Source organism: Mycobacterium sp. 2YAF39 (assembly GCF_052114565.1).
Classification (GTDB): Bacteria; Actinomycetota; Actinomycetes; order Mycobacteriales; family Mycobacteriaceae; genus Mycobacterium.
This window is the reverse complement of record NZ_JBFREZ010000001.1, coordinates 1-57,671: the sequence shown is the minus strand read 5'-3', so window position 1 is coordinate 57,671 and position 57,671 is coordinate 1. Positions and strand designations below refer to the sequence as shown.

Here is a 57,671-nt window from a genome sequence, read left to right as displayed (position 1 = left end):
GGTCGGGCTGACCGTGCTGACTCTGATCTTCATCGAGATTTCCAGCCTTATCGGCGGCGTTCGCGGTAAGCCGCCGAGCTGGGCGTCGTGGCTGCGCATCGTCGTCGGCGCCGCGCTGATCGTCTTCGGCATCTACCGATGGCTCAAACGCAACAAGTCGGCCCACACCCCGAAATGGATGCAGAGCCTGTCGAAACTCACCCCCGCGCGCGCCGGTGCGGCGGGATTCGCGCTCACCATCGTCAATCCCAAGGTGCTGTTCATCTGTGCCGCAGCGGGTTTGGCGATCGGCAGTGCCGGACTCGATTCGTCACGAGTGTGGATTGCCGAACTGTGGTACGTCCTCGTCGCGGGTTCGACGGTAGCGCTGCCGATCCTGGCCTACGCCGTATCGGGTGACCGGCTCGACGCGCCGCTCGCACGGCTCAAGGACTGGATGGAGCGTCAGCACGCCGTCCTCGTCGCGATAATCCTGGTCGTGATCGGTATCATGGTTCTGTACAAGGGAATTCACGCCCTCTAGCCACTCAGGGCAGGCCGAGTTCGTCGGCGTCTGCGGTGAGATAACGCGTGACCGTCGGCGCGATCAGGCGCTCCAACTCATCGCCGGACAGTGTCGCCAGCGGCGGGACCTTCATGACGTAGCGCAGTACGGCCGTCCCGACAAGCTGGCTCGCGGCGAGCATCGCGCGCAGGCTGTCCTGTTCCCCGCCGCCCAGCACGCCGGACACCGCAGTCAGCACGTAGTTCTGGACGAACGCGCGGAACGCTTCATGGGCGTCGGGGTTGGACGTGGCCGACTGCAGCATCGCCACCATGCTGGGACCGGTGTCGGGTGACTCCCAGATTCGCAGGTAGGTCCGCACCATGCGGGTGCCGATGTCGGGGTCATCGTCTGGGCCACCGGTGAGCGCGGCGACCAGGTTGCCCGGATCGATGATGAGCCGCAGCGATTCACGGAACAGGTCGGCCTTCGAGCCGAACAGATACAGCACCATCGACGGATCGACGTGCGCGTCGTCGGCGATCGCCCGCAGTGTCGTCTTCTCGTAGCCGTCCGTGGCGAACCGAACCTTCGCCGCCGCCAGCACGGCATCCCTGGACACCGGCCCACCCTGGCGTCGGCCCCGCCGCTTTGTCGTCTTGGCTGGTGAAGGCATCTTTCGAGACTAGCATTTCAATGCCAGTTGAAATAATTACCACACCGCGATACGCTCAACACCGATTAATTCAACATTGAATGAAAAAGGGGCGATGATGGTCACCGACACCGTGTCGCGGCACACTCACGAAGCACCCGTGCACGAACAGTCCGCGGTGGTCCGCGCGACGGGCATCGTCGTGGCACTCACAATCGGCCTGGCGATCGTCGCGATAGCGTTCGCGCTGCCCGCGGCACGGACTGCGCCGCACAACGTGCCGATCGGCGTTGCCGGCCCGCAGGCCGCGAGTGGGCAAATCGCCACGACCCTGGAAAAGCAGGCTCCCGGCGCTTTCAAGGTCACCTATTATCCGGGCGAGGCGGCGCTGCGCGACGCGATCCACAACCGTGACGTCTACGGCGGACTGGCTTTCGGCCCCGACGGACAGAGCATGTTGATCGCCACGGGCGGTAGTCCGATGGTCGCGCAGATACTCACACAGATCGGCAACGGCATGGCCCAGCAGGCGGGGATGCCGATACAGACCGAGGACCTGGCCCCGCCGACGACCGGCGATCCGCGCGGCGTCGGATTGGCGGCATCCGCACTGCCGATCACCATGGCCGGACTTCTGCCCGCCATCGCCTTGTTGTCGGTTCTCAAGCGTGAGGTGTGGACCCGTTTCGCCGCAACAGTGGTTTTCTCTGCGCTGGCAGGCGTCACGGTCGCGGCACTCCTGAAGTACGTCTTCGGGTCCATCGACACGAACTTCTGGGGTGTCGCCGCCGGGCTCGCCCTGGGCGTGATGGCCATGGCGTTGTCCATTCTCGGGCTCGGTTCGCTGTTCGGTCGTGCCGGGATGATCGGCGGCGCGGTGCTGGCACTGCTGCTGGGCAATCCCCTGTCGGGCCTCAACAGCGCACCGGAATTGCTGCCAAGCGGCTGGGGTGAGCTGGGGCAATGGCTTCCACAAGGTGCCAATGGCGCGCTGCTGCGGTCGATGGCGTTCTTCGATGGAGCAGGCGGTGCCCTGCCGATCGTAGTGCTGACCTGCTGGTCGCTGGTCGGCGTTGTGCTGATCCTGATCGCTGCGGCGCGACAGCAGAGCCCCTCAGCGACGTGACTTAGTATCGAACGGCGTGGGACTCGACGACCGTGAGGCGCTGCGCACGCTGCGCGACACGGTCGATCCCGCGCTCGGCTCCGACGAACTGATCCGGCGGTTTTACACCCGCTGGTTCGCGATCGACATGTCCGTCCGGGAACTGTTTCCCCCGGATATGACGGCTCAGCGAAGCGCATTCGCGCAGGCAGTGACGTGGGTGTTCGGTGAGCTGGTCGCCCAGCGGGCCCAGGAGCCCGTGGCCTTCCTCGCGCAGCTCGGCCGTGATCACCGGAAATACGGTGTGACACAACGGCATTACGACAGCATGCAGGATGCTCTGCTGACCACATTTCGCACTCAGCTGATCGAAGGATGGGACGACCGGCTCGCGGAGGCGGCCCACGACGCGGTCGCCCTACTCGTCGGGGTGATGCGAGGCGCCGCAGACGCCGAGAAGGGCCCGCCGTATTGCGATGGCACGGTGATCGAAACCATCCGAGCGACGCGGGACGTCTCGGTGATCCGGCTGCAACTCGACCACCCGTTGTATTACCACCCAGGGCAGTACGTCACTGTTCAGGTCCCGCAATGGCCGCGACGGTGGCGCTACCTGAGCCCGTCGATCCCCGCCGACCGCGGCGGTGGCATCGAGTTCCACATCCGTTCGGTACCCGGCGGCATGGTGAGCCCGGCGATCGTCGGTGAGACGAAGCCGGGCGATCGCTGGCGGATGTCCAACCCGCACGGCGGGATGCACGTCGACCGTGACGGCGGCGACGTCCTGATGGTCGCGGGCGGCACCGGCCTGGCCCCGTTGCGAACGCTGATCATGGACCTCACCCGCAAGGCCATCAACCCGCGGGTGCATCTGTTCTTCGGGGCCCGCTACCCGTGCGACCTGTACGACCTGCGCACGCTGTGGCAGATCGCCGCGCAGAACCCGTGGCTGTCGGTGACTCCGGTATCGGAGTACCGGACGGACCCGCCGTGGGCCGCCGACTTCCCCGATGTGCAGCCGCCGCGCGGCCTGCACGTCCGCCAGACCGGAACACTGCCGGAGGTCGTCACCGGATACGGCAGCTGGGGTGACCGGCAGATCCTGATCTGCGGAAGCCCGGATATGGTCGAGGCCACCAAGACGGCCTTGCTCGCCAAAGGTGCTCCCGCCGAACGTATTCAGCACGACCCACTGACAGGCTGACGTACTGCGAACCCCGCCGGCCATTTCGTCGAGGAGTCGTAATAGATGTCCGCGAGCGACGTATTCGTCAGATCGGCGCCGGTCAGGTCCGCAGATTTGAGGAGGGGAACGTCGCATCGGACACGGTGACGCAGGTCAACCTCCCGTGGAAGGATCATCAGTCATGATCGACTTCGAACGCGTCACGCTGCAGGATCCGTCGTCGTCGATGACGGCCACATTCGTACCTGCGGCCGGCATGCTCGGCACCTCGCTTGCCGACGGCGCCGACGAGTTCCTGGGCCAGCGCCGTGGACTGGACGCCTACGTGAGCAACGGCAAGACGATGGGGATACCGATCCTGTACCCGTGGGCAAACCGGTTGAGCGCCAGCGAGTATGAGAGCGACGGCACCGTGGTCACGCTGACCCCCGGGGAGGGCGGAGTGCGCGCCGACGAACACGGTCTGCCCATCCACGGCGTGCTGGCCGCCTATCCGGGCTGGCAGGTCAGGGAGCGCAGGCAGAACTCGCTGACCGCCGCGCTGGACTTCGGCGCACAGCCCGAACTGCTCGCGTCATTCCCGTTTCCCCATGTGCTCACCCAGAGCGTCACGCTTTTCGGCCGCAGACTCACCATCGAGACCACCGTGACGGCGACCGGATCGGCATCGGTGCCGTTGTGTTTCGGCTATCACCCGTATTTCACCATTCCCGGTGTGCCGCGCGGGGAATGGCAACTGACCACTCCGGCGATGCGTCGACTTCCGGTGGACGAGCGGGGCATTCCGACAGGGGCGCACGAGGACTGGAAAGCGCACACCGAAGAGCTGAAGGCGACCACGTACGACGACGGCTTCGACCACGTTCCCGACGATGCGCTGTTCTCACTGGCAGGCGGTGGACGCCGCATCGACATCGCATTCGAGCAGGGCTATCCGGCCTCTCAGATTTTCGCCCCGGGCGCCGACGACCTGGTGGCCATCGAGCCGATGGCCGCACCGACCGACGCTCTGCGCCGCGGCGACTACCGCAGCGCGGTGCCCGGAAAGCCGGTGACGGCAAGGTTTTCCGTCACAGTGACCTAGCGCTTGTTGCGCGGCTGCCAGACCACCAGCGCCGTGCTCTTGGACCTTGGCTGGGCGCGCAACTCGTCGATCTCGCGTGCCATTTCCTGCAGGCGGGTCTGCAGCGCGTCGACCTGATTGGTCAGCTCGATGATCCGCTTGATGCCTGCGAGGTTGACGCCCTCGTCCTGCGACAGCCGCTGGACTTCCCGTAGCAGGTCGACGTCATGCTCCGAGTAGCGACGGCCGCCGCCGGACGTGCGCTGCGGGCTGACCAGCCCGAGCCGGTCGTACGTCCGCAGCGTCTGCGCGTGCATCCCGGCCAGCTCCGCGGCGACCGAGATCAGGAAGGTGCGCGCATCGTTGTTGGCTCGCTTGGGCATTACGCACCGGCCCAGTTAGCCCGCGGGTCGAAACCACTGGCCCGTTCGGCCTTGGCGTAGGCCTCCAACGCTTCTGCGGCCTCACCCTCGACATCCGGGGGCACCGCCACCTTAACGGTGACGAGCAGATCGCCGTGGCCACCCGATCGCTTCGGAACGCCGCGGCCACGCACGCGCAGAATCCGGCCGTCGGAGGTGCCCTTGGGCACGCGAACACCGACCTTGCCTTCCAGCGTGGGCACCGAAAGCGTGGCGCCAAGGGCCAACTCGTGGAAACTCACCGGAACGGTGACCGTGAGATCGTCGCCGTTGCGGCCGAACACCTTGTCCGGCTTGACATGCACGGTCACATACAGGTCGCCCGATGGGGCACCGCGCAGTCCGGCCTCGCCCTGTCCGGCCAGCCGGATGCGCTGACCGTCCTCGACGCCCGGTGGGATCCGCACGTTGATGGTGCGTGTCCTGGTCGTCACCCCGGTGCCCTTACATTCCTCGCACGGGTGCTCGATGATCGAACCGCTGCCCCGGCACTCGGTGCACGGCTCAGAGAACCCGAACGCGCCCTGGTTGCGGCTGATCACACCCGACCCGTTGCAGTTCGGGCACACCTTCGGGCTGGTGCCCGGCCGCGCACCGCTGCCATGGCAGTTCGTACACGGGGCAGGGCTGGTGAGCCGCAACGGCATCATCACGCCCTTGGTGGCCTCGAGAAATGACAGCTCGGTCTCGGTCTCGAGGTCGTTTCCGCGTCGAGGCCTCGTGGGCCGGGGCTGCTGGGCTCCGCGCCCGAACAGGCCACCGAACAGATCGCCGATGTTGGCGCCGCCGGTCTGTCCGGCCGCGTCGAACAGATCGTTCAGATTGAACTCTGCGCCGTCCGAACCGAATCCACCACCGTAGTTCCCGCCGCCTCCGCCGCCGAAGCGACCACGACCGAACCCGCCGTTGGCGAAAAGCCTTCGCGTTTCGTCGTATTCCTTGCGTTTGGCCGCATCCGAGAGCACTTCCTTGGCTTCCGACACGGCCTTGTACCGGTCTTCGGCCGCCTGATTGCCAGGGTTACGGTCGGGATGGTTCTCAGCCAGCAGCTTCCTGGCCGCCCGCTTGATGTCCTGCTCGCTGGCGTCAGAGGGGACGCCGAGCTCCTTGTAGAAGTCTTTTTCGACCCATTCACGCTGGGCCATGACGCGTCACCTCCTTACCTGTATCTAGTCGTTGTCTGATTCTGCGGCCTGTTGCGAGGCCGGGTCGGTGTTTTCGGCTGCATCGGGCACCGTGTCGACCACGCCAACCAGCGCGTGACGCACCACCGAATCGCCGACCCTGTACCCCCGACGCATAACGGTGCCGACCACAGGGTGGGTGCCGTCGCCCTCGTGCTGCACGGCTTCGTGCAGCGCCGGGTCGAAATCGTCGCCCTCGTCGCCGAAACCCGAAAGGCCCAGTCCCTCAAGAGCGGTCGCTAGCTTGTCGGCGACCGACTTCAGCGGCCCACCCTCCAGATCACCGTGGCTACGCGCCCGGTCGAGGTCGTCGAGGACCGGAAGCAACTGCGAAATCACCGACGCCTTGGCGCGGTCGGCCGCGACCTGCTGGTCCCGCAACGCCCGCTTGCGGTAATTGGCAAAGTCCGCCTGCACCCGCTGTAGATCTGCGAGAAGTTCATTGGCCTTGCCCATCTCCTCCGGAGATTCGCCGGCGAACTCGCCCTGGCCCGCGGCCGGGGCCGACCCACTAGGGGCCGGCCCGGTCGCGGCTTCACGGATCTCGCCGGTGTCCGGATCGATGCGCCGTTTGTCGGTGACGGTCACCGGCTCGTGCGAATCGTTCTGGCTCACTTGCGCTCCTGGTCATCATCGTCAACGACCTCGGCATCCACGACGTTGTCGTCTGCCTGACCGGCCGCCGACTCGCCTGCGGCACCGGCGGTCTGCTCAGCCTGGGTGGCCTCGTAGAGCGCCTGACCCAAGCCCTGGGCTTCCACGCCGAGCTTCTCCATCGCCGACTTGATGGCGGCGATATCGGTTCCCTCCAGCGCCGACTTGGCCTCGGCGACAGCGGAATCGACCTTGTCCAGCGTGTCCGCGGGGATCTTCGATCCGCCCTCGGCTTCGCGTTGTTCCTTGACGATCTTCTCGGTCTGGTAGACCAGCGATTCCGCCTGATTGCGGACGTCGGCCTCCTCGCGACGCTTGCGGTCGTCCTCGGCGTGCGCCTCGGCGTCCTTGATCATCTGGTCGATCTCCTCCTTGGAAAGGCCAGAGCCCTCCTGGATTCGGATCGTGTTCTCCTTGCCGGTGCCCTTGTCCTTGGCGGTGACGTGCACGATGCCGTTGGCGTCGATGTCGAAGGTGACCTCGATCTGCGGCACGCCGCGGGGGGCCGGCGGGATACCGGTCAGCTCGAAGGAACCGAGCAACTTGTTGTGCGCGGCGATTTCGCGCTCACCCTGGAAGACCTGGATCTGCACCGACGGCTGATTGTCGTCGGCCGTGGTGAAGGTCTCCGACCTCTTGGTCGGGATCGTGGTGTTGCGCTCGATCAGCTTGGTCATCACGCCGCCCTTGGTCTCGATACCGAGGGAGAGTGGCGTGACGTCAAGCAGCAGAACGTCTTTCACCTCGCCCTTGAGCACGCCGGCCTGCAGCGCGGCGCCCATGGCGACGACCTCGTCCGGGTTCACGCCCTTGTTGGGCTCCTTGCCACCGGTCATCTCCTTGACCAGCTCGGAGACCGCGGGCATGCGGGTGGAACCGCCGACCAGGACCACGTGATCGATATCGCCCACCGAGATGCCGGCGTCGGCGATCACCGACTGGAACGGCTTACGGGTGCGGTCAAGCAGATCCTGTGTGATGCGCTGGAATTCGGCACGGGTCAGCTGCTCGTCGAGGAACAGCGGGTTCTTGTCCGCGTCGACGGTGATGTAGGGCAGGTTGATCGAGGTGCTCTGCGAACTCGAGAGCTCGATCTTCGCCTTCTCGGCAGCCTCACGCAGTCGCTGCATGGCCATCTTGTCCTTGGTCAGGTCGATGCCGGCCGTGGCCTTGAACTTGTCGACGAGCCATTCGACGATGCGGTCATCCCAGTCGTCGCCGCCCAGGTGGTTGTCACCCGAAGTGGCGCGGACCTCGACCACACCCTCGCCGATCTCCAGCAGCGAGACGTCGAACGTGCCGCCACCCAGGTCGAAGACCAGGATGGTCTGTTCCTTCTCGCCCTTGTCCAGCCCGTAGGCCAGGGCCGCGGCGGTGGGCTCGTTGACGATGCGCAGCACGTTGAGTCCGGCGATCTGGCCGGCCTCGGTAGTCGCCTGGCGCTGGGCGTCGTTGAAGTACGCGGGCACGGTGATGACCGCGTCGGCGATGTCCTCGCCCAGATAGCTCTCGGCATCGCGCTTGAGCTTCATCAGCACGCGCGCGCTGATCTCCTGGGCGGTGTAGTTCTTGCCGTCGATCTCGACGGACCAGTTAGTGCCCATTTCACGCTTGACCGACCGGATGGTCCGGTCGACGTTGGTCACTGCTTGGTTCTTGGCGGGCTGGCCGACCAGCACCTCTCCGTTGCGCGCGAACGCGACGACGGACGGCGTGGTGCGGGAACCCTCGGAGTTTGCGACGACGACGGGGTCGCCACCCTCCAGTACCGAGACGACCGAGTTGGTGGTCCCGAGGTCGATTCCGACCGCACGAGCCATGGTTTTCCTCCTGATTTAGTCCATCTATGGGTCTGAGTGCACCGCACTCAAGACTGCTCCGGCCAACCTTATCTTGTCAACCCAGACTTGAGTCAATCACACTCAACTATCGAAAGGCTCAACGGCGGGTTGACCGGGTTTGTTCCCGCAACTTCTGCGATGTACCTCGTTCGCGTCCGCGTGTAGGGACTTTCGCCCCTGGAATATGTGCCCTTCAGCGCGCGGAGTTGGTCCTCAGACGCTAGGCCGCGGCCCATCACAGAGACAAAATTACGTACATGGTTAGAACACCGTCATGGCTGAACGGCGGACGGTGGCGATTGCTGGTGGGGCCTTCTCTGGTGGTCTTCACCATTGCCGCGCTGACGACTGGTGGGATCGCGTGGCTGGCGGGGCGCCATGACCTGGCCGACGTTTGTTGGGTTGTCGGAACGTCGGTTGCGGTGATACCGGCGACGTTGTGGGTCGTCGCGGCACTACGACGCGGGCGGGTGGGTGTCGACCTGATCGCGGTCCTGTCATTGGTCGGCACGCTCCTGGTCGGCGAGTATCTGGCCGGTGCACTGATAGCGGTCATGCTGGCCGGTGGGCGCGCCCTCGAAGCCGCCGCGGAGCGTCGTGCATCACATGATCTGCGAGCGTTGCTTGAGCACGCTCCCCGATTCGCTCGACGAAGGGTCGGCGCCGAGGTGACGGCCATTCCGATCGCGGATGTGTCGGTCGGTGATTTGTTGGTGGTCGGCCCCGCGGAGATCGTCCCGGTGGATGGCCGCGTCGTCGGTGCAGTGGCGGTGCTGGACGAATCGGTTCTCACCGGTGAATCTCTGCAGGTCGAACGACTTGCGGGCGATCCGGTTCGTAGCGGTGTGATCAACGCGGGCGCCGCCTTCGAGCTGCGGGCCACGGCGACCGCGCAGGACAGCACGTACGCGGGCGTCGTGCGACTGGCCGAGCAGGCGGGGGCGGAAAGCGCGCCGATCGTGAGATTGGCCGACCGTTACGCGGCGTGGTTCTTGCCGCTCACGCTTCTTGTCGCCGGTGGAGCATGGCTTGCAAGCGGATCCGCAGTTCGCGCAGTCGCTGTCTTGGTGGTGGCGACACCCTGTCCGTTGCTGCTTGCCGCTCCGGTTGCAATCGTGTCGGGACTGTCACGCGCGTCTCGCTACGGCGTCGTCATCCGCAGTGGCGGCGCTTTGGAAAGCCTTGGAAGCGCAGCCACTTTGGTAATGGACAAGACTGGAACTCTTACGATGGGGCGCCCCGTTGTCGTGGATGTATTGGCTGCACCGGGACGTGATGCCGCAGAAATTCTTCGGTTGGCAGCATCCCTGGACCAGATGTCACCGCACGTACTTGCCGAGGCACTCGTGACCGAAGCCGCAACGCGGGGTTACCGGTTGTCGCTGCCCGATGAAGTCGTCGAGGAGGCGGGCCGCGGTGTCACGGGCACAGTCGACGGTCACCGAATCCAGGTGGGAAAGCTGACCAGCGATGGCACGGAAGCAGATTGGGGACGCGCTGCGGTAAACCGCGCACGCTTGGATTCAGCCGCGATCGCATGGGTGTGCGTGGATCAGGATCTGGCGGGTGCCGTGCTGTTGCGAGATCCGTTACGTCGAGAGGCACCTCGAACGATGCGGCGTTTGCGGGCAGCCGGCTTCAACCGGCTGGTCATGTTGACGGGCGACCGCGCCGAACCCGCCCGCGAAGTCGCCACCGTCCTCGGACTGGATGAGGTGTACGCCCAGCAGAGTCCGGCCGACAAGGTGGCCGCGGTGCGTGCCGAGCGGGAGCGCGCGGTGACTGTGATGGTCGGGGACGGCGTCAACGACGCTCCCGCACTGGCTGCGGCCACCGTAGGTGTCGCGATGGGCGCGCGGGGTGCGACGGCATCGTCGGAAGCCGCCGACATCGTGTTGACCACAGATCGTCTGGACCGCCTCGCCGACGCGATGGACATGGCCAGGTGGTCGCGGCGGATCGCCATACAGAGTGCTGTTGTCGGTATGACACTGTCGGTTGCGGCGATGGCAGTGGCTTCGCTTGGCTGGTTACCTCCCGCTGCAGGGGCACTGCTTCAGGAGGGCATCGATGTCGCCGTGATCCTCAACGCACTTCGCGCCCTTCGCGGCAACCCGGCGGTCCAAGTGGACCTACCCTCTGGCACAGAGGACATGTTGCGGCGCTTCGCATCCGAACACGAGGAACTGCGCGACACCGTCGACGTGCTGCGCGCGGCCGCCGACCGCATCGTCGCGGGTGCGGATCAAGCAGCGTTGGATTCGCTCATTGGTGCGCACGCCTTCCTCACCGAGCGAATCCTGCCGCACGAGCAGGCCGAGGAGAGCCGCCTCTACCCCGCGCTGGCAGAGCCGCTCGGCAGCGGAGAGGCAACTGCCACGATGAGTCGTACGCACGCAGAGATCCGCAGGCTGTCCGACCGGATCGGAGCGCACCTCGCCGCGGCGCAGGCGCACGACGGCATCCAGCCCGACCAAGTGGACGACCTGCTCGCGTGCCTCTACGGACTGCACGCCGTGTTGCGATTGCACTTCCTGCAGGAAGAAGAGAATTACTTCACGCTTGCCGACGATGACTCGCACGACGATGCGCGATTCGCCCTCAACGTTCGCGGTGCCGCTGTCCCCAATAGCGGTTGACGGTCGACCTTTCTCGACGAACAAGCCTTTGCCGCCGAACGAGGACTTTGAGGGGCCGCGATGTGGACAATCGGCCCTACTCGTCGCCGCCATGAGGGTGCACGCTAAGTCTCAGTCACGCATGGCTAGCGGGAGGAACCCACACGATGACAGATCAACTTGAGCCGTCACCGCCGCGCAGCTCCGCGACCCGTCAGGGCGGCACCGCGATCCAGGTCTTAGCTTGGGCGGGTATCGCCGCCGCAGCAGTGTTCATCGTTGCGGTGGTGTTCTTTTCGGGATTCTTCATCGGCCGCACTACCGATGGCGGTGGCTTTCACGGCCGCTACCACGGAACACCTGGTCCCGGCATGATGGCACCGGGGATGATGGGACCGAACGGCCCCTGGTCACCCGGGCAGATGGGGCCTGGCCAATGGCGTCCGGATCAACCGAATTCTCCAACGACTACTCCGCGCCCGTAAGCGTCCCAACAGGCGTCGAGCAGGTACGCCGCTCGCATCGCGGCGCTGATACCGGAGATCGAAATCCTGCAAGCGGACTTCCTGCACCGTCACCTCTGCGGCGATGCCGAAGTAGCGGCCGACGGATACACCGAGATGGCACCGCTCTAGTGTCTCGGGCATGACTGCAGCCCAACGTGAGCGCCACGCCCTGGTGGCGACCATGAGCGAGACCGGACCCGATGCGGCGACATTGTGTGAGGGCTGGACGACCCGTGACCTCGCGGCGCACCTGGTGGTCCGTGAGCGCAGGCTCGACGCCGCACCCGGTATTGCGATCCCCTTCCTCGCCGGTTACACCGACAAGGTGCAACGGCAGACCGCCGCGTCCACCGGCTGGGACGAGCTGGTGGACAAGATCTCGTCCGGACCGCCGCTGCTGTCACCGTTCAAGCTCTTCGACGCGGTCGCCAACATGGATGAGATGTTCATCCACCACGAAGACGTGCGCCGGGCCCAAGCCGGTTGGGAGCCACGCACTCTCGATGCCGAGACCATCGCCGCGCTGCGACGGCCGCTCGGCATGATGGCGCGGCTGACCATGGCGAAGGTGCCGGCTCGCGTGACGCTTCTGACCGGCAACGGCGAACCGGTCGCCGTCGTCGGACACGGCCCCGATCTCACGGTCACCGGCGATATCGGGGAGCTCACACTGTTCGTGGCGGGCCGCGACGAGGCTCGACTGACCTTCTCCGATGCGCAGGCCGCCCAGGCGGTCCGCGCTGCACGCCGGGGGCTGTGACACGGCCGTCGCTGACGCCTAACGGGGTGATCGACGCGTAGCCTTGCCGCATGTCGCACCGGGCGAAAGTCGGCCTCGCCGTAGGTCTTCTGCTGTCCGCGACCGTGTTGGCCGCCGGCTGCGCCTCGACCATCGATGGCGATCCCGTCGCATCCGGTGGGTCACCGACCGGGCCGACCGAGCCGAGCTTCCCGACGACGAGGCCGACGCGAACCACGCCGACCACCAGTGCGACGCCGCCACCGTCTCCGCCACCGCCCACAAACCAGCCGGGCGGGACAACGCTGCCTCCCGACGAGTCCGGCTATGTGTTCGTCGAGACCAAGTCGGGGAAGACGCGCTGCCAGATCTCTCGGGAGGAGGTCGGTTGCGAGTCGGAGTTCGACAACTCGATCGAAGTGAACGGCATGCCCGCCAACGGGGTGAGCGTCACCGCCGACGGCAGCATGCGCTGGGTCGCCGGAAACCTGGGCAACATTCCCGCCGTCACGCTGGATTACGAGACCTATAGCGCGCTCGGCTGGACGATCGCGGCGGACAGCGACGGCACCCGGTTCACCAACGACGGCACCGGCCACGGCATCTTCATCAACACCTCCGGCGTCGAGGTGTTCTGAAACGCGCCAGTTCGCGCGGTGACCGCCGGGCTCGCCCAGGGCTAACGCCTACGCTGGCGTCCATGGATTTTCGCGTCTTCGTCGAGCCCCAGCAGGGCGCCACATACGGCGACCAGTTGGCGGTCGCCCGCACCGCGGAGGACGCCGGGTACTCCGCGTTCTTCCGTTCCGACCACTACACCGCGATGAGCGGTGACGGCCTGCCAGGACCGACCGACTCCTGGGTCACTCTGGGCGCCATCGCCCGCGAGACGACCTCGATCCGGCTCGGCACGCTGGTGACGTCGGCCACCTTCCGCTACCCCGGCCCACTTGCGATCGCGGTCGCGCAGGTCGACGAGATGAGCGGCGGCCGCGTCGAATTGGGCCTCGGCGCGGGCTGGTTCGAAGCCGAGCACAAGGCTTATGCCATCCCGTTCCCACCGCTGGGTGAACGGTTCGACCGGCTGACCGAACAGCTGAGCATCATCACCGGGCTCTGGACGACACCGGCGGGCGAGACGTTCGACTATTCGGGCACCCACTACACCGTCGCGGATTCGCCTGCGCTGCCCAAACCCGTCCAGTCCCCGCATCCGCCGATCATCATCGGCGGGGCGGGGGCCAAGCGCACACCGGCGCTGACGGCGGCATTCGCCGCCGAGTTCAACATTCCGTTCGCCCCGCTGGACGTGGCCCGAACCCAGTTCGAACGGGTCGCCGCAGCGCTGGACGATGCCGGGCGGTCTGCCGAGTCGCTGACGTATTCGGCGGCGTTCGTGGTGTGCGCCGGCCGCGATGACCAGGATGTGGCGCGGCGTGCCGCCGCGATCGGCCGCGAGGTCGACGAGTTACGCGGCAACTCCCCGCTGGTAGGGACGCCGGCGGAGATCGCCGACAAGCTCGGCGCCTACTTGCAGCTCGGCGTGCAGCGGGCGTACCTGCAGGTACTTGATATGTCTGACCTCGACCACGTGGACTTCTTCGCTGCAGAGGTGATCCCGCAGCTCCGCTGAACAGGGCAGGACGTGCAGGTCGCGGATACCATCGGTGGCCGTGGCCGGCCGGAATGACGATGACGACGGGCAGCCCTGGCACAACCGCACCTCCGCGGTGGTCGGGGCCAGCCTTATCGCGCTCGTCGTGGTCGGCGTCCTGATCTTCGCGGCGATGGCGGTGGCCCGCGAGTTCGGGGAAACGGAGCAGGCGCCCATCGATTTCGTCGATCCCACGTATTCCGCGACCGCGTCGCCAACGGACACCGCCACCACCACCCAGACGATCACGAGTACCAGTCCCCCGGAGACCACTGACATCGACGGGCCCTCGGGATCCTCGACGACCTCGGGTTCCTCGTCGTCATCGACGACCTCGAGCAGCGAAACGTCCACTGAGCAGACGACAGCACGCACCGAAACCGAGGAGGAAGATCGGCCGACCACCAGAACGTCACGGCAACGACCGCGCACCAATGTGACGCGCACGCTCAATCCCTTCCCCTGAGCGCCTACTATCGGTGCCCGTGGCGCGATACGGACCTCCCGACGACCAGAATCATCCGGACGACGACCCGACGGTCTACGCCAACTACGGCGATCCGCCCGGTCCGCCGGAAGGCGACCCGGTTGCGTGGTATCGCAAACCTGCCGCGCTCGTCGGGTTCGGCGCACTGGGTGCGGTGGTGGTCGCGCTGATCGTGTTCGGACTGGCCAGACTCGTCACCGGCGGTGACGAGCCCTCCGAACAGACCACGCTGACTCCGCTCACCACGACGTCGCGCTCGGCGTCCCCCTCCACGACGACATCGGCGCCGAAGACCGTGACAGAGACCTACACGCCGACGACCACCGAGTCGACGGCGACTACCACCACGACCGAGACCACACCGCCGACCACCACAACGACGACGACGTCCCCGACGACGAGCGTCAGCACGAGTATCAGTACGAGCACGGAGACCAGCACGGTCACCGAAACGGTGACGCCGCCGGCTCCGTAGCTCAGCGGCCGCGTGCCGCGTACTCCGCGACCATCGCCTCGGCGCTACGTACCGCCGCCCGGCAGGCACGCGTCGTGAACGGATCGTTGAGCGGGTGTTCGGCGCGCCGGCGCCAGCGCTGCGCGGCCGCGAACGCGGCGCGGGGACCGTCGTACGGCGCATCGGGTTGCAGGCCGAGCCTACTGGCGGCGTCGGTGCCGGAGCCGCCGATGATGCGGCGCAGTGAAGCGATCTCTTCCTCGTTCAATGTCGTTGCACGAGAACGCAATTGACTGAGCAGCCGCAACTCCTCGAACGCGTGGGTATCGGCAAGCAGCGGATCGATGTCGGCGATGATCGCCTGGCTCGCGTAGATCGGGTTGTTCTGCACGAACCGCCGCAGCGACATCAACGCGGTGTGGGCCTTGAGCAGATCGGAGCGTTGACCGAACTGCTGGTCGATCACGTCGCGCAGGGCCACCAGGCCGCTGCGTTCGAGCAGCTCGTCGGCCAAGGCAACGGAATCGCTGACTCCGGCGCGCAACACGGCGATCGAGATCCTGATGCCGAACATTCCGAACCGGTCGAGCAATGCGGCCCGCGTCGCGGCGTCGACGGGCAGCGAACTGTCCTCGCGGACGAATCGGTCCACCGACAGCATTGCCTTGGTCAGTTCGCCTGCGTCGACACCGGCGAGCTTCTCCAGCGCGACGAACTCGCTCTGCCGCAGCGTGCGTGCGGTCAGCGCGAGAAGCCCTGACACCGGCACCACCGCCTGACAGATGCCGGTCTTGTCCATCTCGTTGGTGAACCGTGCCGCCACATCCTTGGCCGACAGCATCGCGTCGATCCGGCCCGCACCGATCTCGTCGGCTCGGGAGGCGACCCCGATCACCCCGAGCGCACCGGCCGAACCCCCGACCAGCTCGCCGATCTGCATGAGCAGCGCGATGTCGGCGGCGTTCAGGGTGCGCAACAGGAAGACCACGGCATCGATGCGGGGTACGCCGTCGTCGGGCACCAGCAGCCGCAACGTGCGCGCCGAGACATCGCGGGACAGCGACGACGTCCCGGGCGTGTCGATGATCGTGGTGTCGAAAAGTTCGGTGGCGGGCCACTCCACATCCAGATCGACGACGTCCTCGGGATCGAGGCGGGCGAAGTCGAAGGTGAGACCACCTTCGACGGCGTCGCGGCCGATCGGCACGTTAGACCGCATGCCGTCCCGATGGTTGGCGGTCACTTTCGGCGTCGGGCCGTGCCGGAACCAGGTGACGATGCGGGTGGCCTCGGTAGCGTCGGTGGGTGCAATATCCTCTCCCACAAGGGCATTCACCAGGGTCGACTTGCCGGCCTTGAGAGTCCCCGCCAGCGCGATACGGATCGGCTCATTGAGCCTGCGGCCGATCCAGTCCAGCTCGTTGTGCACATCGGGACGCTGCGCGTAAGCGGGATCGGAGCGGTAGGCCTGGATGGTCCCGCCCAGGATGCCGCGCACCTGGTCACTCGTGCTCATCGAGTGTCCAGCTTAGGTCGTCAGCTTTTCCGCATTGTCCATCACCTGGTTGAGGATGTTGAGCTGCCGCTCGAGTTCCTTGACGCGGGTATTGCGTTCGTCTTCCTCGAGTTTCGCCGAGGCGATCGTCGCCTGCAGCGATTCGTTAAGCGACCGTGTCGTCTGATTGGCGATACCGCGGTAATGGTCGCGCAGTTGTCGCTGAATTCCCTTGAGCCGGTCCCGCGATTCCTTGTTCACGACGAAGGAGACGTCGTCGATGAACCTGCGTGTGTTCAGCTTCGCCTCGTTGCGCACTCGCGTCATCCGGTTGTCCATGTTCTCCCGGTACGCGCTGCGTCCCATCAGCAGACCTGCGCCGAGGGACAGCGGGTTGAACATGCCGAGACCGGCGAACGACGTCATCATGCCGAACATCAGCACGCCGCCGTAGGACCCCTGCATACCCATCGTGACCTTGCGCACCTTGCCGACCGGTTTGGCCTCCAGATCGGCCAGCGATTTGATCTCGCCGAGGCTCGCGCCCATCTCTCGTGCATCGATCCGCGGCATCTTGATCACCTCGAGGCCGGCCTCCATGAAGGTGCGGCCCACCTCCTCGGCGAGCGCTTCGGCGCGCTGGTATGCCCAGACGAAGTTGTCCCCCACCGCCGTGGCGATGGCGTTCTCGAGCTCCGTGCCGATCTCGGCCCAGTGCTGCGTCGGGTCGCAGGAGTCGATCTCCTTCTCGGTGTGCTGTCCGATGATCCGGAAACGGCCACGCAGATCGTGGTCGATATCGGCCGTCAGATCGGCGATTCCGTCGTTGAGGACCTGCTGCCACAGCGCCGTCTGCTGCAGTGCATCGGAGGCCTCTTCTTTGCGCCGCTCGAGTTCGTCCTTCAGCCTGTCGCGGACATCCGGGTCGTTCAGCGCCGCCAGCTCGGTGCTGACTTTGAGGGTCAAATGTTCGGCGGACGAACGTATCTCGGCGACGACCTGGTCGCGAATGTGGTCGTTCTGCCGCGAAAGCACCTGCTCGGTGAGGAACTTGACGATCGCCGGGAAGTTTGACTCCTCGTTGAGCTCCTTGTCGTTCAGCTGGATTGCATGGCTGCGCAACAGCGACGACGCCGGGATCATCGGCACCGACAGGCCGGCACGGTCGAGGTGGGCCTTGTTGGTCTCCACGATCCTGCGCCAGTGCGGATACAGATCGGTCTTGGTGGCGATGATCGTTGCGACCGGGCAGATCTCGAAAGCCTGCCGCATGAAGGTCATTTCGGGTTCGGTGAGCTCCTGGCTGGTGTCACTGCACATCAACAGCGCGTGGGCGTCGGGCAACAGGCCCAGCGTCGCCGACAGGTGCGGCTGACCATGACCGCCGACCCCCGGAGTGTCCACGAACGCCAACCCGTTCTTCAGAAGCGGGCTGGCGGCGGTGACCTCGACCCGCAGCACCTCGCGCCCGCCCGCCTGCGGGGCCCGCCGAAGGTCGGTCTTGATGTCGGCCATCGGGATCTCGATCTCTTCGGGCTCCGCGCCGTCGGGCTGCGCGACGATCAGCTTGGCCGAGGTGTTCTCGCTGTAGGACACCACCGTCGGCAACACGGTGCTCTCGTCGTCGCCGACACGAGATACCGGAACGTTGAGCAGCGAGTTGAGCAGCTGGCTCTTGCCCTGCTTGAGATGCCCGGCGATCACCACCCGGATCTGCGGATCGCTGATCCGGGCCTTGGCCCTGGCCAGCCGCTCGACCAGATCGCCGCGTTCGTTCGTATCGGCGATCCTGCTGGTGTGGTCGATCAGCTCGACGATGACCTTGATCTGTCTGGCCGGCTCACCGGGTTGCGTCATCAAGTCCCTCTGTCGGTGGTACCGAGAATTGCTCAGTACTCACGGTAGATGTGCAAACTGGCGGGGATCGCTTTTCGATCCCCGCCAGCTGCGGTGTTTCGTGCTGCGGGTCAGAACAGGCTGGCGTCAACCGAGTTGTCGACGTCGAGGCTCGTGCTGACCTGGGTCGAGTTGTCGACGGAGCTGTCCACCGAGTGGTCCTGGCCGGAGTTGTCCATCGAGTTGTCGACCGTGGAGTCCTGGCCCGAGTTGTCCACGACGGCGAACCCGCCGGAGACGTCGCCGGACGCGTCGCCGTCGACCGTCGTCTGGTTTCCGCCGACGCTGGTGGTGTCGTTGTCGACGATGACAATGCCGCCACCGGAGCCGCCTGCGCCGCCGGCCGCGTCGCCGCCATCGTTGCCGATGCCGATCAGGCCACCACCGCCGTGTCCGCCTGCCGCCCCGCCGCCGCTGCCGCCGCTCATGTCGTTGTCGTTGATGACGGGTCCGTCGTTGTCGGAGATGATGTCGCCACCCGCGGTCTGATCGCCGCTGTCGTCGATGTCGTTGTCCTCGCCGATGTTGACGTTGGAGTCGTCGATGTCGCCGGTGCTGACGTTCTCGTTGTCGTCGCCGACCACGTTTCCGTCACCTTCGACGTTGGTCGTGTCGATGTCGCCTGCGGTTCCGGTGTTCACCACGCCGCCGTCGTTGGCGGTGTTGGTGGTCTTGTCGCCGAAGGTGATGTCACCGAAGTCCAGGTCGAAGTTGCCGACGCCCTGCTGCTGGTCCTCACCCGCCGTGTTGGCCATGTGGGTCTCGGGGCTCATGAAGCGGGTGTCGTTGTGGCTGAGCGTGTCGTTGTTCGACAGCACGTCGGTCTGGCGCTGCGGGGCGAAGGCGATGCCGTGGGTCTGGGCAACGGCCTGCTGGAGTCCGAAGACGGGATCGCCGCCGCCGTGCAGGACCGCTGCGGGCGCCACCGTGGCGGCGACCGCCTGCATCTGAGCCGCGCTCACATTGGAGACGTTGGCCGCCGCCATGGAGCGGGCCGGGTCGGTGATGAATTCCTGGGCGCGGACGGGATCGCGGAAGAGGTCCAGGAGCCAGTCGATTACGTTCGTCATTTCGGTGTCCTTTGCTTGTGTTGTCGGGGCCTTGTCACCGGGCTGGCCGGCGATGTGATGACCACGTTATGGATCTCCGAACCCCCTCGAAACGGGGTCGAAACCCCTCCTTGTGCCGGGGCATGCCGGGTTGTGGCCGCGGCCTCCGTTAGGGGATTAGGGGGTTGTTAGGGGGTGGCGGCCGCCAGGCACGAAAACGAGACTGCGCGGCCCATTCGGGCCGCGCAGTCGTCGTGGTGATGGGTTGTGAGAACTAGAAGAGGTCGAACCCTGACGGGTCGGAATCCATATCGGCGACCTCGATGACGGCGTCGTGCAAATCGCCGTGGGACGGCAGCTCGACCATCGGCAGGTCGTCGATGATGGGCTGGTCGAAATGCAGCGCCGCATCGTCGGAGCCGACGACACCGGGTACTCCCGCGTCGGCGCCGGGCGAGTCGTCCACACCCGGGTAGTCGGTGATCACCGTGTGCACGTCGTCGACGGCCTGAACTGGCACTTGATCGTCGAATGCGTCGAACGCGGCCGTCGCGGCGCCACTCGCCCAGACGTTGTCCGCGAAGTCGGCGATACCCTCGGCGCCTGTGGTCGGCACGACTGTGCCCAGCGACTCCGTGACGACCGGGATCAGGTTGCTGACGTCGGCACTGGTCACGTTGGTGAGGTGGGCGTCGAAGATGGCCTGGTCCGGGTTTTCGGCGTAGCGTGCTGCGGCGTCGGGATCTCGCACGAGCGACATCACGAAGTCCAGAAGCTCGTTGGCCATGAAACACCCTCCTTCCCGTCGGAGATATAAGCGGCTAGAGATATGCGAGCCTGATGGCCTGCCCATGATGCTATCGACGGATGTCGATGCAGAGATCGGTGCGAAACCCACCACTGTCGCCGGGCCATTAGGGGGCTCGACGTTAGGGGTTTTTGCGGCATAGGGGGATGTGCCGGGAATTGGAGTGCTGAGCCGCTATCGTGGGGTTCGGCCGAAACGCAGAGGTGGAGATGAGCGACTCTCTCGGATTGTCGATTGGAATGACCAACCTGGTGGCGGCTCGCACGGGCCGTCCCCCAGTCATGCGACGTTCCGTGCTGACCGTGTTCGAGGATCGCGCCGCCGAAGTCGGCGTCCCAGCCGAGAACCCCAACCTGAACCAGCCCGGAATGGTGCTGAGCGGATTCGTCGAGCGCGTGGGCGACCCGGTGCCGTTGGTGGCGGCTGATGGCTCGCCCCGCCGCGGGGAGCAGGTGCTCGTCGAAGCCCTCGACGCGATGGCCCGCACGGTGGACGGTGGGGCACCCATCGCGATCGCGGTGCCCGCGCATTGGACCGCTGCGACCGTGGGTGCGCTGCGCGGCGCGTTACGCGCCAGGCCGAGCCTGGCACCCGACGGCGTGGTTCCGGCCCTGGTTCCGGATTCCGTCGCCGCCCTCTCTGCATTGCAGTCAGCGCCGGGACTGCCCTCCAACGGTGTCGTGGTGCTGTGCGATTTCGGTGGCAGCGGTACCAGCGTCACGCTCGCCAACGCCGACGCCAACTTCGACACCATCGGCCAGACGGTCCGATATCCGGACTTCTCCGGCGACCAGATCGATCAGGCTCTGCTGAACCATGTGGTGGCCGGCATCGCGGAAGCCAACGACGCCGATCCCGCGAGCACGGCGGCGGTCGGTTCGCTGGCCAGGCTGCGCAACGACTGCAGGGTGGCCAAGGAGCAGTTGTCCGCCGAGACGGCCGCGGCCGTCCACGCCAACCTGCCCGGCTTCGCGTCCGATGTGCGTGTGACACGCACCGAGTTGGAACAACTCATCGCCGCGCCGCTGAACGGGCTCCTCGACACCGTCGAAGAAACGTTGCAGCGCAACAACATCGCGGCTTCGGACATCACCGCGGTCGCAACGGTCGGCGGAGGCGCCAACATCCCGCTGGTCACCCAGCAACTGTCGACGCGCCTGCGCGCTCCCGTCGTCACGACCCCGCAGTCACAATTGAGCGTGGCCGCCGGCGCAGCGGTGCTGGCCGAAAGTGCCGATGCGGCAACCGGAATGGCCACCGCGGCCGACGCCCCGACGGGGATGGCCCCAACCGCGGGCTGGGTCGCCGGAGCCGCCGGAGCGGCAGCGGCCGGTGCGGCGGCGGGCGAGGCGGCGGCCGACGCACCCGGGTCGTCGACGTTCCGTGCGCTGGCCTGGTCGCAGGACGACGCACCCGCAGGCGGTGAGCCCGTGCCGTATGCGGGCGAGGACTACACCTTCGACCAGGCGGCCACCAGCGCGGCCCGCCCCGCGATGGAGTTCAGCCATGAAGAGGAAGGCTTCACACCGGAACCCGGACCGCTGCCCTGGTACAAGCGGCCCACCATTCTGTTCGGGGCCGCAGCGGCCGCCGTGCTGCTGGCCGTCGGTGGTCTTGCGGTCACGTTGACGAGCAGCACGGGCACCAACGGTCCGGTGACCGAGACGGCGACGACGGTCGAAACCGGCCCTTCACCCGCGGGTCCCCCCGCCACGTCGGAGACCATCACCGTCACGGGGTCCGACGGCCGCCCGAGCACCACGGTGGTGCCGCCTCCCCCTTCGTCGTCCACCACGACCACGTCGCCGCCGTCATCCACGACCACCACGACTACTACGACGACGACAACGACGACCACCACCACGACGACCACCCCGCCGACAACGACCACGACCCAGCCCACCACCACCCCCCCTACGACCACCCCGCCTCCCCCGACGACGACTGAAGAGCCGATCATCACGACGACTGTGGTGATTCCAGACGACGGGTCGTGATCGATGCCGAAGCCGGCGCCGGAGCCATCGACCGAGATCCCGCCGTCGGCGCGTGACACCGTCGCGGCGCTGATCGCTGCGCCGGCCGATCCGGTCAAGATCCTGGTGTCCGGCGGCATCGGCAGCGGAAAGAGCTCCGTACTCGCCGCGGTGCGCAGCGCGCTGCGGACGGCGGGGGTGCCGGTGCTCACCCGGCCGCCCCGTCGCGGCGACGATCCGAGCGCCGCAGTGGTGATCGACGATGCACATCTGCTCGACGACGGCGAACTCGAACAGCTCGTCGACCGGGTCGCCGATCCCGCCTCCACGGTCGTCGTCGCGACGGAACCCCTCGCGCATCGGCCGGCCTTGCGCGCCCTGGCCACCGCAATCGAACGCGAGAACCCCATCGTGTCGATCGGCACCCTCGGCCTGCCCGATGTCACGCGTATCTCCACCGAAATCCTGGGTGCCGCACCGACAACCGACTTCATCCGCGCGGTGATGGTTTCGACGGCCGGGCTGCCTTTCCTGCTGCAGCCGGCCATCGCCGCGGCAGCCTCTCGCGAGGGTGAGGCACCGGCGACCGCGATCGCGGAGGCAGCCAGCTTCGGCCTGATCGAGCGACTGCGCCGGTTGGACGAGCCGGTACTGGACACCTTGCTGGTCACATCGCTGAGCCCCGAACTCGGGCCGGATGACGTCGCGGCGACACTGCGGGTCTCGGCGCAGGACGCCCAGGACTTGGTGGACCGCGCCCGCGCCAGCGGACTGATCGAGCCGTCGCACAGTCACATGTTCCTGCGTTCGGTGCACCGGTGCATCGCTCAGATCATCGGCACCGCGCGGCATCACGATACCGAGATCGCGTTGCTCGTCTCCCAGATCGAATCGTCAACGCTGTCAGACGATCTCGCGCTGCGATTGGCCGAGCATGGACTGCGCGACGACCGGCTGGCGAGTGCGCTGGAAGTACTGGCCTCCGACAACCATGGCCAACCCGCAAGGGCCGCAAGGCTTTACCGTGCGGCCGCGGATGCGGGGTCGACGAAGCTCAACTCGCGATTGGCGGATGCACTCGCCCTGACCGGTGACTGCACGACCGCGGGCCGGATCGCCGACGACCTGCTCGGCTCCGACGATCCGGCCGAACGCGCAGCCGCGGTCCGAATCGCGGCCAGTATCGCGACCCATGACGGGAGAGCCGGCCAGGCCGCCGACCTGTTCCGCTGGCTGGGCCCATATCCGGACGCGTTCGTCGGCGCGGCGGGTGCCGTCGTGTCGCTGGCCGTCGGCGACCTGTCCGCTGCGCGCGCTGCGCTGGGCGCCGAGAGCGCCGGCCCGCCGACGTCGACGTCACGCGCGGCGCGCAGTCTGGCCGAGGGACTGCTGCTGTCCCTCGATGGGCCCTACTCTTCGGCGGTTGCCCGACTGGGCCAGTCGATCACGGCCGAACCGCAGCCGACAGGCGTGGCACCCGACACCCCCGCGGCGCTTGTCACGCTGGCGGCCCTGCACGGCGGCGATCCGGTGCGGGCCCGCAGCGTGATCGGCCGTGCCGTGCGCGTCTCGCTCGAGGACAGCCCGGAGAACACTGCGTTCATCGCGCGCAGACACCGCCTGCTCCAGGGCTGGGTGCGGATGCTCGACGGTCACCTGCCCGCGGCTACTGCTGACGTCACCGCGGTCACCGCCGACACCGATTCGACCGGGATGCTGCACAGGCGCGATGCGCTGTGGTCGGCGGCGCTGCAGACGGCGATCGCGCGTCGCAGCGGCGACAGCGGGGCGGTACAGAAGCACTGGTATGCGGCGGCCGAGGTGCTCGCCGAATACTCGATGGACCTGTTCTCGCTGCTGCCGCTGGGCGAGCTGTGGGTGGCGGCGGCCCGGCTGCGGCAGGTCGACCGGCTGCAACACACCCTCGACGAGGCGTTCGCGCTGCTGAACTCGCTCGGTAACCCGCTGTTGTGGTCGGTGCCGCTGCACTGGGCAGGCGTGCACGCGGGGATCCTGGCCAATTCGCCTGACGCCGTCGCGCCGCACGGACAGGCGCTCACCGCCGCGGCGGGCCAGAGTGCATTCGCCAAGGCGCTCGCCCACGCGGGCCGCACCTGGCTGCGGGTGCTCGCCAACCATGTCGACACGGACGAAGTGAGTGCCGCGGCGCGCTCGCTGTCGCAGTTCGGCCTCACCTGGGATGCCACCCGGCTGGCAGGCCAGGCCGCTCTACATACTCCCGACGCGCGCGTCTCGGGCGCCATGCTGCAGCTTGCCCGCGACCTCAAACAGGCCACCGCGTTCGATGCGTCGCCGGGCGTCGACGCCGCCACCATGGTCGACGCCCGCCCCGGTCTGACCCGCCCCTCGTCGACGAGGTTGTCGGACCGCGAGCGCGAAGTGGCGGAGCTGTTGCTGCTGGGCATGCCGTATCGCGACATCGGAACGCAGCTGTTCATCTCGGCGAAAACCGTCGAGCATCACGTCGCACGGATTCGCCGGCGACTGGGCGCTGAATCTCGGTCGGAGATGTTGTCGATGCTGCGCGCGATGGTCACGCCGCAGAATTGACCCCTTTCGGCCGGCCTGTGACCACACCCACACAGGCACCGATCGGGACCCCGAAATCGAGGCCGCCTACGGCGAAAACGCGGCAACGGGTTGCCCAGCCGTCGCACCGGCGAACGCTAGTTAGGTAAACCTGCGTAGCTTTGTTTCTCCACAAGGTGTAACTATGAGCAGGCATCTAGCGAAAGTTACCGACGGGTAACATTGGCTAAGTTACCGATGGGTAACTTAGGAACGGGAGGCATGCGGTGGAAACCCAGATGCTGATCAGGATCATCGTCGTGGTCCTGATGCTCGCCGTCGTCGGGGTATTCGCGCTCAAGCGCGTCCTGTTCCTGACGAACCTCATCCGGTCGGGCGCCAAGACCAGCGTCGCGAACAACCGCAAAGACCACCTCGGCAAGCGCATCACCACCCAGTTCGAAGAGGTCTTCGGGCAAACCCGACTGCTGCGGTGGTCGATCCCCGGCATCGCCCACTTCTTCACGATGTGGGGCTTTTTCATCCTCGGCTCGGTCTACGTCGAGGCCTTCGGCCAGGTCGTCGATCACGACTTCCACATCCCGATCGTCGGCCGCTGGGACGCACTGGGTTTCCTGCAGGACTTCTTCGCCGTGGCGGTGCTGCTCGGCATCATCACGTTCGCGATCATCCGTGTCGTTCGCGAACCCAAGAAGCACGGCCGCGATTCCCGCTTCTACGGCTCGCACACCGGCGGCGCGTGGCTGATCCTGTTCATGATCTTCAACGTCATCTGGACGTACGCTCTGGTCCGCGGCGCGGGCGCCAACACCAACGCCCTGCCCTACGGCAACGGCGCCTTCTTCTCGCATTTCATGGGCTGGGTCCTGCATCCGCTCGGTGAATCCGCCAATGAGTGGGTCGAGACGGTGGCGCTGATCGGACACATCGCGGTCATGCTGATCTTCCTGCTGATCGTGTTGCACTCCAAGCACCTGCACATCGGCCTGGCCCCGGTCAACGTCACGTTCAAGCGGATGCCCGACGGGCTGGGCCCGCTGCTGCCCGTCGAGTACAACGGCGAGCCGATCGACTTCGAGGATCCCGCCGAGGATGCGGTGCTGGGCCGCGGCAAGATCGAGGACTTCACGTGGAAGGCCTACCTCGACATGACCACGTGCACCGAGTGCGGGCGTTGTCAGTCGCAGTGCCCGGCGTGGAACACGGGTAAGCCGCTGTCTCCCAAGCTCGTGATCATGAACCTTCGCGATCACCTGTTCGCCAAGGCGCCGTACATCCTGGGCGACATCGAGAGACCGCTGGAGAACACCCCGGAGGGCGGTCTCGGCGAGGATCTCGGCGGCGAGAAGCACGACGAAGAGCACCACGTGCCCGAGTCGGGGTTCGAACGCATCATGGGCTCGGGTCCCGAGCAGGCGACCCGGCCGCTGGTCGGCACGCTCGAACAGGGCGGTGTCATCGACCCCGACGTGCTGTGGTCGTGCACCACGTGCGGTGCGTGCGTCGAGCAGTGCCCGGTCGACATCGAGCACATCGACCACATTGTCGATATGCGCCGGTACCAGGTCATGATGGAGTCCGAGTTCCCCGGCGAACTCGGCGTGCTGTTCAAAAACCTTGAGAACAAGGGCAATCCGTGGGGTCAGAACTCCAAGGACCGCACCAACTGGATCGACGAGGTCGAATTCGACGTTCCGGTCTACGGCAAGGATGTCGAGTCCTTCGAGGGCTATGAGTACCTGTTCTGGGTGGGTTGCGCAGGCGCCTACGAGGACCGGGCCAAGAAAACCACCAAGGCCGTCGCCGAACTGCTCGCGACGGCGGGTGTGAAGTACCTCGTGCTCGGCGAGGGCGAGACGTGCAACGGCGACTCGGCCCGCCGCTCTGGCAACGAATTCCTCTTCCAGCAGCTGGCCGCCCAGAACGTCGAGACTCTCACGGATCTCTTCGAGGGTGTCGAACGCGTGGACCGCAAGATCGTCGTCACCTGCCCGCACTGCTTCAACACGCTGGGTCGCGAGTATCCACAGGTGGGCGGCGACTACACCGTGCTGCACCACACCCAGCTGCTGAACAAGCTGATCCGCGACAAGAAGCTGGTCCCGGTAAAGCCCGCCGACGGCGGTATAGACATCACCTACCACGACCCCTGCTACCTGGGTCGGCACAACAAGGTGTACGAAGCGCCTCGCGAGCTCATCGGCGCGTCGGGGGCGAAGCTCACCGAGATGCCGCGTCACGCAGACCGGGGCCTGTGCTGCGGCGCAGGCGGTGCGCGGATGTGGATGGAAGAGCACATCGGTAAGCGCGTGAACACTGAGCGCACCGAAGAGGCCATGGATACCGCCTCGACGATCGCCACCGGCTGCCCGTTCTGCCGCGTGATGATCACCGACGGCGTTGACGACGTCGCCGCGGCCAGGGACGTCCCCAAGGCCGAGGTGCTCGACGTGGCTCAGCTGTTGCTGAACTCGCTCGACACGAGCACCGTGACACTGCCCGAGAAGGGAACCGCCGCAAAGGAAGCCGAGGAGCGAGCCGCCCGCGTCGAGGCGTCCGCACCCGCTGTCGAGGCGCCGCAGGAGGCCGAGGAGGAGGTCGCGTCCGAACCGGAGGCCAACGCGGCCGCATCCGCAGACACCAAACCCGTCACCGGGTTGGGAATTGCGGGCGGAGCCAAGCGTCCCGGCGCCAAAAAGACGGCGGCTTCTGCCGAGCCCGCCGAGAAGCCGGCCGCGGAAGCAGCAGCACCCGTCAAGGGCCTCGGAATCGCCGGTGGCGCAAAGCGTCCCGGAGCCAAGAAAGCCGCAGCGCCGACGGCCGAGCCGGAGGCATCGACGGCCGCACCCGAAGCCGAGGTCGCACCCGAAGCCACGGCCGCACCCGAAGCCGAGGTCGAGGCCAAGCCGGAGCCCGAGGTCAAGGGATTGGGCATTGCTTCGGGCGCGCGACGGCCCGGAGCCAAGAAGGCCGCGGCGCCAAAGGCCGAGCCAAAGGCTGAGCCGGAGGCGCCTGACGCGACCGCCGAACCCGAAGCGCCTGCCGAAACCGCCAAGCCCGAGCCGGAGGTCAAGGGCCTAGGCATCGCCCCTGGTGCCCGGCGGCCCGGCGCCAAGAAGGCGGCACCCGCGGCACCCGCTCCGAAACCGGATTCGCCACAGCCGGAGGCGGAGTCCGACGGCGAATCCAGCGCGGCACCCGAACCGTCCTCGGACGGCAACGGTGACGCGCCTTCGGAGCCGGTCAAGGGCCTGGGCATCGCGAAGGGCGCCCGTCCGCCTGGCAAACGCTGAATTGCGTTTTTCGATATTTGCTGGACGGCAATGAGACCATGGTTGATGTGACTACGCACCATGTGCCTTTCCAGTCGGCCGGACACCATCCGCGACCGCGCACGTTCACGCAGTCATCCAAGCTGCAGGACGTGCTCTACGAGATCCGCGGCCCTGTGCACGAGCACGCGTCACGCCTCGAGGCCGAAGGTCACCGCATCCTCAAACTGAACATCGGCAATCCGGCGCCGTTCGGGTTCGAGGCGCCCGACGTGATCATGCGGGACATGATCCAGGCGCTGCCGCATGCGCAGGGATACTCCGATTCCAAGGGCATCCAGGCCGCGCGCCGCGCCGTGTTCACTCGCTACGAACTGATCGAGGGCTTCCCGCGATTCGACGTCGACGACGTCTACCTCGGCAACGGGGTCTCCGAGCTGATCACGATGACGTTGCAGGCGCTGCTGGACAACGGCGACCAGGTGCTCATCCCGGCCCCGGACTACCCCCTGTGGACCGCGTCGACCTCGCTGGCCGGGGGCACGCCCGTGCACTACCTGTGCGACGAGACCCGGGGCTGGCAGCCCGACATCGCCGATCTTGAGGCGAAGATCACCGACCGCACCAAGGCGCTGGTGGTGATCAACCCGAACAACCCCACCGGCGCGGTGTACGGCACCGAAATCCTCGAGCAGATGGTCGAATTGGCGCGCAAGCATCAACTGCTGCTGCTTGCCGACGAGATCTACGACAAGATCCTCTACGACGACGCCGAGCACATCACCCTGGCGACGCTGGCGCCGGATCTGCTGACACTGACATTCAACGGCTTGTCGAAGGCCTATCGCGTGGCCGGTTACCGCTCCGGCTGGCTGGTAATCACCGGGCCCAAGGAACATGCGGCCAGCTTCCTCGAGGGCATCAGTCTTCTGGCCAACATGCGCCTGTGCCCGAATGTGCCTGCGCAGTACGCCATTCAGGTCGCTCTCGGTGGACATCAGAGCATCGAGGATCTGGTCCTGCCGGGGGGACGACTGCTCGAACAACGCGACGTCGCATGGAAGGCGCTCAACGACATCCCCGGGGTGTCGTGCGTCAAACCCCAGGGCGCGTTGTACGCCTTCCCGCGGCTGGACCCCGAGGTATACGACATCGTCGACGACGAGCAACTCGTCCTCGATCTGCTGCTTCAGGAGAAGATCCTGGTCACTCAGGGCACCGGCTTCAACTGGCCGACACCCGATCACCTGCGCATCGTGACCCTGCCCTGGGCCCGCGATCTGGCCAACGCGATCGAGCGCCTCGGCAACTTCCTAGTCAGCTACCGGCAGTAGGGCCTCACAGGTTTATCCCCGTCAGCCCGGGGTAACCGCGCCTCAGCGAGTTGAATCTGCCGACGGGTCTCGTTGGCAGCGCTTCACGACTAAAGCAGCTGGTCCGCAGATCTTCCACGGGTTGCTGACCTGATCAACCCTGGGGCGCAGCCCATTCACGAGCGGTCAATACGGCGCGCCGTCGTATTGCCGCAACAGAAGGTATCGGAACTCGCTCTACGAGTGTCGATTGATACCGAGAAAAGAGTCAGATGACTGAGCACAACAAGGCCGACGAAGCCCGCAAGGGATTATTCGATTCCGTAAAAGGCAAGGTGAAAGAGGTCGCAGGTGCTGTCACCGGCAACGACTCACTGACCGCCGAGGGACAGCTCGAGCAGACCCAAGCCAACGAGCGCAAGGAGGCCAACAGCGTCGAAGCCGTCGCCGACGCCGAGGCTGAGAAGGCACGCAGAGAAGCGGCAGAGGCGCGTGCCGAAGGCACACAGGACCGAATCGCCGTGAACGCACAGGCGGCTGCGGTTGAGCAATCAGCTCGCGAACAGCAAGCCGATCAGAAGCGCAACGCCGAGCGCGCAGAACAAGAACAGGCTGCGCAGGAGAAAGTCCGCGCCGAGCTCGATGCGCAGGCCGATATCCAAAAGGCCAAAGACCAGGAGCGCGCCGAACTCGATTCGGCCAGTGAAGAAGTCGTCGATGCCGTCGACGATCATCTGGCCGCCGTTCAAGACGCTTCCAGCGCAGAAGCCGAGGCCGACCGCATCAGAGCGCAAGCAGACAAACTGACCAGCCAGGCCGACCTGCCTTGAGCAGCGGCAAGATACAGGAGCTATCAATGAGAATCATCGACACCCCGCTAGCCGTATTGCGCCTCCAGTACCGAATCGCCCGGTTTCCCCTCCAGTTGGTCGAGCAGCGCGTGATCGCTCGCATGGGTTCCGAGGCGCCGGCACGATTGTTGTACGAGCGATCTTTGGGACTGCTTGACGCTGTCATGGGAAATGCTCTGGGCGACAGGAAGCTTCAAAGGAGCGGCGCTGCGCTCGCTCGGCGCAGCGATGCGCTGGGCCGGGCAGCACAGTTGGACGCAGAGGCGGATCAAAAAAGGCAGCGGTCCCGCGCTGACCTGAAGGCCAGAAGTGACGAGGCCACGAAGGAGCGGCAGGACGCACTCGCGGCCAAGGAACAAAAAGTTGAAGACGCCCGTACCTCAGCCGAGGAGCGAAAGCGTGCGGCCGAAGACTCCGCGGCCCAACGGGCCGCTGATGCGAAGAAGCGCGCCGACGATCTTGCCGCGCAGCGCACAAGGTCAGCTGAGGCGGCAAAACGCGAGGAGCACGCCAAGATTCGGGCGCAGGAGCAGCACGCCGCGAAGGCCGCCAAATCAAACCTCGACGATGCCGCGGACAAGCGGAACGAAGCCAGCGCAAAACGCGCGCAGGCGGATCGCATCGAGGACCTGGCGGATGAGGAGAAGCGCAAGCGTCAAGCCGCCCGGGCGAACAACAAGTGAATGTGAGTTAGTCGCCGTGTGAGGGACTGTCGTTGTGCCGCCGGCGCTTTCACGTGGCAGCGACAGTCCCCGCACCGGTGCGCGGGTATCCGACATTCTGGCTATGCCCGAGCATCGACGGCTCGGCGCTGGTGATCAATACATTCACGTCCACGATCACGTTCCTTCTGGTGGCGCTGTTGCAGAACACTGAGACACGCGCCGAGAACGCCACCCAACGCAAGCTCAATGCAATCGCCGATGCTCTAGCTGACCTCGTGGAGAAACTCGGTGAAAACGATGAGGATCTACGCCGTGCGCGCGATGAACTGACCTTCGCCGTCGGTGTCGAGCATCGGGAGAGTACAGAACGAAAAGGCACAGGCCCACTGAGCCGTCAGAAGGAAGACCCGGGACTCCCGACCCCCGCGACACCGATCACCCGACGGGCGCAGAGCAGGCTGCAGAGAACATCGCCAACGAATCGCCTGGTTAGCGACGTCACGACTACCTGTTGCCCGGTTCGAATCGATGCATGACGTCTCACGCGGCGTAGTCTTGGACTCGGCCGCCGCGCGCATTTGCCAGGTTCATCTCGAGCCGCCCGATCAGGATGTGCAGAACGAAGGGCCTCCAGGTGAGTGCGAGACCTAGATCCGAATATGCCGATGTCGCGGGCATGTTCCGGGATCTTCAGACGCTGGACGAAGAGTCGAGCGGATATCGGCGCCAGCGGGACGTGATCATCAATCGATGCCTGCCACTGGCCGACCACATCGCCCGCCGTTTCAAGAACCGCGGCGAACCTTATGAAGACCTCCGTCAGGTGGCGCGGCTCGGCCTCATTGGGGCTGTCAACCGATTCGACCCGGACAACGGCGCCAATTTCCTCGCGTTTGCCATTCCGACGATGATGGGTGAGGTTCGCCGACACTTCCGCGACCACGGCTGGTCTGTGAAGGTCCCTCGCCGAATGAAAGAGCTTGGCTTACAGCTCAATAGGGCCCACGCTGAGTTGTCCCAACAGTTAGGGCGTGCGCCGACGGCGAGCGAGATCGCCAGCCACCTTGGACTCGATCGCGAAGAGGTCGTGCAAGCGCAGATCGCCGCAACTGCATACTCCACCTTGTCATCTGACACCCCCGCGCCGGGGGTAGGCGGCGACGACGACGGACTCCCGGTCTCCAACCGCATCGGCGCCATCGACGATAATTTGGAGAAGGTACTCGACGTCGAAACGGCCCGCCCGCTGCTCGCAAAGCTGCCAGCACGTCAGCAAACAGTGCTCAGGCTCCGATTCTTCGAGAACATGACCCAAACTCAGATCGCCGAACGCCTCGGGATATCGCAGATGCACGTGTCGCGACTTTTGGCCAGGTCTCTTGCCGAATTGCGCGATCAGGCCCTGACACTAGAGCTGGTGTAGCTCTCCGCCCCCGGGTTCAGGAAGTACCCCTACCCTGTTGCGGGTGACGCACTCGCACGCCCATTCGCACTCCCTGAGCGGCCCAACGCCGCTGGGACCCTTGGCCGCCAAGGTCGTCGTCGGCCTGCTGATCGCCGTCGGCATCGTGACCCTGGCCGGAGCGGCGTGGCTCTGGCCGAGTCAGCAGAAGGTCGACATCCCGCTGCCGTACCAGAACTCCGCGGGCGGTGCGGTCACCACCGAGGCGGGCCACGTCGTGTCGAGCAGCGCGGCGCCCTGTGGATACCAGTCGGTGGGAGCGGTGCTGACGGCCCCGCCCACACGCGCCCAGGGCACCGCCGATTGCGTTCAGGCCTTCGTCGCGATCGACTCCGGCCCGAACGCGGGCGCCAATACGCTGCTGGAGTTCAGCGGCGGCCCTGGGCAGCCGCAACTCGTGGTCGGTGACCAGATCCGGATCACCCGCCAGGTCGACCCGACCGGCACCACGACCTACTCCTTCTACGACTATGAGCGGGCGTGGCCGTTGGCCGGACTGGCCGTGGCGTTCGCGGTCGTAGTCGTCGCGGTAGCCCGATGGCGCGGGTTCCGGGCGCTGATCGGGATCGTCGTCGCGTTCGGGGTGCTGGTCGTGTTCATGTTGCCCGCTCTGCGTGACGGGGGCGCCGCCATCCCGGTCGCGCTGGTGGCTTCGTCAGTGATCCTGTACGCAGTGATCTACTTGGCACACGGCGTAAGCCTGCGCACCAGCGCAGCACTGCTCGGCACGCTGGCATCCCTGCTTCTGGCCGCGATATTGTCCTGGGCCGCAATCGAATTGACCCACCTGACCGGCCTCTCTGAGGAGGACAACAACGCGGTAGCGACGTACTTGGGCAATGTGTCGATCACCGGCCTGTTGTTGGCCGGATTCATCGTCGGTTCGCTGGGTGTGCTCAACGACGTCACCGTCACGCAGGCATCCACGGCATTCGAGCTGGCCGCGATCGAGGGCACCTCCCGCCGAGCGGTGTTCGTCGGCGCGATGCGCGTTGGTCGTGACCACATTGCCAGCACCGTCTACACCCTGGTGCTCGCCTACGCCGGCAGCGCGCTGCCGCTGCTCTTGTTGTTCAGCGTGGCCAATCGCTCCCTGAGCGATGTGATGACAAGCGAGAGCGTGGCGATCGAGATTGCGCGCTCCGCGGTGGGCGGCATCGCGCTGGCGCTGTCGGTACCATTGACGACGGCTATCGCTGCGATGCTCGCTACCCCTACCGCTCCAGCAGCTCAAGCAGATACGCGCCGTATCCAGACTTGAGCAGACTCTGTGCGCGGGCGGCCAATTGGTCGTCGTCGATGAACCCGGCCCGCCACGCCACTTCCTCCGGGGCGCCGATCTTCAAGCCCTGCCGGCGTTCGATGGTGCGCACGTAGTCACTGGCGTCGAGCAGCGAGTCGAACGTTCCGGTGTCCAGCCACGCGGTGCCACGAGCGAGCACCTCTACCGAAAGCCGCCCCTGGTTCAGGTACGTCTGGTTGATGTCGGTGATCTCGTATTCGCCTCGGGCGGAAGGCTTTATCGAGCGCGCGATCTCGATGACGTCGTTATCGTAGAAGTACAGGCCGGGCACCGCATAGTGCGACTTCGGGGTAGCAGGCTTCTCCTCCAACGAAAGCGCGGTGCCGTCTTCACTGAACTCCACCACACCGTAAGCCGAGGGGTTGGCTACCCAGTACGCGAAAATCGCTCCGCCGTCGATCTTTTGGAATCGAGTCAGGCTGGTACCCAAACTGGGGCCGTAGAAGATGTTGTCCCCCAGAACCAAAGCCACCGAATCATTGCCGATGTGGTCGGCGCCGATGACAAACGCCTGTGCCAGACCATTGGGCTGATCCTGGACGGTCCAGCTGAGGTTGATGCCGAAATGCGAGCCGTCGCCGAGCAGTCGGTGAAAGGCGGGTGCGTCCTCCGCCGTGGTGATCACCTGGATATCGCGGATACCCGCCATGATCAGCGTGGACAGCGGGTAATAGATCATCGGCTTGTCGAACACCGGCACCAGCTGCTTGCTGACGCCCATGGTGATCGGATACAGCCGGGTACCCGATCCGCCAGCCAGGATGATCCCCTTCATCAGCCCGCCAGGTCCTGTTCGGTCAACTCGGTGGCGGCCAGGGCAGCAGCGAGGTCCTGGTGGCGGAACACCGAGGTGACGTGGTCGTGCACGACCCGGAACGCCGACGCCTTTCCATCTTGTTCCTCTGCGACCACGACGCCGTCGCGGACGAACATCCGCCCGGGGACGGCGGCTGACGTCTCCAGCGAACCCGCCCATTGGCGCAGGGCGTCGTGTCCCTGTCCTGCACCGTTCGCGTCGCCGAACTCGATGTCGTCGCTGGATACCTGGATCAGGGTGTCGAGGTCCCGCTCGTTCAGCGCATCGTGCCAAGCAAGGACGGTCGCGATCTCCGAAGTGGTCACAGTCGTCGAAGGTACCAATCAGAACGGCGTGCGTTCGAGCCATTCGTCCCAAACGGAGCTGTCACCGAAAACCTCGATCCCCAGTTCAGTCACGGGGCGCCTACGCGCGATCGCAAGCAGCAGATCCCTGGCCGGTCCACGCAGCGCGACGTCGCCCTTGCCGTGGTTATGCGTCCAGGACAGGCCCTCGTCGTCGTTGGTGATCGTCCACTCGCCGGTCGGGCCCAGGCCGGCATCGGTGGCATGCAGATGCAGGGTGCGCCCACGGTCCACCGGCGGTTTGGTCAGCCGAGCTGACTGCAGGACCATTAGCTCGATCCACTCGCTGATGGCGTCTGCGGCCACATCCGGCGACGGGCTGTAGTCGGCGCCCAGCGCGAGCGCGGCATCGGCGGAGTGCACGCCGACTTCGTGGCAAAGCCGTCGTATCCACCATCAAAGGGTCTGCGCCGCGGATCAACTCACCGAAGGCGTGGGTTTGGTCGATCAGTGCCGCGCGCAAGTCCACGATCAGAACGGTGTTCGTTCGAGCCATGCGTCCCACACCCCGGTATCGCCGAAAACCTCGATCTCCAGTTCGGTCGCGGCACGCCTGCGCACAATCGCCAGCAGCAGGTCCTTCGCCGGCCCACGCAGAGCGACGTCGCCCTTGCCGTGCTCGTGTGTCCAAGACAGACCTTCGTCGCCATTCACGATCGTCCACTCGCCGGTCGGGCCGAGACCGGCGTCGGTGGCGTGCAGGTGCAGCGTGCGACCGTGATCCACCGGCGGGGAGTTTCGATCGGCCTGGACCACCATCAGCTCGATCCACTCGCTGATGGCGTCTGCCGCCAGTTCCGGGTCCGGGTCGTACTCGAGACCCAGCGCGAGCGCGGCGTCAGCAAGGTGCACGGTCGCTTCGTGCAGCCGCCTGCGGACCCAGAAACCGGCAGGCCGGGGCCCGTTGAACGTCCACACCCGGGCGTCTGACCCGACCTGATCGACCGCCACGATGATCTGCTGGGCGCCGCCGTTGAGCCAGTCGATCGCGCCGTCCTCGTCGTCGGGGGGCTTGCCGTTGCGGACGGCACGCGGGTCGAGGGGCTCGCTGCGGCGCTCGGCGACGATCTGAGCCGCCCACCGGTTGCCGCGCCCGACGTGGCGGAACAACTGTCGCAGCGTCCAGTCGGGGCAGGTCGGTACGGGCGTCGACGGGTCTGCGCCGCGGATCAGTTCTCCGAAGGCATGGGTCTGGTCGAGCAGGGCGGCTCGGAAATCCACGTCACGAACTTACAGCGGTCCGCGCCTTGCCAAGTGAGATCGGCAGCGTCGACCACCCGCGGAGTACGCGTGTCGGGCGCCGGCTGCCGCCACCGGCCAGCCGCGCATCAGGAAAGCGCTCGAAGAACGTCCGCAGACCGACCTCACCCTCGGCGCGAGCCAACGCGGCCCCGAGGCAGTAGTGTCGCCCGCCGGAGAACGACAGATGCTTACCCGCGTTCTCGCGTTCGATATCGAACCGGTGCGGGTCGTCGAAGACCCTGGGGTCGCGGTTGGCACCCGCGAGATAGAGGATCACGGCCTTTCCGCGGCGGACCGTGGTGCCCGCCACGTCCGTGTCTTTCAACGCAATTCGCGCACTCAGTTGCACCGGCGAGTCCAGACGCAGGATCTCCTCGACCGCCGTGGGCCACAGCTCAGGCCGGGCCGCCAGGGTGTCGAGATGTTCCGGCGTGTCCAGCAGCATCCGAATTCCGTTGCCCAGCAGGTTGACCGTCGTCTCGAAACCCGCCGCCAGCACCAGGCCCGCGGTCGATAGCAGTTCCTGATGGGTCAGCGGTCCCCCTTCGGCGCTCTCGGAGGCCACGATGATCTGGCTCATCAGGTCCTCACCAGGATTGCGGCGCAACGCATGGAGGTGGTTGGAGAGCCAGTCGTTGAAGCCCTGGATACCGCGGTTGACCGTCCTGTACTGGCGCCACGTCAAGCCGATGTCGAGGCTCGGCGCCGCGAGTTCGCCGAACTCGAGGATGCGGGACCGTGCGTCGTCGGGAACCCCGAGGATGTCGCCGATGACCGTGACGGGGAGTTGTGAGCAGTACCGGTCGACGATGTCGATGGTGCCGGCATCGGCCATCTCGTCGAGAAGGGTGTTGGCCGCAGCCTGGACGCGGTCGCGCAATGCCGCGACGGCGCGCGCGGTGAACACCGAGGACACCAGCTTGCGGTAGCGCGTGTGCTGCGGCGGTTCCACGGACAACATCGACGGGGGTTGAATCGGATGCAGCAGATCAGATTTGGTGCGGTCGGCCAACCACTGCGCCGCTTTGGGCAGGTTCGTGCCCATCCCGAAGACTTGGAAGTCATCGGAACGCAGCAGGTCGCTCGCGACCTTGTGATCGACAGTCATGTAGACGGCACGGCATGTGACGACCGGGCGGCCCATGGCGCGCACTTCCTCGATGAAAGTGACGGGGTCGGCCCGCACGGCGGGGTCGGCGAGCATGCGCCCCTGCGGATCGCCCTGACGGGCGAAGATCTTCGACACTCCGCGGATGCCGCCGTGCACAGCCAGCCAATGAATCCGCTGCTTGACCGGGCCTTGACTCATGTCCCCTCCACCCCTTGACGCTACTGGCGCCCAACCGAATTGCGGTTCGGTTACCCAAAGTGCACCTTACCGAATTAGTATTCGGTATGGCAAGGAAGCGGATACCCGCCGAAGAGCGCCGGGTTCGCATCCTTGACGCGGCCGTGGAGGTCTTCGCCGAACACGGGTATACGGCCGCGAAGATGCAGGACATCGCCACGCGCGCAGGCGTAGTACCGTCAGTCCTCTACGACCATTTCGGCTCCAAACGCGAACTGCACATCACGCTTCTCGAACTGCACGCCGCACAGTTACGCGAGCGCTCGCTGCGTCGCCTGGAGGGTGCGACGGTCGAGGAATTGGTGCGCGCCAGCATCGAGAACTACTTCGAGTTCGTCGAGGAGGACCCCTTCATCTGGCGCGTCTTTCACCAGGACATCCCCGCTGATCCCGATATCGCCGAGGTGCGCCAGGAGCTGGCCGACCGCGGCACCGCAGGTATCGCCGACCTGATCCGGTTCGGGGCAGCCGATTCAAAATCGGTGAAGGGCATCACCGTCGACGAAGCGGCGTGGATCCTCGCCCGCGCCACTCAGGCCGCATGCCACGGCGTCGCGAGCTGGTGGTACGAAAACCGTGACGTACCACGCGAGCGCGTCGTCGAACTGGTCTTCATGCTGCTGTGGCAGGGCTTCGACGGAATGCTCAAACAAGGGACGGCGGACTGACCGCTCGCGGGCTCCTGCCCAGGCAGTACAGCCGCCAGCCCGCAGCCGACCAGCGCTCGACATCGAGGCAATTGCGGCCGTCCACAACGACTTTCGCCCGTACGGTTTGGGCAAGGTCATCAGGATCGAGCTCGGTGAACTCTCGCCATTCGGTCAGCACCAGCACCGCATCCGCACGTTCGCACGCCTCCACCACCGACGTCGAATAGTTCAGCGTCGGGAACAGGCGCTGCGAGTTCTCGATCGCCTTCGGGTCGTAGACGTTGACCGTGGCGCCGTTGAGTTGCAGCATGCCCGCGACGTTGAGTGCCGGCGAGTCACGCACATCGTCGGATTCGGGTTTGAACGCCGCGCCCAGCACCGCAATGTTGGCGCCGAGAAGCGAACCGCCGCAGGCAGTGGTGGCCAACTCCACCATCCTGGTGCGACGGCGCATGTTGATGCTGTCCACCTCGCGGAGGAACGTCAGCGCATGGTTTGCGCCGAGCTCGCCTGCGCGTGCCATGAATGCACGGATGTCCTTGGGCAGGCAGCCGCCGCCGAATCCGAGGCCCGCGTTGAGGAATCGTCGCCCGATCCGGGAGTCGTGGCCCAGCGCATCGGCGAGCATGGTGACATCGGCGTCAACGGCCTCGCACACCTCCGAGATCGCATTGATGAACGAGATCTTGGTGGCCAGAAACGCGTTCGCGGACACCTTGACGAGTTCGGCCGTCTGGAGGTCGGTGACCAGGAAGGGCACGTCCTCATCCAGCAGTGGTGCGTACAGCTCGCGGACGGCAGCTTCTGCAGTCACCGAATTCTTCGGCACGCCAAGGACAATCCGGTCCGGATGCAGCGTGTCGTGGACGGCGAAGCCTTCGCGGAGGAATTCGGGGTTCCAGGCCACCTCGACGTCGATACCGTCGGAGGCCAACGCACGCGCCCGCTCGGCGAGTTCGGCGGCGGTGCCGACCGGGACAGTGGACTTACCGACGATGACCGCCGATCGCGTGAGCAGCGGCACCAATCTGTCGATCACGGCGTGCACATGCCGAAGGTCCGCGCCGTATTCACCCTTCTTCTGCGGGGTTCCGACACCGAGGAAGTGCACGTCGGCGAACTCAGCCGCAGCCTCGTAGTCGGTGGTGAAACGGAGGCGGCCCGCAGCGATGTTGTCGCCCAACATCTTTCGCAGGCCGGGTTCGTAGAACGGAATGTCACCGGAGGCGAGCTTGGCGACCTTCCCCGGGTCGATGTCGACACCGATTACGTCGTGCCCGAGTTCGGCCATACCGGCGGCATGAGTCGCACCGAGATAGCCCGTGCCGAAGACTGCGCATCGCATACCACCCTTGTATGCAGTCGCGATGAGCTAACTGCTACGCGACACTTAGCAGCACACCAACGGTAGGTTACGAGTGAGCGCGGTGAATGTGACCTAACCCCCGCTACAGAAGATCAGGAAGCAGCCACCACCGCCACCGCCACCGCCACCGCCACCGCCACGGCCCGACGATCCCGATCCCCCTCCGGGGAATTGCGGACCGCGAGACGAGCCGGAGCCCCCGGATCCCGAGCCTCCACGTCCCGAGCCGCCGTCGTTGAATGACGGCGACTGCGGCACCTGCGGGATCTGCGGCTGTTGCGGGATCTGCGGCTGTTGCGGGATCTGTGGCTGTTGCGGGATCTGCGGCTGTTGCGGAACCTGCGGCGCTTCGGGTTCGTCCTCCCACGGCGGATTCCACTGCGGCGGAGTCCACGGGTTGTGCGGCACGTAGGACGGCCGCCACGGCGGATTCCACGGGCGGTAGATCGGCGGCGGGTTGTACACGGGCGGCGGTATGTAGACCGGGGCCGGGATGGGCGCCGGGGCCGCGGGGACCGGAGCGGGCGGCGGAGCCGCGGGAGGAGGCGGGGCCGCAGGTGGCGGCGCCTCGACGTAGACGGTCCGCGGCGGTGCCTGCGGAACCTGCTGGGCCACGGGCACCGGCGRCTTGATGGTCTGCGCGGCCGGCGGGGGCGGGGGCGCCTCGATCGGCTGCGCTTCGGGCGCAGGCGCAGGCGCCGGCGCCGCGGGCGCGACCGTGGTGGGAACGAGGGCGTTCTGGCCGGGGCTGGGCCGCTGGTCGGCCGTTGGGCGGATGCTCACCGCCAACGAAATGACCAGCGCCACAACGCCGACGATGAAGATCGACGTCAGCGCGCTGCCCACGAGCAGGAACGGCTTACGCTCCCCCGTGTCCAGCGCCAGCTCGGTCTGGGGGTCGTAGTCACCAAGGGACGCGCCGTCGGAGCCGACAGAAGCCAGCTGCGTCTCGGCGTTGGCAAGTCCGGCCAGCGCCGAGCCCGCGGTGGTTCCGTCGGGGTCCAGCGAATAGGCCAGTCCGACAGTCGACGACTCCAGGGCCGGGGCGTTGGCCGCCGCCAGGGCGGCACCGCGGGCGAGTGCGAGTTCGGGTTCGTCCGGCGCGCTGACCGGAAGGCTGACCAGACGCTGAAGGTGTTCCTTCACCGACGAGACGTTGACGCCCGACCCGACGACGAACATGCCCTGCGGCGGGGAGTCCTGCGCATCGACGGCGGCGGCCATCTCGGACAGCACGTCCATCGCGTCCGTGCTGTGCAGGCTGCGGCTGAGCACCTTGACGACCGACCCGTCGTCGGTCTGTACGACCGACAGCGTGGCGGTGTCGCGGTCGATGAACAATAACGCGGTGGTGCTGTACCCGACCGCACGACCGGCGGCCTGGGCAAGCTCGGCGGCGGCATGGCTGGCCGACACGAGCATCACGTCATCCAGGCCCTTTGCCGCAAGGGCGTCACGCAGTGCCGCACCTTGGGTGTGGTCGCTCCAGGTGACGCCGATCGCCTTGAGGTGATGCCCGCCGGTGGCGGCGCTCTCCTGGGTTCCCAGCACTGCCTCGACGACCTGATCCGCGGCCGCCGAGTTTGCCGAGCCTTCATTCACGGTGACGTCGAAAGTGTCGTGGTCGACGGTCAGCCCGTCGCCCTTCTCCCCTTCGACCAGCACCATGCGGACCGTCGTAGGTGTCGTCGACACACCCAGTACGATGTCCACTGAACCCTCCAATAAGTTTGCTACGCTATCTAATTCGCTGATGACTCCGCAAATCCGCATGAGTCGACTACTCGTACTTATCGACCTGCTCAGCTGGTGCGTTACATCCCAGAACGCATTTGCTGCGGGCGATCAAGTCGTGGCCGAACCTCTGGCAGCTCCGGCGCCCCGACGACGCCGGTACCCCGACCTTACTCGGGTCAACGGCCGAGCGCGCCCGGCCGTTCAAAAGACGATTTCAGTCCTTTTTGCCGTCGGGGGTCTCGGCGCGCGGTTGCAACGTAGCCGGGCCACCGAGTGGCGGTCGGCGTCCCGGTTGGTGACCGTGCACCCCCTCGGCATAGGCCGTCTCGGCGTGCTGGGTGAAGTCGACGCCGGTGGTCTCGTCCTCGGCGCTGAGGCGGAAGCCAAGCACCCGGTCGATGATCTTGCCCAGTGCGAAGGAGACGGTGAACGCATAGAGGCTGACCACGAGGGCCGCCAGCGCCTGTTTGCCCAGTTGGGCCAGTCCGCCGCCGTAGAACAGGCCCTCGGGGCCGGCTGTCATGACGGCGTTCGCGAGGAATCCGATGAGCAGCACACCGACGAGTCCGCCGACGTAGTGCACACCGACGACGTCCAGCGAATCGTCGTAGCCCCACCGGAACTTCAGGCCGACGGCGTACGAGCAGATGACGCCCGCGAGCAGACCGACGATCAACGCGCCGAGGGTGTTGACCGTGCCGCACGAGGGTGTGATCGCGACCAGGCCGGCGACCACACCGGACGCGGCGCCGAACGTCGTCGGCTTACCGTCGCGGAACCGCTCGACGACGATCCAGCCCAGCATGCCGAGGCAGCCGGCAACCAAGGTGTTGAGGAAGACTGCCGCCGCCGTGCCGTTGGCCGCCAGCGCCGAGCCGGCGTTGAACCCGAACCAGCCGAACCACAGCAGGCCCGCACCGAGCAGGACGAAAGGCAGGTTGTGCGGACGCATGGCGTCCTTCTTGAAACCGATGCGCGGGCCGAGCACCAGCGCGAGCGCCAATGCCGAAGCGCCCGAGACGATCTCGACCACCAGACCACCCGCGTAATCCAGCACTCCGAGGTTGAACAACCAGCCGCCGGGTCCCCACACCCAGTGCGCCACTACGGCGTAGACCGCGATGGTCCACAGCGGAACGAAGACCACCCACGCCGAGAACCTCGCGCGATCCGCGATGGCGCCACTGACAAGCGCGGCGGTGACGATCGCGAAGGTGAGTTGGAAGGTGGCGAACAGCAGTTCGGGCACCGTGCCGTGCACCGTCGTCGGATCGATGCCCAACATGCCGAAGTGTGAGAGGTTTCCGACCAGCCCGCCACCGGCGTCCTCGGAGAAGGCGATGGTGTAGCCCAGCAGCAGCCAGGCCACCGTGCACGCCGGGATGGAGATGAAACACATCATGATCATGTTGAGCACACCGGTGGTGCGCACCATGCCGCCGTAGAAGATGGCCAGGCCCGGGGTCATCAGCAGGACCATCGCGGTCGCGGCCAACAGCCATGCGGTGGCGGCAGGATCGATCTCGGGCACGTCAGCTCCTTCGGCGAAGTTCCGACGAGCATTTCGGCCCCAGGTTTCAGCCGCGCGGCAAAAATGTTTCCGGCATGTTTCGTGTTTCGGCCGGGTTACCGAAAGTTCACGTCAGCTGGACTTGATGAAGTTCTGATACGAGCGCGACGGGGTGGGTCCGCGCTGGCCCTGATACTTGGACCCGGCCTGCGAGCTGCCGTATGGGTGTTCGGCGGGGCTGGTCAGCCGCAGCAGGCACAGCTGACCGATCTTCATACCGGGCCACAGGGTGATCGGCAGGTTCGCGACGTTGGACAGTTCCAGCGTGATGTGGCCGCTGAACCCCGGGTCGATGAAGCCGGCGGTGGAGTGGGTCAGCAGGCCGAGGCGGCCGAGTGACGACTTACCTTCCAGGCGGCCCGCGAGGTCATTGGGCAGCGAGCATCGCTCCAGCGTTGAGCCGAGGACGAACTCACCAGGATGGAGCACAAACGGCTCGTTCTCCTTGGGCTCGACCAACGTAGTCAGTTCGTCCTGGCGTAGCGATGGGTCGATGTGGGTGTAGCGGGTGTTGTTGAACACCCGGAACAGGTTGTCCAGCCTGACGTCGACGCTCGACGGCTGGATGAGGCCCTCCTCGTACGGATCGATACCCAACCGCCCCGCGGCGATTTCAGACCTGATGTCGCGATCGGAGAGCAGCACGCGACGAGCGTAGCCGCTCGGGTGTTAGCCTTCGTGATCACTGGCTGGGCCAGCCAAGCCGATGTAGTTCAATGGCAGAACATCAGCTTCCCAAGCTGAATACGCGGGTTCGATTCCCGTCATCGGCTCCATCAAATACCGGGATCTACTCGGGATGAATGTGGTCCTCGATCAACGGATCTCCGGCGAGTCCTTCGACGCGGCCCTGAACTCCGCCCGGGCGCAGCAGGGCCGGGTCGTGGGCGGACGACCCTGGAGAGTGACAGCTATGTCGTGGAGGCGAGCGGATCTGATCCACCGCCGGCGACGACGATCCGACCGGGTTCGCCGACCGCTCTGCCGAAGAAGGTCGCGTAGAACGCCGTGCCGAACACGGCCAACGCCACGACGATGAGCGGGCCGAAAAACAACGGATGGTGCGCCATCGCCTCTGCCAGGTAGCGGCAGCACAGCAGAAGTACCACCAGGAACGCTGAGCCGAACGCAACCAGCGCCCGGGGCGACCGGATGCGCGCGGGCACCGGTTCGCGCAGCGCCGACTCCACGGTCAAGCACAGCACCGCGCCTGCCACCAGGTCGACGCCGTAGTGGTAGCCGAAGCCGAGCGTCGCCGCGATGGTGCCCACCAGCCAGAACGTGCCTGCCAACCGCAGCCAATACGGCCCACCGCGGGAGTGGATGAAAACAGCCAGCGCCCAAGCGGTGTGCATCGACGGCATGCAGTTGCGTGCCGTCAAGTCGTCGAAGGCGACGGCCACGGGCGTGAGGTCGACCGGCGGAAGCGCGTGCGGCCAGTAGTCGCCGACCGCGAAGCCGTTGCCCGCACTGCCGAAGGCGTAGTCCGGGCCGACGACCGGAAACAACACGTAGATGGCCGGCCCGATCAAGCCGAGTACCAGAAACGTTCGGATCAGGAAGTGACGCGGCCAGACGCCGGTGCGGACATTGCGCAGCTGATAGATCGCGATAACCATTGCCGCGACGGGCAACTCGATGTACACCCAGTGCAACAGGGCGCTGGGGACCGGGCCGCCTGCCTCCACGAGCCTGCCCATCAACCACGACACTTGTGCGAGTGCATGGTCGGCCAGGAGCGCGTACTCGTCCAGGACCGTCGGCCGCACGGCCGCGGTGATGCGCAGCCATGTGTCGCCCACTTTGGTCGCGATGATGAGCAGGAATCCGAACGCGATCCCGCGAAGGGCGGTGGTTCGTTCGGCCCCCGTCCAGCGCCGCCACGCCACCACGGCCAATCCCGTGAGCACGATCATCGGCCCGTTGCCGAGCGTCAGCACGCCACCACGTAGGACGCGCTCCGCGGCGAATCCGATATCGAGCGCGGCGGCCACCGACAGCGCCAGGATCCGGCATCGGTTGGTCAACCCGACGATGGCCACGCCGAGAGCCACCCAACTCACCGTTGCCGACTTCGGAGTGGCGACGTAGTCGCTTATCAGGCTGTGCAGCGGACCCTGGAAACCCGCGACGCTCGCGGTGACCTGTAATGCGACCAGCAACAGGACGACCGCGGCCGCGATCGTCACCCAGGTGCGTGTCGACCGAGCGCGCAACTGCACCCGTCGCACGTCGCCAATGAACACAAGCCGGATATTAGGTGACAGCAGGTGCCAGAAAAGTTAATCGCTGCAGTTTCGGTGGAGACCTTAGCCGGGTTGCACATTTGGGAATCTCTGTACCGCGTCGGCCTCATCGGCTTCGCGTTTGAGCCGCGCCTGTTCGCGTCGTGCTTGCATTGCCCACGTGCGCTCATGCTCGGCACTGCACCACAGCGCTGCCGAGTGACGGCAACCCCGTCGCAAGAGCGCCAATGCCAATAACCTATGACGCCAATCCAGGCAGTGTCCGCGACTGCGTTGCCCCAGGGGGCCACCGACACAACTCGACGTGTCTGTCTGGTCGCCGTACCGAAGTTGCACACGACCCGTGCAAACGCGGGTTGCAGGTAACCCACCGACCACGCGGCTATCGCTCACCCCGTTGGGCGTCAAAGTTCCCAAGCTGAATACGCGGGTTCGATTCCCGTCATCGGCTCCACCCCTACCTTGCGGGGCCGCAGTAGTCGTCAGACGACGCAGCCCTCGAGCGTGTCATCATCGGTGACACCGTACTGGGCGCACTCGATCGCCGACCCCACGTCGAGAACCGTCCAGCGGGAACCGTCCCGACGGAACAGGACTCCGGACGACTGCACCGTGCCTGCGGTCGATCCCAGTGCAAACGGCGCCGAGCACTGGATGCGCAGGAAGCCGGTGGGATACGCCACGCGACTGTAGAAGTCAGGACTGGATTTCAGCGCTTCCAGCAGCGCATCCGCTGTCGCCGCTGTGCAGATATCGACATTCTCGGGAGAGGCTGCAGGGGATGACGAGGCGGCGGTCGTCGGGTTGTCGCTGTCGGATCCGCACGCAACGGTCGTCACAGCGGCGGCAAAGGTCAGGGTCAGAATGGACAGTCGGCGCATCGACGATGTCCATTGGCGGGGTACCGATCGGTTCACACAAGACAGTCACCCTCCAGGCAACGACCACTGGGTACTGCCTGACGCGGCGGTCCCGCAACGGTCCCGAAGCCGCCTGGGGCCAGATCATCGACATCAATCTGCGCGCACACATCCGCGCGGCCAAAGCTGTTGTGCCGGAATGGCTCGAGCGTGCCAGCGGACATCTCGTCGCCGTCGCCTCGGCCGCTGACACGCGACGCCCCAGGATGAAGCGAAACCGATGGTGCCGCAGCACCTTTAGGCGAGACTACTTCTTCCGGCCGAGCAGTCCGAGCATCGAAACCCTTGCGTGCTCGGCGGCGCCCTCATCGCCGTAGAGTTGGCGGTTCGGAGAAACTCTGGCGGCCAACGCCTCGAGATCGAAGGCTAACTGTTCGACGTCGGTGTTCGCGGGTAAGTCTCCTGCTGCGACTGCCGCCTCTGCGTCGGCGACCAGCTGCGTGTGCCACCGGCGCATGTGTGCCGCCAGCGCGTCGTGTACGGGACCGGGACGGCTGTCGAATTCGAATGAGGCCGCGGCGATAAAACAGCCCCCCGGAAAGGCCGGACGACCGGCGTATTCCATCCAGCTTGCGCAAATCGCAAGAAGGCGGCGTATCCCGGCTGTCTCATGCTCCGCCGGCTGCCATACCTCCCTGCGGAACACCTCCGCCGCGAAATCGAGAGTGGCCAACTGAAGTTCGAGCTTGTTACCGAAGTGGCCGATCACTCCGGCTTTGCTCATGTTGAGCGCGGTCGCGAGCCTTCCGACCGTGATGCCCTCGAGGCCCTCGACGGACGCCATGTCAGCCGCGCAGTTGAGGATGCTCTGCCGAGTGTTGCCCGCCTCGAGCACGGAACGGCGGCCAGCCATATCGGAATAATAGCGTACGTTCGTTCGCTATCTCTGTGAACAGCCCTGAGTCGAAAGGAAAGTCCATGACCGTCGTCTTTCTCCACGGAGTACCGAACACCGCTACGGTGTGGGACGCGGTGCGCTCACTCTTGTCCGGTCGCGACTCCATCGCCTTGCAATTGCCGGGCTTTGGCGGCGATGCGCCCGCCGGCTTCAGCGGTACCCGGTACGCCTACCGCGACTGGGTGATCAATGAATTGGAAGCCATGAATGGGCCGGTCGACATCGTTGGACATGACCAGGGCTCGGTCATCGGCCAGGGCGTCATCCTGGCTCGGCCCGATCTGATCAACTCCTGGGTGCTCGGCGGGGGTGTCTGTGCGGACGACTTCCTCTGGCATAGGCAGGCCCGGATCTGGCAGAACGCAGGGTTGGGCGAGCGATGGCGCGATCACTTTCTCAGTCTTGACGTGAACACCCGCGCCAGCATGTTGGTGGCCGCTGGTCTACCCGAGATCGATGCCGCCGGAGTCGCGGCCGGAATGGACCGCCGAATGTTCGATCACATACTGCCGCTATACCGCTCCGAGACCTACCTCGAGGACTGGGCCTTCGATCCGGCCGCCACCTACCCACGGGGGCTCGTGCTGTGGGGCCGCGACGACCCGTACCAGGCAGCAGAGTTCGGGCGTGTCGCGGCGGCGGCTTCGGGCGCGCGCTTCCGCGAACTCGAAGGCGGGCACTGGTGGCAAGTCGAGCGGCCAGACGAGGTAGCAGCCGAACTGGCCGCCCACTGGTCTCACATCGACTCGGTCGTCGCCTGACTCGGCGGACGGTCATTGGGCCTCTGACGGCAGTTCCCCCATTTGACCTGTTCACACCTGCATGATGTGGTCATGGCCGATGAAGTGTCGTCGCTCGCTGATGAGAAGTTCGTGTCGCTGACGACGTGGAAGAAGAGCGGCGAGAAGGTGGCAAGCGCGATGTGGTTGGCGCGCGACGGCGACGCCCTGGTGATGTGGACGCCCTCCGACAGCTGGAAGGTCAAGCGCATCCGTCGCGACAGCCGCGTCGAACTGACGCCGTGCGGACGGACCGGAAAGGTGAACGAGGCCGCCACTACAACCCACGGCACGGCGATCGTCGACACCGATCCGGCGGAGACGGCCCGCGTCAAGCAGCTCATCAAATCCAAGTACGGCTTCGAATTCCACGTGATCACGTTCCTCGAAAAGGTCGTCGCTCGCGGCAGCAAGGACCGAGTCGTGGTTCGGGTCACGGTGTAGGCCGTCCCGTCATCGCTCCACGAAAGTCCACCCCGTAAAGCCGTTCCGTTATTTGACCTGTTCACACCGCGTACGGTCAGCCCTACCCAAAATGAGGAGACCGATGCCAACCAGGAACCGAAGTCGTGCGGCCTTTTGGATCGCCGTCGGCACGGTCAGCGCGCTCACGCTCGCGGGATGCGGCTCCGCCTCAGCCCAACCGGCCGACCCAAGCGGAGCCTCGCTGCGCATCGTGCTGGGTTCGCAACCACAGGCGTCGCAGATCCCGCTGGTCTACGGCGTCAGCCGCAACGGCGGTGACTTCGGGCTGGCAATCAGCGTCGAGCAGAACGTCACGAAATTCGATTCTCACACCAATGCGGTACAGACCTTGCTCGACGGCAACGCCCAGATCATGGCGACGTCGTTCTCCGCGATCTTGGATGCACGTGAGCAGGGCCAGGATGTCAAGATGTTCTGCCCATACGTCAGCATGGACGACTTCGTCCTGGCTGGCGCCAATGGTGTGAACAACGCCGGTCAGCTGTTCGATCCGTCGACCCGGGTGGGCATCGACAGCCCGGGTGGCGCGGGAGCCATCGTCCTCAACGCGCTGTTGAGCGGCATCGGCGAGCCCCGCGACGTCGACGAAATTCCGAATCAGCAGATCATCGAAAGCTCAAGCGCCCGAACGGAAGCGTGGGGCGCCGGGCAGCTGGATGCAACGGTGATTCACGACACGCAGTACGACGGTGCCGAAGCAACGGTTGATCGACCGGTGCTGATCGCCACCCTCTACGAGAATGCCCCCGGATTCATCAAGGTGGCTCAGGCCGCCCGAGCGGACTGGCTCGTTCAGAACCGCGAACTCGCCGCCAGATACTGCGCCACCACGCTGCGCGCGATGAGGGCACTGAAAAGCAACTTCGCCGTATTCCAAGCCGCGGTCGACGAATACGTCGAACCAACCCCCTCCGAACAATCACTCAGAGAGCTGTTCGACCTGATCCAGAAGTATCCGTTCTGGACGGACGACGGCGGGCTGTCCGACGACAGCGTGAAGTTCATGATCGACATCGCGAGGGAGTCGGGCGTCCTCACCCAACCGATGAATCCTGCCGACATCGTCGACCGTGAGACATTGAGTAGGGCCGTCGAACTCGCAAACATGCCGACGGGATGAAAGCATCGCCCGGACACGGGTAGACCGCGGCTTCTGGACTGGTTGGGAGAACATCGATGACGAAACTCGACAACGCGGAAGCAACCACTCCGTCCATTCGCGAGCTCAGCGTTCGGGGCGTGGTGCTCGGCGGCGTCATCACTCTCATCTTCACTGCGGCCAACGTCTACCTTGGGCTCAAGGTCGGCCTGACGTTCGCCACCGCGATCCCTGCAGCGGTGATCTCGATGGCGATCTTGCGTTACTTCCGCGGGCACACGATCCTCGAGAACAACATCGTGCAGACCATCGCGTCCGCCGCAGGCACCCTGGCCGCCATCATCTTCGTCCTCCCTGGACTGATCATGATCGGCTGGTGGACCGGCTTTCCATACTGGATCACGGTGGCCGTGTGCATCGTGGGCGGCATCCTCGGCGTGATGTACTCGGTGCCCCTGCGCCGAGCACTCGTCACCGGTTCGGACCTCCCCTATCCGGAAGGGGTCGCAGCCGCCGAGGTGCTCCAAGTGGGCGAGGCCGCCGTGGACGGCGGGGAGGGCAACAGGCGAAGCCTGCGCGGGATCGTCGTGGGTTCGGTGGCGGCAGCAGGGTTTTCACTGTTGGCCGCGACGAAGGTGATCCTCAGCGACATATCCGTCTACTTCCGTATTGGTGCCGGCGGTTCGACGATCGGCGCAAGCCTTTCCCTGGCACTGATCGGCGTCGGTCACCTCGTGGGTGTCACCGTCGGCTTCGCCATGATCGTCGGCTTGGTGATCTCCTATTTCGTGCTGTTGCCGACGTTGACGTGGGGCGACATCACCGGTGGCGACGCACTGAAGGAGGTCGTGTCGAGCACCTTCTCGAGCGACGTGCGGTTCGTCGGCGCGGGCGCCATCGCCATCGCGGCCGTCTGGACGCTCGTCAAGATCCTCGGCCCGATCGTGCGGGGAATCCGTGCGGCCGCCGCCTCGACGCGTGCCCGCCGAGAAGGAAATCAGGTCGAGCTGACGGAACGGGATCTCCCCATCTGGATTGTGGGCGGCACGATCGCGGTGTCGCTGATTCCCATCGGGCTGATGCTCTGGTGGTTCCTCGAGAGCACGCAGATCGGTGGCAACACCCCACTCATCATTGCGGTGACGCTGGCGTTCGTCGTCGTGATCGGTGCCGTACTCGCCTCGGTCGCCGGCTACATGGCAGGGCTCATCGGTTCGTCCAACAGCCCGATATCAGGGCTCGGAATTCTGGTCGTCGTCATCGCGTCGCTGGTGTTGGTGCTGGTACACGGGCGCAGCGATGACCCCGGACAGACGCTGGGGTTGGTGGCCTACGCGCTGTTCGCCACGGCAATCGTGTTCGGCATCGCAACCATTTCCAACGACAACCTTCAGGACCTCAAGACCGGCCAGCTCGTCGGCGCCACACCGTGGCGGCAGCAGGTCGCACTGGTGATCGGCGTCATCTTCGGCGGCCTGGTGATCCCCCCGGTCCTCACCCTGCTCAACACTGCGTTTGGTTTCGCTGGCGCACCGGGCGCCGGGGAGAACGCGCTCGCCGCGCCGCAGGCGGCGTTGATCTCCTCGCTCGCCAAGGGCGTCTTCGGTGGCGATCTGAACTGGAAGCTACTTGGTCTCGGCGTCGCGATCGGTGCGGTGGTGATCTTGATCGACGAGGTACTGAAGCGAACGACGAAGTTCGCCCTGCCGCCGCTGGCGGTCGGGATGGGGATGTATCTGCCGATGTCCCTGACCCTCATCATCCCGATCGGCGCGCTCTTGGGCCGGTACTACGACAAGTGGGCGGACCGCACCGGCGGTGATGTCGAGCAGAAGAAGCGCCTCGGCGTTCTCGTGGCAACGGGCCTCATCGTCGGCGAGAGCTTGTTCGGTGTGGTGTTCGCGGGCATCGTCGCCGGCTCTGGCACCGACACACCGCTCGCGATCGTGGGTGAAGGATTCGAAAACTGGGCCGAAATCCTGGGCGTGGTGGCGTTCGTCGCGCTGGTGGCCGGTCTTTACCGGTGGACCAGGCGGTTGGCCGGCGCTGACCGCTAGCGGCGCTCAGCCCCGAATAGCGGTGCGGAATCTGTCCCGGTACGCCTTTGGTGAGACGCCCAGGTGTTCGACGAACGCGCGCCGCAGGGTCTCGGTGCTGCCGAATCCCGCAAGGTGCGCGGTTTCCGTCACGCTGCGGCCGGCGTCCAACGCAGCGCGGGCCGCGTCGATTCGGACCATCTCGACGTAACCGGCGGGAGTCGTCCCGAGTTCGGATCGGAACAACCGTGTCAGCTGACGCGTACTCAGAGACGCCCGCACGGCAAGGGTTCTCACGCTGTGGTCCGCCCCGGGGTCGGCCGCAATCGCATCGGTCACCACTCGAAGGGCGGACTGCGGCGGAGGGTTGGCCTCGATCAGCGAAGAGAATTGCGACTGGCCGCCGGCACGCTTGAGATAAACGACCAACCAGCGAGCCACATCGCGAACGAGTTCGGCGCCGTAATCCTGCTCGACCAGAGCGAGCGCCAGGTCGATGCCCGACGACACCCCGGCCGACGTGAAGACGTCTCCGTCACGTACGAAAATCGCGTCGGGTTCGACGGTGATGTCGGGAAAGGCCCGGGCGAACGACCGAATGTTCCGCCAGTGCGTGGTCGCGCGCCGACCACTGAGCAGCCCAGCCTCCGCGAGGATGAATGACCCTGTGCAGATGGACCCCAGCCGCCGGGTGCGAACGGCCACCGCCTGGACCGCCTGGACGAGCGCTGGGTCGACAGGGCGCGCCGGCAGGTGGTCACTTCCGGCGACGAGGACGGTGTCGGCGGATTCGACAGCCGCAATGCTGTCGGTGACACCCAGCCGGATGCCGATCGAGGTCATCACGTCACACCCGTCGACCGACGCGATCTTGATCTGGTAATCGCCGCCGAATCGGTTGGCCTCCGCGAAGACCTCGGCCGCTCCTGCCACATCCAGCATGGTCACGTCGTCGAAGACGATGATCACGACCACCCGCGGGCGGATACCGGCCGCTGCCATCACGTCATTGTGTCGCATTCTGTGGGCCGAACGGCGCAATAGCTGTATGTGCATGACCCTCCACTTGCGTTGACTCGATATGTAGGAGTCCAACTGAGGAGGTTGATCATGGAAACCCGGTCGCTTCAATCGATCGCCGGCATAACAATTCCCGACAGCGCACTGGTGCGCGAGGCCACCGACTTCATCCGCGAGGCCGAAGACGATCTGCTCTTCGACCATTCACGCAGGGTGTTTCTTTTCGGTGCACTGCAAGGTCGCCGCCTGGGCCTGCAGCCCGATCTCGAGTTGCTCTACGTCGGGGCGATGTTCCACGACCTGGGTCTCACCGAGGCCTACCGCACGTCCACCCTTCGCTTCGAAGTCGACGGCGCCAACGCAGCCCGTGATTTCCTCCTGCAGCACGGCGTCGATGCCGCCGACGCCCGCAAGGTGTGGCTGGGCATCGCTTTGCACACGACCCCGGGCGTACCGCAGTTCCTCGAGCCCGAGACCGCCTTGGTCACTGCGGGTGTAGAGACCGACGTCATCGGCATCGACCGCGAGGAGCTCTCGGCGGAAGCCATCGCCGCGGTGACCGCCGCGCACCCGCGTCCCGACTTCAAGAACCGCATTCTGGCCGCCTTCAACAACGGCATGAAACACCGGCCGGACAGCACTTTCGGGACCATGAACGACGACGTGCTCGCGCATTTCGACCCGACGTTCAAGCGACAGGACTTCGTCGAACTCATCTTGACCAACAGCTGGCCCGAATAGCGAAGGACGCAGACCAATGGATATTCACGAAGCGCTGTACACCACCAGGATGATGCGGCGGTTGCGGCCGGATCCGATTCCGCTGGCGACGCAGGCCCGCATTCTCGACGCGGCCGTTCGGGCCCCCAACGGGGGCAACACCCAACGCTGGCACTTTGTGGCCGTGGACGATCCGGAGCTCATCCGCGAGTTCGCCCAGCTGTTCCGGCAGGCCCGCGGCATCGAATACGACAAGTTCCAGACGGGGACGGGACCGATGGTCGCGCCGGCGCCGGGATCGGACCCAGCCGCACACGCCGAGACGATGCGTCGAATGCAGGGATCGGGAAACTACCTGGCTGATCATTTCGAAGAAATTCCCCTACTGCTTTTCGTCTTCGCCATCGACGACCTCGGCGGCGCCAACATCTATCCGGCGATCTGGAGTGCGCTGCTCGCCGCCCGCGCGGAGGGAGTCGGCGGCGTCATGACAATGGTGCTCCGCAACTTCTCCGACCGGGTCAACGAGTTACTGGGTGTTCCCGTCGGGGAGGGCTGGAAGATGTCGGCCATGCTCACCCTCGGCTACCCGCGGGGAAGATGGGGTGTTGCGGCCAATCGGCATCCCGTGCATGAGGTTTCGTCGCGCAACCGCTGGGATGCACCCTTCGGTGTCGAGGTGCCCCAGCCACTGTGGCCGCCACTGGGCGATACGACGACCGACCTCGCTGTGGCGGGATGAGTTCAACATGTCCACAACAAACGGTGCAGAGTTGACGGTGGTGCAGCCCGGCGACGGCGATCTGGTCCCCATTCCGGGCTTCGGGGCCGTCTTCAAGCTCACCAGCCGGACCACTGGCGGACTGGTATCGATCGTCGAGCATCCGTTCCCCGTCGGCATCATCACCGCAGCGCATCGCCATACGAATGAAGACGAGCACTCCTACGTGCTCGCAGGCGAGATCGGCTTCCGGTCCGACGACAACGAGGTGGTGCTGGCACCGGGCGGATACATCACCAAACCCCGGGGCCAGATGCACGCCATGTGGAATGCGGGAACCGAGCCCGGTCGGATCATCGAAGTCATCACTCCCGGTGACGGTTTCGAGAACTACTTTCGTGAGCTGGGTGAGCTGCTGATGTCTGAGCCGGCAGCGGACGAATCCAGCGCACCCCTTCATGCGTCAGCCGAATTCACCGAGCTGGCGGAAAAATACGGCCTGACATACGGCACACCCGACTGGCTCGACGACGTGGTGCGCCGATACGGGTTGTCACCCGCGACTCACTGACCTTCTCTTGCGGCTGCCGACCCACCTGGAGTGCCGAAGCCCGCGTGCACGATCGAGCCAGAGCTGTCTACACCGTTTGCATCATGTGCGCTCATCAGGATGCATCTTTCGCACGATGCCCTGGCCTGCCCGCAGCCGTACGTTTTATCCATCTAGCGACGTCGGCGCAACCGCCGACAGACTGACGTTTCGCCTGGTTGAATGAGTGCTTAGGCGTTAGTAATAAGAGACGGGCTTACCAGCATTAATGGATGACACGGTCATAGAGGGCGGCGACGCCACTGGAGGCGAGGACTCCGCCGACGGCGGGGAAGCCACCTCCGGCGAAGCACCCGTCGGGAGCTTCGGACGCTACGGACTGCTGTCAATGCTGGGCGCGGGTGGCATGGGTCAGGTGTGGCGGGCACGCGACTCGCAGACCAATCGGGTGGTCGCGCTGAAGGTGTTGCCCGAACACTCCGCCGACGACGACGAGTCGCGCGAACGGTTCCGGCGGGAGTGCGAAGCAGTGGCGCAGTTGACCGAGCCGCACATCATCCCGATCCACGACTTCGGCGATGTGGACGGTCGGCTCTTTCTGAACATGCGACTGGTCGACGGTACGGACCTGCGCGCGCTGATCAAACGAGAAGGTGCCCTGCCGCCGGGGCGTGCGGTGGCGATCATCACCCAGATAGCCGGCGCATTGCAGGCGGCCCACGACGTCGGCCTGGTGCATCGCGATGTGAAACCCTCCAACATCCTGGTCTCCGCCAACGACTTCGCGTATCTGATCGACTTCGGGATCGCTCACGCTTCCGGAGACGCCACGCTGACCAAGGCGGGCGAAACCATCGGCACCGCGGTCTATATGGCCCCGGAGGCCATCGGCGCCGCGGTGAAAACCCACTCCCGCGTGGACGTCTACGCACTGACTTGCGTGCTGTACGAATGCCTCACGGGCGCGCCCCCGTTCACCAGTGACATCGGTGTGCAGGGTTTGATCGCACATCACCTGCACACCCCACCGCCGCAACCCAGCTCCGGCGAGACCAATGTTCCGGTGGCTTTCGATGCGGTCATCGCGAAGGGAATGGCGAAGAATCCCGACGATCGCTACTCGACCGTTCAGGAGCTGGCCGTCGCGGCCCGCGCTGCGATAGGGAATCCTACGGACCCCACCGCCGAGATACAGATCGCCCGTCCTGCACGACGAACCCGCCTGCCACGCAAGGCTATCGGGGTAATCGTCGCGGCGGTCGTGGCCGTTGCGGTCGTCGTGGTGGCGGGAGTCGTCATCGTCGGGCGGCAGTCGTCGGACAGCAGCTCTACAACAGCCTTGCCGGCGGGCGAAGGTTATTCGGCACAGGTCACACTGCCGTTCACGGACATTCGCGTCGCCGGCGGGGTCGCGGTCGACACTGCCGGGACCGCGTACGTCACCGCGATCGGCAGGGATCGGGTGCTGCGACTGGAGGCCGGCGGCCCCGCGGCGACCCAGCTGCCGATCAGCGGGCTCAGGAACCCGCGAGATGTGGCGGTCGACGCGAAGGGCGGTGTTTATGTCGCAGACTCGAGCAACGACCGGGTGGTGTGGCTGCCTGCGGGTGCGTCTGCGGCGGCCACGCTGCCGTTCACCGGCCTCAACGATCCCCGCGGCATCATCGTCAGTCCGGCGGGCGACGTCTATCTCGTCGATAGTGGAAACGATCGGGTGCTGTTTCTGGCGGCAGGTGCGACGACGGCGAGCACGTTGCCCTTCACCGGCCTCAACGATCCCCGCGGCGTTGCTGTCGATCCGGCAGGCGGTGTCGTCGTCACCGACACGGGTAACAACCGGGTGATGCAGCTGGCGGCGGGCTCGACGGTGGCCCAGGCGCTGCCGTTCACCGGCGTCAACGACCCCCACGGCGTGGCTGTGGACTCGAAAGGCAATGTCTACGTCACCGACCGCGGTAACGCTGAAATCGTAGAGCTCCGGCCGGGCACGACGGCGGCTTTCCCGCTGCCCTTCACCGGCCTGAACGACCCCCAGGGGGTGGCGGTCGACGGGACGGGCAACGTCTATGTCAGCGATGTGGGGCCCATCCCTGTGGTGAAACTCGTAATCGACTGATGACGTCGGGTCTGGATTTCGGCGTGCTGGGTCCGCTGCAGGTGCGCGTGAACCGCGAGCCGGTGCCGCTGGGGACACCCAAGCAGAGCGCGGTATTGGCGCTACTCCTGATCAACCGCAACCGTCCCGTTCCGAGGGACTCGATAATCGCCGCGATATGGGACGAGGATTCGCCAGAAGCGGACGCGATCCACAACCTGCACGTCTACATCGCGAACCTGCGCAAGATCCTCGGCTCGGGCGGCGTCGACGCGAAGACCGTTTTGGCCAGTGCCCGTCCGGGCTATCAACTCAATGTTCCCGACGCCTCCTGTGACCTGGGACGGTTCGCCACGGAGAAGGCGGCCGGAGTGCAAGCGGCCGCCGCTGGTCGGTTCAAGCAGGCCAGCGACCGACTCGCGGCCGCCCTGGCGCAATGGCGCGCCCCCGTCCTCGAGGACCTGCGCGAATTCCGCTTCGTGGAATCGTTCGCCACCGCACTGATCGAGGACAAGGTGGTGGCCCACGCGGTGCGTGCGGAATCCGAAATCGCCTGTGGACGTGGCGATTCAGTGATCGGCGAGCTCGAAGAACTTGTCGCCGAGCACCCCTACCGGGAGCCCCTGTGGGCCCAGTTGATCACGGCTTACTACGTGGCAGAGCGCCAGACCGACGCCCTCGACGCATACCGCCGGCTGAAATCCGTGTTGTCAGACGAGCTGGGCATCGATCCCGGGCCGACGTTACGCGAGCTGGAACAGCGGATCCTGCGCCAAGAGCCGTTGGACGTCCAGCAGATGGCGCAGAACGACGCTTCCGAAATCCTGACGATGCTCACGCAGCACACGTCGACCTTCAACGCGGCTGGCTCGAGCCGCGCGCAGCTCCGCGACGCCGCAGGCCGCTGCTACCCGCTGGAGACAGTGACCACCGGCATTGGTCGCCGGGACGACAACGGCGTCGTGCTCGATGACCCCAAAGTGAGCCGATACCACGCCACGATCATCGATACCGGTGCCAACTTCGTGATCAACGACCTGCGCTCGGCCAACGGAGTACAGGTCGCGGGCCAGCGCATTCGCGGCAGCGCCACGCTCAGCGACGGTGACGTCATCAATATTGCGGGCTACCAATTCACGTTCGAGGTCGCCCCTGCGCCACGTTGAGGTTTCATTGAGGGCCTGGCCCGATCCTTTATCTCAAGCAGCCACACCAGATGGCCACGAGAAAAGGAACTCCGATGATCAAGACCCGCCTCGCCACCACCGCAGCCCTGGTCACCTTCGGACTGGCCTCCCTCGGCGGCATCGTCGTCGCCATCGCCGCACCGGCCCA

General features: G+C 65.7%; 51 protein-coding genes, 1 tRNA gene and 2 pseudogenes (1 of these 54 running past the window's edge). 32 read left to right on the top strand and 22 right to left on the bottom strand.

Features of this window, described 5'->3' with window-relative positions; genetic code table 11:
• Positions 1-523: the 3' portion of a GAP family protein gene (locus AB4Z42_RS00270; RefSeq protein WP_442007130.1), read on the top strand. 149 nt of this gene lie to the left of the window's left edge; only the last 523 of its 672 coding nucleotides appear in the window; the start codon falls outside the window, past its left edge; it ends in the stop codon at positions 521-523.
• A gap of 4 nt (positions 524-527) precedes the next feature.
• On the opposite strand, the gene AB4Z42_RS00265 is transcribed toward AB4Z42_RS00270, so the two are convergent.
• Positions 528-1,160 (bottom strand): TetR/AcrR family transcriptional regulator, encoded by a 633-nt coding sequence (locus tag AB4Z42_RS00265; RefSeq protein ID WP_442007129.1) that lies wholly within the window; start codon positions 1,158-1,160, stop codon positions 528-530.
• A gap of 97 nt (positions 1,161-1,257) precedes the next feature.
• Between AB4Z42_RS00265 and AB4Z42_RS00260 the strand changes: the two genes are divergently transcribed.
• The 3 genes from AB4Z42_RS00260 (at position 1,258) to AB4Z42_RS00250 (ending at position 4,514) form a co-directional block, all read left to right on the top strand.
• Entirely contained in the window at positions 1,258-2,265 is a 1,008-nt protein-coding gene (locus AB4Z42_RS00260) for an ABC transporter permease (RefSeq protein WP_442007128.1), read from the top strand.
• 16 nt (positions 2,266-2,281) lie between these two features.
• A complete protein-coding gene (locus tag AB4Z42_RS00255) occupies positions 2,282-3,448 on the top strand; it encodes an FAD-binding oxidoreductase (RefSeq protein ID WP_442007127.1) in 1,167 nt (388 codons plus the stop codon).
• A 163-nt stretch (positions 3,449-3,611) separates the two neighbouring features.
• Entirely contained in the window at positions 3,612-4,514 is a 903-nt protein-coding gene (locus AB4Z42_RS00250; RefSeq protein ID WP_442007126.1) for an aldose 1-epimerase, read from the top strand.
• Here the strand turns inward: AB4Z42_RS00250 and AB4Z42_RS00245 are convergent.
• Genes AB4Z42_RS00245 through dnaK form a run of 4 tightly spaced genes read right to left on the bottom strand, consistent with a single transcriptional unit; the run spans position 4,511 to position 8,573 of the window.
• Complete coding sequence (locus AB4Z42_RS00245; protein ID WP_442007125.1) at positions 4,511-4,876, bottom strand: heat shock protein transcriptional repressor HspR; 366 nt, start codon at positions 4,874-4,876, stop codon at positions 4,511-4,513. The two genes, AB4Z42_RS00250 and AB4Z42_RS00245, sit on opposite strands and share 4 nt — an antisense overlap.
• Entirely contained in the window at positions 4,876-6,060 is a 1,185-nt protein-coding gene (dnaJ, locus tag AB4Z42_RS00240) for a molecular chaperone DnaJ (RefSeq protein ID WP_442007124.1), read from the bottom strand. The genes AB4Z42_RS00245 and dnaJ overlap by 1 nt, the downstream gene beginning before the upstream one ends.
• A gap of 24 nt (positions 6,061-6,084) precedes the next feature.
• Positions 6,085-6,714, bottom strand: a complete 630-nt coding sequence (grpE, locus tag AB4Z42_RS00235) for a nucleotide exchange factor GrpE (protein WP_442007123.1) — start codon at positions 6,712-6,714, stop codon at positions 6,085-6,087.
• On the bottom strand, positions 6,711-8,573 hold the full coding sequence (dnaK, locus tag AB4Z42_RS00230) for a molecular chaperone DnaK (RefSeq protein WP_442007122.1): 1,863 nt from the start codon (positions 8,571-8,573) through the stop codon (positions 6,711-6,713). The genes grpE and dnaK overlap by 4 nt, the downstream gene beginning before the upstream one ends.
• A 278-nt stretch (positions 8,574-8,851) precedes the next feature.
• Between dnaK and AB4Z42_RS00225 the strand changes: the two genes are divergently transcribed.
• The 7 genes from AB4Z42_RS00225 to AB4Z42_RS00195 all read left to right on the top strand — a co-directional run bounded on the left by AB4Z42_RS00225 (position 8,852) and on the right by AB4Z42_RS00195 (position 15,073).
• On the top strand, positions 8,852-11,233 hold the full coding sequence (locus AB4Z42_RS00225) for a heavy metal translocating P-type ATPase (RefSeq protein WP_442007121.1): 2,382 nt from the start codon (positions 8,852-8,854) through the stop codon (positions 11,231-11,233).
• Positions 11,234-11,379: 146 nt separating this feature from the next.
• On the top strand, positions 11,380-11,697 hold the full coding sequence (locus AB4Z42_RS00220) for a hypothetical protein (protein WP_442007120.1): 318 nt from the start codon (positions 11,380-11,382) through the stop codon (positions 11,695-11,697).
• Positions 11,698-11,857: 160 nt separating this feature from the next.
• On the top strand, positions 11,858-12,478 hold the full coding sequence (locus AB4Z42_RS00215; protein WP_442007119.1) for a TIGR03085 family metal-binding protein: 621 nt from the start codon (positions 11,858-11,860) through the stop codon (positions 12,476-12,478).
• A gap of 50 nt (positions 12,479-12,528) precedes the next feature.
• Positions 12,529-13,095: a hypothetical protein gene (locus AB4Z42_RS00210; RefSeq protein ID WP_442007118.1), complete on the top strand. Its 567-nt coding sequence runs from the start codon at positions 12,529-12,531 to the stop codon at positions 13,093-13,095.
• Between the two features lie 62 nt (positions 13,096-13,157).
• Positions 13,158-14,090, top strand: coding sequence for an LLM class F420-dependent oxidoreductase (locus AB4Z42_RS00205; RefSeq protein ID WP_442007117.1), 933 nt, complete (start codon positions 13,158-13,160; stop codon positions 14,088-14,090).
• 40 nt (positions 14,091-14,130) lie between these two features.
• Entirely contained in the window at positions 14,131-14,577 is a 447-nt protein-coding gene (locus AB4Z42_RS00200; RefSeq protein WP_442007116.1) for a hypothetical protein, read from the top strand.
• 19 nt (positions 14,578-14,596) lie between these two features.
• On the top strand, positions 14,597-15,073 hold the full coding sequence (locus tag AB4Z42_RS00195) for a hypothetical protein (RefSeq protein ID WP_442007115.1): 477 nt from the start codon (positions 14,597-14,599) through the stop codon (positions 15,071-15,073).
• A 1-nt stretch (position 15,074) separates the two neighbouring features.
• On the opposite strand, the gene AB4Z42_RS00190 is transcribed toward AB4Z42_RS00195, so the two are convergent.
• The 4 genes from AB4Z42_RS00190 to AB4Z42_RS00175 all read right to left on the bottom strand — a co-directional run bounded on the left by AB4Z42_RS00190 (position 15,075) and on the right by AB4Z42_RS00175 (position 20,279).
• Complete coding sequence (locus AB4Z42_RS00190) at positions 15,075-16,568, bottom strand: dynamin family protein (RefSeq protein WP_442007114.1); 1,494 nt, start codon at positions 16,566-16,568, stop codon at positions 15,075-15,077.
• Between the two features lie 12 nt (positions 16,569-16,580).
• Complete coding sequence (locus AB4Z42_RS00185) at positions 16,581-18,404, bottom strand: dynamin family protein (RefSeq protein WP_442007113.1); 1,824 nt, start codon at positions 18,402-18,404, stop codon at positions 16,581-16,583.
• A gap of 110 nt (positions 18,405-18,514) precedes the next feature.
• The gene (locus AB4Z42_RS00180; RefSeq protein WP_442007112.1) at positions 18,515-19,513 is read right to left on the bottom strand and encodes an IniB N-terminal domain-containing protein; all 999 of its coding nucleotides are present in this window, start codon (positions 19,511-19,513) and stop codon (positions 18,515-18,517) included.
• 253 nt (positions 19,514-19,766) lie between these two features.
• Positions 19,767-20,279 (bottom strand): Rv0340 family IniB-related protein, encoded by a 513-nt coding sequence (locus AB4Z42_RS00175; RefSeq protein WP_442007111.1) that lies wholly within the window; start codon positions 20,277-20,279, stop codon positions 19,767-19,769.
• Positions 20,280-20,509: 230 nt separating this feature from the next.
• Between AB4Z42_RS00175 and AB4Z42_RS00170 the strand changes: the two genes are divergently transcribed.
• The 9 genes from AB4Z42_RS00170 (at position 20,510) to AB4Z42_RS00130 (ending at position 33,650) form a co-directional block, all read left to right on the top strand.
• Positions 20,510-22,297 (top strand): Hsp70 family protein, encoded by a 1,788-nt coding sequence (locus AB4Z42_RS00170; protein WP_442007110.1) that lies wholly within the window; start codon positions 20,510-20,512, stop codon positions 22,295-22,297.
• Positions 22,298-22,300: 3 nt separating this feature from the next.
• Positions 22,301-24,847, top strand: coding sequence for an isoniazid response ATPase/transcriptional regulator IniR (gene iniR, locus AB4Z42_RS00165; protein WP_442007109.1), 2,547 nt, complete (start codon positions 22,301-22,303; stop codon positions 24,845-24,847).
• A gap of 245 nt (positions 24,848-25,092) precedes the next feature.
• A complete protein-coding gene (locus AB4Z42_RS00160; protein WP_442007108.1) occupies positions 25,093-28,119 on the top strand; it encodes a heterodisulfide reductase-related iron-sulfur binding cluster in 3,027 nt (1,008 codons plus the stop codon).
• 38 nt (positions 28,120-28,157) lie between these two features.
• A complete protein-coding gene (locus AB4Z42_RS00155) occupies positions 28,158-29,432 on the top strand; it encodes a pyridoxal phosphate-dependent aminotransferase (protein WP_442007107.1) in 1,275 nt (424 codons plus the stop codon).
• Between the two features lie 251 nt (positions 29,433-29,683).
• Positions 29,684-30,241, top strand: a complete 558-nt coding sequence (locus AB4Z42_RS00150) for a CsbD family protein (protein WP_442007106.1) — start codon at positions 29,684-29,686, stop codon at positions 30,239-30,241.
• Positions 30,242-30,267: 26 nt separating this feature from the next.
• Positions 30,268-30,945, top strand: coding sequence for an IF2 family translation initiation factor (locus AB4Z42_RS00145; protein WP_442007105.1), 678 nt, complete (start codon positions 30,268-30,270; stop codon positions 30,943-30,945).
• 53 nt (positions 30,946-30,998) lie between these two features.
• A complete protein-coding gene (locus AB4Z42_RS00140) occupies positions 30,999-31,463 on the top strand; it encodes a low affinity iron permease family protein (RefSeq protein ID WP_442007104.1) in 465 nt (154 codons plus the stop codon).
• Between the two features lie 140 nt (positions 31,464-31,603).
• A complete protein-coding gene (locus AB4Z42_RS00135; RefSeq protein WP_442007103.1) occupies positions 31,604-32,350 on the top strand; it encodes a SigB/SigF/SigG family RNA polymerase sigma factor in 747 nt (248 codons plus the stop codon).
• A gap of 43 nt (positions 32,351-32,393) precedes the next feature.
• Positions 32,394-33,650 (top strand): YibE/F family protein, encoded by a 1,257-nt coding sequence (locus tag AB4Z42_RS00130; RefSeq protein WP_442007102.1) that lies wholly within the window; start codon positions 32,394-32,396, stop codon positions 33,648-33,650.
• On the opposite strand, the gene rfbA is transcribed toward AB4Z42_RS00130, so the two are convergent.
• The 5 genes and pseudogenes from rfbA to AB4Z42_RS00105 form a co-directional block, all read right to left on the bottom strand.
• Positions 33,604-34,467 carry a glucose-1-phosphate thymidylyltransferase RfbA gene (gene rfbA / locus AB4Z42_RS00125; RefSeq protein ID WP_442007101.1) on the bottom strand — a complete coding sequence of 288 codons (864 nt, stop codon included), beginning with the start codon at positions 34,465-34,467 and terminating at the stop codon, positions 33,604-33,606. The genes AB4Z42_RS00130 and rfbA overlap by 47 nt on opposite strands.
• The gene (locus AB4Z42_RS00120; RefSeq protein ID WP_442007100.1) at positions 34,467-34,814 is read right to left on the bottom strand and encodes a nuclear transport factor 2 family protein; all 348 of its coding nucleotides are present in this window, start codon (positions 34,812-34,814) and stop codon (positions 34,467-34,469) included. Before AB4Z42_RS00120 ends, rfbA begins: the two co-directional genes overlap by 1 nt.
• Positions 34,815-34,832: 18 nt before the next feature.
• Positions 34,833-35,249 (bottom strand): annotated as a pseudogene (locus AB4Z42_RS00115) (hypothetical protein); the annotation flags it as partial.
• Between the two features lie 75 nt (positions 35,250-35,324).
• On the bottom strand, positions 35,325-36,074 hold the full coding sequence (locus AB4Z42_RS00110) for a maleylpyruvate isomerase family mycothiol-dependent enzyme (RefSeq protein ID WP_442007099.1): 750 nt from the start codon (positions 36,072-36,074) through the stop codon (positions 35,325-35,327).
• A gap of 1 nt (position 36,075) precedes the next feature.
• The gene (locus AB4Z42_RS00105; protein ID WP_442007098.1) at positions 36,076-37,404 is read right to left on the bottom strand and encodes a cytochrome P450; all 1,329 of its coding nucleotides are present in this window, start codon (positions 37,402-37,404) and stop codon (positions 36,076-36,078) included.
• 86 nt (positions 37,405-37,490) lie between these two features.
• Here AB4Z42_RS00105 and AB4Z42_RS00100 point away from each other — a divergent pair, with 86 nt between their 5' ends.
• On the top strand, positions 37,491-38,111 hold the full coding sequence (locus AB4Z42_RS00100; RefSeq protein ID WP_442007097.1) for a TetR/AcrR family transcriptional regulator: 621 nt from the start codon (positions 37,491-37,493) through the stop codon (positions 38,109-38,111).
• Here the strand turns inward: AB4Z42_RS00100 and AB4Z42_RS00095 are convergent.
• From AB4Z42_RS00095 to dcd, 4 genes are all read right to left on the bottom strand, one after another.
• Complete coding sequence (locus AB4Z42_RS00095; protein WP_442007096.1) at positions 38,089-39,438, bottom strand: UDP-glucose dehydrogenase family protein; 1,350 nt, start codon at positions 39,436-39,438, stop codon at positions 38,089-38,091. The genes AB4Z42_RS00100 and AB4Z42_RS00095 overlap by 23 nt on opposite strands.
• A gap of 93 nt (positions 39,439-39,531) precedes the next feature.
• Positions 39,532-41,172 carry a DUF7159 family protein gene (locus AB4Z42_RS00090; protein ID WP_442007095.1) on the bottom strand — a complete coding sequence of 547 codons (1,641 nt, stop codon included), beginning with the start codon at positions 41,170-41,172 and terminating at the stop codon, positions 39,532-39,534.
• A 238-nt stretch (positions 41,173-41,410) separates the two neighbouring features.
• On the bottom strand, positions 41,411-42,727 hold the full coding sequence (locus AB4Z42_RS00085; RefSeq protein ID WP_442007094.1) for an ammonium transporter: 1,317 nt from the start codon (positions 42,725-42,727) through the stop codon (positions 41,411-41,413).
• A 111-nt stretch (positions 42,728-42,838) separates the two neighbouring features.
• Positions 42,839-43,411 (bottom strand): dCTP deaminase, encoded by a 573-nt coding sequence (dcd, locus tag AB4Z42_RS00080; RefSeq protein ID WP_442007093.1) that lies wholly within the window; start codon positions 43,409-43,411, stop codon positions 42,839-42,841.
• A gap of 57 nt (positions 43,412-43,468) precedes the next feature.
• Between dcd and AB4Z42_RS00075 the strand changes: the two genes are divergently transcribed.
• Positions 43,469-43,542: transfer RNA gene (locus AB4Z42_RS00075), tRNA-Gly, on the top strand.
• Between the two features lie 135 nt (positions 43,543-43,677).
• Here the strand turns inward: AB4Z42_RS00075 and AB4Z42_RS00070 are convergent.
• Positions 43,678-45,006 carry a DUF5933 domain-containing protein gene (locus AB4Z42_RS00070; protein WP_442008056.1) on the bottom strand — a complete coding sequence of 443 codons (1,329 nt, stop codon included), beginning with the start codon at positions 45,004-45,006 and terminating at the stop codon, positions 43,678-43,680.
• Between the two features lie 488 nt (positions 45,007-45,494).
• Positions 45,495-45,929, bottom strand: coding sequence for a hypothetical protein (locus tag AB4Z42_RS00065; protein WP_442008133.1), 435 nt, complete (start codon positions 45,927-45,929; stop codon positions 45,495-45,497).
• Between the two features lie 68 nt (positions 45,930-45,997).
• Between AB4Z42_RS00065 and AB4Z42_RS00060 the strand changes: the two are divergent.
• Positions 45,998-46,120, top strand: a pseudogene (locus tag AB4Z42_RS00060) (SDR family NAD(P)-dependent oxidoreductase); the annotation flags it as partial.
• 59 nt (positions 46,121-46,179) lie between these two features.
• Here AB4Z42_RS00060 and AB4Z42_RS00055 read toward each other — a convergent pair.
• Positions 46,180-46,785 carry a TetR/AcrR family transcriptional regulator gene (locus AB4Z42_RS00055; RefSeq protein WP_442007092.1) on the bottom strand — a complete coding sequence of 202 codons (606 nt, stop codon included), beginning with the start codon at positions 46,783-46,785 and terminating at the stop codon, positions 46,180-46,182.
• Positions 46,786-46,850: 65 nt separating this feature from the next.
• Between AB4Z42_RS00055 and AB4Z42_RS00050 the strand changes: the two genes are divergently transcribed.
• From AB4Z42_RS00050 to AB4Z42_RS00035, 4 genes are all read left to right on the top strand, one after another.
• On the top strand, positions 46,851-47,591 hold the full coding sequence (locus AB4Z42_RS00050) for an alpha/beta fold hydrolase (RefSeq protein WP_442007091.1): 741 nt from the start codon (positions 46,851-46,853) through the stop codon (positions 47,589-47,591).
• 72 nt (positions 47,592-47,663) lie between these two features.
• Positions 47,664-48,053, top strand: coding sequence for a PPOX class F420-dependent oxidoreductase (locus tag AB4Z42_RS00045; protein WP_442007090.1), 390 nt, complete (start codon positions 47,664-47,666; stop codon positions 48,051-48,053).
• A gap of 103 nt (positions 48,054-48,156) precedes the next feature.
• Positions 48,157-49,215 (top strand): ABC transporter substrate-binding protein, encoded by a 1,059-nt coding sequence (locus AB4Z42_RS00040; protein ID WP_442007089.1) that lies wholly within the window; start codon positions 48,157-48,159, stop codon positions 49,213-49,215.
• Between the two features lie 56 nt (positions 49,216-49,271).
• A complete protein-coding gene (locus tag AB4Z42_RS00035) occupies positions 49,272-51,251 on the top strand; it encodes an OPT family oligopeptide transporter (protein ID WP_442007088.1) in 1,980 nt (659 codons plus the stop codon).
• A gap of 6 nt (positions 51,252-51,257) precedes the next feature.
• On the opposite strand, the gene AB4Z42_RS00030 is transcribed toward AB4Z42_RS00035, so the two are convergent.
• The gene (locus tag AB4Z42_RS00030) at positions 51,258-52,232 is read right to left on the bottom strand and encodes a GlxA family transcriptional regulator (RefSeq protein WP_442007087.1); all 975 of its coding nucleotides are present in this window, start codon (positions 52,230-52,232) and stop codon (positions 51,258-51,260) included.
• Positions 52,233-52,340: 108 nt separating this feature from the next.
• On the opposite strand from AB4Z42_RS00030, the gene AB4Z42_RS00025 reads away from it, so the two are divergent.
• From AB4Z42_RS00025 to AB4Z42_RS00005, 5 genes are all read left to right on the top strand, one after another.
• Positions 52,341-52,991: an HD domain-containing protein gene (locus AB4Z42_RS00025; RefSeq protein ID WP_442007086.1), complete on the top strand. Its 651-nt coding sequence runs from the start codon at positions 52,341-52,343 to the stop codon at positions 52,989-52,991.
• Positions 52,992-53,007: 16 nt separating this feature from the next.
• Complete coding sequence (locus AB4Z42_RS00020) at positions 53,008-53,712, top strand: nitroreductase family protein (protein WP_442007085.1); 705 nt, start codon at positions 53,008-53,010, stop codon at positions 53,710-53,712.
• Positions 53,713-53,719: 7 nt separating this feature from the next.
• The gene (locus AB4Z42_RS00015) at positions 53,720-54,262 is read left to right on the top strand and encodes a cupin domain-containing protein (RefSeq protein WP_442007084.1); all 543 of its coding nucleotides are present in this window, start codon (positions 53,720-53,722) and stop codon (positions 54,260-54,262) included.
• Between the two features lie 247 nt (positions 54,263-54,509).
• Entirely contained in the window at positions 54,510-56,357 is a 1,848-nt protein-coding gene (locus AB4Z42_RS00010) for a serine/threonine-protein kinase PknD (protein ID WP_442007083.1), read from the top strand.
• Positions 56,357-57,502 (top strand): BTAD domain-containing putative transcriptional regulator, encoded by a 1,146-nt coding sequence (locus AB4Z42_RS00005; RefSeq protein WP_442007082.1) that lies wholly within the window; start codon positions 56,357-56,359, stop codon positions 57,500-57,502. Before AB4Z42_RS00010 ends, AB4Z42_RS00005 begins: the two co-directional genes overlap by 1 nt.
• Positions 57,503-57,671 lie beyond the last annotated feature (169 nt).

Bases quoted from the DNA above. Each gene is read 5' to 3' on its own strand.
- AB4Z42_RS00225 (WP_442007121.1), top strand. From the start codon at position 8,852: ATGGTTAGAACACCGTCATGGCTGAACGGCGGACGGTGGCGATTGCTG.
- AB4Z42_RS00030 (WP_442007087.1), bottom strand. From the start codon at position 52,232: ATGGCAGCGGCCGGTATCCGCCCGCGGGTGGTCGTGATCATCGTCTTC.
- AB4Z42_RS00210 (WP_442007118.1), top strand. From the start codon at position 12,529: ATGTCGCACCGGGCGAAAGTCGGCCTCGCCGTAGGTCTTCTGCTGTCC.
- dnaJ (WP_442007124.1), bottom strand. From the start codon at position 6,060: ATGGCCCAGCGTGAATGGGTCGAAAAAGACTTCTACAAGGAGCTCGGC.
- AB4Z42_RS00215 (WP_442007119.1), top strand. From the start codon at position 11,858: ATGACTGCAGCCCAACGTGAGCGCCACGCCCTGGTGGCGACCATGAGC.
- AB4Z42_RS00040 (WP_442007089.1), top strand. From the start codon at position 48,157: ATGCCAACCAGGAACCGAAGTCGTGCGGCCTTTTGGATCGCCGTCGGC.
- AB4Z42_RS00260 (WP_442007128.1), top strand. From the start codon at position 1,258: ATGGTCACCGACACCGTGTCGCGGCACACTCACGAAGCACCCGTGCAC.
- AB4Z42_RS00035 (WP_442007088.1), top strand. From the start codon at position 49,272: ATGACGAAACTCGACAACGCGGAAGCAACCACTCCGTCCATTCGCGAG.
- rfbA (WP_442007101.1), bottom strand. From the start codon at position 34,467: ATGAAGGGGATCATCCTGGCTGGCGGATCGGGTACCCGGCTGTATCCG.
- dnaK (WP_442007122.1), bottom strand. From the start codon at position 8,573: ATGGCTCGTGCGGTCGGAATCGACCTCGGGACCACCAACTCGGTCGTC.
- AB4Z42_RS00045 (WP_442007090.1), top strand. From the start codon at position 47,664: ATGGCCGATGAAGTGTCGTCGCTCGCTGATGAGAAGTTCGTGTCGCTG.
- AB4Z42_RS00010 (WP_442007083.1), top strand. From the start codon at position 54,510: ATGGATGACACGGTCATAGAGGGCGGCGACGCCACTGGAGGCGAGGAC.
- AB4Z42_RS00145 (WP_442007105.1), top strand. From the start codon at position 30,268: ATGAGAATCATCGACACCCCGCTAGCCGTATTGCGCCTCCAGTACCGA.
- AB4Z42_RS00105 (WP_442007098.1), bottom strand. From the start codon at position 37,404: ATGAGTCAAGGCCCGGTCAAGCAGCGGATTCATTGGCTGGCTGTGCAC.
- AB4Z42_RS00050 (WP_442007091.1), top strand. From the start codon at position 46,851: ATGACCGTCGTCTTTCTCCACGGAGTACCGAACACCGCTACGGTGTGG.
- AB4Z42_RS00265 (WP_442007129.1), bottom strand. From the start codon at position 1,160: ATGCCTTCACCAGCCAAGACGACAAAGCGGCGGGGCCGACGCCAGGGT.
- AB4Z42_RS00100 (WP_442007097.1), top strand. From the start codon at position 37,491: ATGGCAAGGAAGCGGATACCCGCCGAAGAGCGCCGGGTTCGCATCCTT.
- AB4Z42_RS00135 (WP_442007103.1), top strand. From the start codon at position 31,604: ATGTTCCGGGATCTTCAGACGCTGGACGAAGAGTCGAGCGGATATCGG.
- AB4Z42_RS00055 (WP_442007092.1), bottom strand. From the start codon at position 46,785: ATGGCTGGCCGCCGTTCCGTGCTCGAGGCGGGCAACACTCGGCAGAGC.
- AB4Z42_RS00015 (WP_442007084.1), top strand. From the start codon at position 53,720: ATGTCCACAACAAACGGTGCAGAGTTGACGGTGGTGCAGCCCGGCGAC.
- AB4Z42_RS00170 (WP_442007110.1), top strand. From the start codon at position 20,510: ATGAGCGACTCTCTCGGATTGTCGATTGGAATGACCAACCTGGTGGCG.
- AB4Z42_RS00185 (WP_442007113.1), bottom strand. From the start codon at position 18,404: ATGACGCAACCCGGTGAGCCGGCCAGACAGATCAAGGTCATCGTCGAG.
- AB4Z42_RS00005 (WP_442007082.1), top strand. From the start codon at position 56,357: ATGACGTCGGGTCTGGATTTCGGCGTGCTGGGTCCGCTGCAGGTGCGC.
- AB4Z42_RS00220 (WP_442007120.1), top strand. From the start codon at position 11,380: ATGACAGATCAACTTGAGCCGTCACCGCCGCGCAGCTCCGCGACCCGT.
- AB4Z42_RS00025 (WP_442007086.1), top strand. From the start codon at position 52,341: ATGGAAACCCGGTCGCTTCAATCGATCGCCGGCATAACAATTCCCGAC.
- AB4Z42_RS00175 (WP_442007111.1), bottom strand. From the start codon at position 20,279: ATGGCCAACGAGCTTCTGGACTTCGTGATGTCGCTCGTGCGAGATCCC.
- AB4Z42_RS00180 (WP_442007112.1), bottom strand. From the start codon at position 19,513: ATGACGAACGTAATCGACTGGCTCCTGGACCTCTTCCGCGATCCCGTC.
- AB4Z42_RS00190 (WP_442007114.1), bottom strand. From the start codon at position 16,568: ATGAGCACGAGTGACCAGGTGCGCGGCATCCTGGGCGGGACCATCCAG.
- AB4Z42_RS00020 (WP_442007085.1), top strand. From the start codon at position 53,008: ATGGATATTCACGAAGCGCTGTACACCACCAGGATGATGCGGCGGTTG.
- AB4Z42_RS00250 (WP_442007126.1), top strand. From the start codon at position 3,612: ATGATCGACTTCGAACGCGTCACGCTGCAGGATCCGTCGTCGTCGATG.
- iniR (WP_442007109.1), top strand. From the start codon at position 22,301: ATGCCGAAGCCGGCGCCGGAGCCATCGACCGAGATCCCGCCGTCGGCG.
- AB4Z42_RS00245 (WP_442007125.1), bottom strand. From the start codon at position 4,876: ATGCCCAAGCGAGCCAACAACGATGCGCGCACCTTCCTGATCTCGGTC.
- AB4Z42_RS00205 (WP_442007117.1), top strand. From the start codon at position 13,158: ATGGATTTTCGCGTCTTCGTCGAGCCCCAGCAGGGCGCCACATACGGC.
- AB4Z42_RS00155 (WP_442007107.1), top strand. From the start codon at position 28,158: ATGGTTGATGTGACTACGCACCATGTGCCTTTCCAGTCGGCCGGACAC.
- AB4Z42_RS00095 (WP_442007096.1), bottom strand. From the start codon at position 39,438: ATGCGATGCGCAGTCTTCGGCACGGGCTATCTCGGTGCGACTCATGCC.
- AB4Z42_RS00150 (WP_442007106.1), top strand. From the start codon at position 29,684: ATGACTGAGCACAACAAGGCCGACGAAGCCCGCAAGGGATTATTCGAT.